Origin of the sequence: Chryseobacterium sp. MMO-72, from assembly GCF_037146035.1 — a bacterium.
GTDB lineage: Bacteria > Bacteroidota > Bacteroidia > Flavobacteriales > Weeksellaceae > Chryseobacterium > Chryseobacterium indicum.
The window spans coordinates 1-56,471 of the sequence record NZ_JBBCWG010000020.1 but is presented as its reverse complement, the minus strand read 5'-3'; the positions used below and the strand labels follow the sequence as shown (position 1 = coordinate 56,471).

The following is a 56,471-nucleotide window of genomic DNA, read 5'->3' as shown; positions in this document are numbered from 1 at the left end:
AACAATTTAAGCTTTAGATCAGAACACATTAGTTTATGAAAATCTTTGATTTTCTTCTTATGTGATCTTTAAATATTTAAAATAACAACTTATGTGACTAATGTGTTATATTTTAAAGCAGTAAAATCCCTCTGTCATTCAGAATGAAATTTTGCGAAGCATTATGCAGTGAAGAATCTTTTAATATAAGATTTTCGACTCCACTTCGTTTCGCTCAAAATGACAGTGCTGTAGATTGAATGTAAGAGTTTTTTTTAACACATAAGTCACATAAGATTTTAAAACAATTTAAGCTTTAGATCAGAACACATTAGTTTATGAAAATCTTTGATTTTCTTCTTATGTGATCTTTAAATATTTAAAATAACAACTTATGTGACTAATGTGTTATATGTTAAAGCAGTAAAACTGTCATTCAGAATGGAATTTTGCGAAGCATGATGCAATGAAGAATCTCTTAATATGAGATTTTTCGGCTCCACTTTGTTTCGCTCAAAATGACAGCAGAATAGAATAAGTGTCAACGCTTATCGCTCCCATATTTTTCTGATGAATCTAATCAGTTTTGGCGGTTCATCTGTATTTATTTCGTTCGTCGGGACTTCCTTTTCCTGCAAAGTTTCAATCGTATTTTCTTCAATTTATAAGCTTTTAATTGTTGCTCAAAACGTTCATTTTCATCGCGTAGGCTGTTGTAAGGCGGAACTTCCTTTATGGGCGTGCTGAATATAATTTTCAGGTGGTTGTGGGAGTGCATTCCGGCATTCTTCTGAGCAGAGATTCACCAGTAAAGGCATTACATCGGTTCCTACCCAAAGAGAGATCCAGAGCTGACTGGTCTTTTCATAGCTCATTGTTTTGCGGCACACGCTGCACTGTACGGTTTCGCCTGAGTAACGGACAGGGTTTTGGCTTAAATCCGGAAAGCCCATTCTGTTTCTATAATTGCCGTAGACGGCTCTCGTGCTCATTCTGCTGTCTTTTAAATTTTTGCAGTAGATGATCTCATAAGGGAACCAATGCAAATCGTAGGAAGTGTACACATCAAAATATTCCAGTGCTTCCATCTGTCCGATTTCTGGAGGAATCCGCTTGAGTTTACTTCCGTACAGCCGGACTTTTTTTACCTTTTTAAGTTTTGAAATCGTTTCCGGAAGGGTATGAATCTGGGAAAAAAGATCATAGCCAAGTTCTTCCGCCGGCGAAAATTCTTCCCTTCCGTCTTCGGCAACCCGATCGATATACTCACAAAGTTTCTTCCATGCCACAGAATTTCTATCCTGAACATTATTCTCAATTTTTTGTATTCTTTTGTTCATGAATGCTATCGTTTTTTTTAAGAATTGCATTTCAAAGATAGAAAATTTGAGCGTAGGGTATGGATATGAAAAAACCTGCGGTGAGGCAGGGTTTTTATAGTAATTTTAAAATCCAATTATAAGTTTGCTTTATTATATGATTTTTAGATTATGTAAATTAACAAGATTTTTTTTTATTTCATTTAAATCATTTTAATTACTGCTTCAGCAAGATTACCATAAACCATATCAGCTTCTTCAATATTATTTTTTATACCATATTCTTTACCGTTTTTTTTCCATTTCCATCTTGCTCCTGTCCAATTTCCATCAGACTTATTAAGTTCGAAGATAGGTTTAGCAGTTGCTTGAGATACTGGTATTAAACCACTAAAATTTTGAACACCAGAGAGATGATATGCTTCTCCATATGTTACTGACTCCTTAAAAATAGACTCATCTATAATCATGTCTTTTTTTCTTAATTCAGGCACAAGTTTATTGTTAAGAATATCATTAATTTTTTCTAACCAATCTTGATAAACTTTAGACATTCGTTTTGGAGTTAATTCATCTTCATTTGTGACTGATGTTCTACCTACAGTATAAATTCTATAATTTTGGCTTATAAAGCCTAACATCTTAGGGTTTGCATTAGGAATAGAATCTTCTCCATCTCCTTTAAATTTTTCAATATCTTCTGCCCATTTTGGAAGAACATTGCTTAAAGAGTCTATTGCTTGATAGCAGTAAAAATCAGGAGAGACAGGAATAATAAAATAATCTGAACTCATGAATATACAATGATTTGTTGAGGAAACGCTTGGGCTCATATCTACAACAACAATGTCAATATCATTTTCCTCAGCAATTTTTCTCACGAAATTATTGAAGGCACCTACAAATTTACGTAGAATAGGGATTGTGCCACTACTTGTTAAAGCTGTAGCAATCTGAATATCTAATTCAGAGAAGCGTATATTTCCAGCTAAGATAAATAAATTTGGATTTTTAGTAGCTGTAATAGCATGAGGGTTTTCTTTAGCTTCTATATTTGAAAATTCAAAAATTGGAGCTAAACTACTGAATATGTCCGTATTATTTTTATTTTCATAAAATTTTAATAAAGAATCATAATCATCTAGTCCTAAAGTTAAGCCAGTAAGATTACATTGAGGATCGGCATCAATCATTAAAACTTTTTTTCCTAGAGATGCAAGTTTCCAGCCTAAATGAAATACGGTTGTAGTCTTACTTACTCCACCTTTGTGATTAAATAATGAAATAATTTTCGCCATACATATTTAATTTAAATTTTTTGATTAATATTTTTTAAATTGAATTATTATAAACTAATTCAAACTATATAAGTTTCCAAATATAAAAAAACGATGATTATAATCCTTTCCGTATTTCTACGGAAATTTATAGTTCGTAAAATCTTATTAATCTTCTCCAACCGCAAAACCTCTCCAACAATCTGCAGGAAACTTCCGGAGTCCTCCGGAGATTAAAAACAAATTTGTTTGCGAATTCCGTACATCTCCGGAATTCTCCTGCAAGTTGCGGGAAACCTCCGGAGGACTTCTGTCGTTTAAAACAATAGTGTTTGTAAGTTTCGGAGAACTCCGGAGGTTTAAAACAGAGTTGTTTGTAATCAAAGAAGTTTTTTTATATTTGGTTTTTTAAATTATTAATCAAAAAAACGCAAACAAAATGAAAATTGCACTCACAAAACTGAGTACTAAAGATCTCGCTACTTTATCTCAACGTATTCTCTCAAATGCACAGTAAGGGAAATATACCATAGTTGATAATCATCCTCTTACTTTGGCTTTACAGAATTCGTACACAGAATACGATAAAGTCTATGCAAAGCAGAGCTACAGTGGAAAAGGGAAGGATGTGGCAACGGCAGATCATGAAAGGGATGTCGCTTACACCAATCTGAAAGCCTTTCTCAACGGATACCGTAAACTTTCTTCTGCGCCCAATTATCAGGCTGCCGAAGATTTGTACAATGTATTGAAGAAGTACGGACTGGATCTTGACCGTTTAAGCTATTCTTCGCAGACCGCACAGATGAAAAAGCTCGTCGAAGAACTGGAAACTCCTGAAAATATGCAAAAAATCGGACTGCTTTCCATCAATGCTGCATTCACAGAAATGAAAACGAAACATGAAGATTTTGAGACCTTATTTGCCGATCAGGCAGAAGCCAACGCAGACCTCCGACAAATGACGAGCGCAAGCGCCATCCGCAAAGATCTTGAGAAAAACCTGAAAGCCTACATCAGTTTATTAACCGTGATGAAGGGTGTTTCCGGCTGGGAACTTCTGTACAGCGACACCAATGAGCTGGTAAAAGCTGCCAAAAATTCTTCCCTGCAAAAGACGAACAGCGAAGGAAAAACAGGAACTTCCGGAAACCAGCCGTAAAATCAACGATTTGTTGATTGCTGCACGTACTTTTTTAACCACAAAAGCCACAAAAGATTTTGATGCTTTATTAAAGGTAACAAGCGTAAGAATAAAAGAACACAACAGTTTTTAAAAATCTCTGATTTTATACTTTTGAGGGCTTTTATTATTCTGAAACTCCGCTTTATCATTATCTTTTGTACCTTTTGCGGTGAAATTTTCCTGTCATTCTGAATGAAATTTTGCGCAGCATTATGCAATGAAGAATCTCTTAAAATGCAGTTGTTTTTAGATTTTTCGACTCCACTTCGTTGCGCTCAAAATGACAGCTTTGCAGGTTGAAGAGTTTTTAAACACTTAAGTCACAGAAGATTTTAAATAATTTAAGCTTTAGATCAGAACACATTAGTTTATGAAAATCTTTGATTTTCTTCTTATGTGATCTTCTAATTATTCATTAAACTAAACTTATGTGACTAATGTGTTATATTTTAAAACAGTAAAACTGTCATTCTGAATGGAATTTTGCGAAGCATTATGTAATGAAGAATCTATCAAGATACAGTTGTTTTTTAGATTTTTTGGCTTCACTTCGTTACACTCAAATTGACAGTTTTGCAGGTTGAAAAGTTTTCAAACGCATTAGTCACATAAGATTTTAAATAATTTAAGCTTTAGATCAGAACACATTAGTTTTTGAAAATCTTTGATTTTCTTCTTATGTGAACTTCTAATTATTCATTAAACTAAACTTATGTGACTAATGTGTTATATTTTAAAACAGTAAAACTGTCATTCTGAATGGAATTTTGCGAAGCATTATGTAATGAAGAATCTATCAAGATGCAGTTGTTTTTTAGATTTTTCGACTCCACTTAGTTGCACTCAAAATGACAGCTTTGCAGGTTGAAAAGTTTTTAAACACTTAAGTCACATAAGCTTTTAAAATAATTCTAAGTTTTATATAAGAACACATTAGTTTATGAAAATCTTTGATTTTCTTCTTATGTGATCTTCTGAATACTTCATTAAACTAACTTATGTGACTTAAGTGTTATATTTAAAAATCCTGTCCTTCAGAATGAAATTTTGCGAAGCATTATGAAATGAAGAATCTATTAATATGAGATTTTTCGGCTCCACTTCGTTGCGCTCAAAATGACAGCTTTGCAGGTTGAAGAGTTTTTAAACACTTAAGTCACATAAGATTTTAAAATAATTTTAAGCTTTATATCAGATTACATTAGTTTATGAAAATCTTTGATTTTCTTCTTATGTGATCTTCTAAATATTTCATTAAACTAACTTATGTGACTAATGTGTTATAATTTAAAAACAGTAAATCACTCTGTCATTCAGAATGAAATTTTGCGAAGCATTATGTAATGAAGAATCTATTAAAATGTTTTGATTTTAGATTTTTCGACTTCACTTTGTTGCGCTCAAAATGACAGTGTAGCAGATTAAATGACAGTGTTTTTAAACACATCAGTAACATAAGATTTTAAATAATTTAAGCTTTAGATCAGAACACATTAGTTTATGAAAATATTTGATTTTCTTCTCGTGTAATCTTTTATATTTGGTTAAAATAATGTGACTTATTTGATTATTAAAATTAATTTTATGCGGCAGGTTTTGTATCTTTTGCAGATAAAAACTTTTTTAAAACCTGTAACCATAGAAATCGGATATGAGGAAATATTTTTTTAGTGTATTGTTCGGGGTTTTATTTTCTGTTCCCGCATTCGGATGCCTGAACGGAGAAACACTGCATCTCGAAGACGGAACCATTCTCTATGAAGATTATGAAGGATATGTACCGTATGGTCATTATTTTACCAATACCGAAGAGCTTAATAAAATACTGTTATCGCTGGAAAAAGGCTATAGGGAAACAGGAAAACTGAATTACCTTTCAGATAAAGGACTGATCCTGATTATTCAGGGAAAATACAAGGAAGCCATCGAACTTTACAAAAAGATTGAAAAAGAGGAACCGAACCGATATTCTACCGCTTCTAATATCGGTACCGCTTATGAACTGATCGGGAATAATGCCGAAGCGTTGCGCTGGATTGAAAAAGCAGTAAAAATAAACCCGAATTCTCACTACGGTTCCGAATGGATTCACATCAATATTCTGAAAGCCAAAATGAAAGGCGGAAAGTTGATCAATTCCAGATTTTTAATCGGAAATGATTTTGGAAATGGAAAATTTCCTGAATCGGAAAGAGAGGACAAGGAACTTTTTGTTTTGAGAAAGCAATTGTATTATCAGCTTAATGAGAGGGTTTCTTTTGTAAAACCGAAGGATAAAATAGTAGCACAGCTTTTATTTGATCTCGGGAATATTTCTTACCTGATGCGGGAAAAAGAAGAAGCCGCAGAAACTTATAAAATGGCAAAAGAGTACGGTTTTAATAAGCCTGTTCTGGAAGAAAGACTGGCGTTGTATACACCGCCGGTAATCGATCATGTACAAAAGAAAGCAATTAAGGAAATTAAGTTTCAGACCAAGCCCATACGAAGAACCGAACTGATTAGTTTTTGTATAGCAATCACGTGTCTGCTCTTTTCGGGAGTAATCGTTTTTGTATTCAGAAAGAAGATTTTTTAAAATTTAAATACTGTTTTTGCATGAGAAAATATCTGAAAGTAACTGTATTTTTTATTGGAATTATTCTCTTACTGCTAATGATTGGTCTTTTAAGAAGTAATAAAATTCCATTGGGACTGCCTTTCGCTTTTGGTCCGGGAGTACAGGATTTTACAAAGGACTTAACAGGAAATTATACGCTTTACAGAAATTCGGCGCAAGAAATATTTATAGCTCCGGATGACGGATGGGATTCGGAAACAGCGATCATTCCTGCAAAAGTTATTAAAGTGAATGTTTATCAGGAATTCATTATTGCAGAAAGACACGGCATGAAAAGGATGAATGTACACGATAGTATGGATACTCTTGAGATTCCGGATAAAGAGAGTACAGATTACTGGATTTTAAATACTGAGGAAAATTATGTCTTAAAAAATTTAAAGAAGAATGATTTCAAAAGAAAACGGGAATCTTTAAAAATACCCGAAAACATTAGTTTAATTGATGTCTATGAATATTAATTCAACAGCATTTTTTTACTTTAATCATGAATTTGCTTAATAATTAAAGTACTCAACTCGTTTTTTATGAACCTGAGTTCGGGATAAGTCTTCTTAACCGCCATGTTAAACAAAGATATTCAATTATCAGGAATTCAGCTTTTAAGATATACAAAGGCGTAAAATTGAGCAAAGTAATATTTTCGAACAACCATGATGTGGATCTTGAAATTGAGATTCATAAAATTGCAGTGCATTTCGATTCGGTTTCTCTCTACGAATATAACGGAAGAGTAAGCATTAATAACAAAAAGCTTCGGTATACCTGCAAAGATTTATTTGTAAAGTAAAAATTGTTTTTCCTCAGGAAAATGATATTTTTGAAGGATGAGATTGTTCAAGATAAAACAAATTTTATCTTCTTGTCAGCTTTTAGATGAAGCAGGGGTGAAAATCTTTGATTTTCTTCTTATGTGAACTTCTGAATACTTCATTAAACTAAACTTATGTGACTAATGTGTTATATTTTAAAGCAGTAAAACTGTCATTCAGAATGGAATTTTGCGTAGCATTATGAAATCATGAATCTATCAAGATGCAGTTGTTTTTAGATTTTTCGACTCCACTTCGTTTCGCTCAAAATGACAGCTTTGCAGGTTGAAAAGTTTTTAAACACTTAAGTCACATAAGATTTTAAAATAATTCTAAGTTTTATATAAGAACACATTAGTTTATGAAAATCTTTGATTTTCTTCTTATATGATCTACTAAATATTTCATTAAACTAAACTTATGTGACTAATGTGTTATATTTTAAAAAAGTAAAACTGTCATTCTGAAAGGAATTTTGCGAAGCATTATGCAGTGAAGAATCTCTTAATATGAAGTAATTTAAGATTTCTCAGCTTCACTTCGTTTCGCTCAAAATGACAGACATATCAATTAAAAATTTTTGATTAGCATAGTTCTTTTTGCTATTACACTAAAAAATCATTTCGTCTTTACCAGAATAACTCCGTTTTTTCCTTTCTCACCATAAATTGCAGTTGCTGAAGCTCCCTTCAAAATATTCATTGTTTTTATGGACTTCTGGTCTAATTTCCGGAACTTCTTTTCACTGATGATCTTTCCGTCCAGAACATACAACGGTCTGTAATCATCAATTTTAACGGAATGAATGCCTCCGAGAATCAGTCTGTCCCTTTGAGTTGTATCTTTTACCTTTGCAACTGAAGCTTTTCCTATTAATTGATTATCAAGATCTTTAATCTTTGCATCTTTAGAAATATCTGTCTCACATACTTTTTTGCGTATAATTCCTGATGTTATAACAATTCCATCGGTTCTTTCCCTGTTTATAGTATCTTTCGCTGTAGTCTTCTGTGCATTCAGGGCGACAAAGCCCGCTGTTGTAAAAACAAAGCCTACTGCGAATTTGGTAAGGAGCGAATTGAGGTAAGAATAATGCAGATCTCTGTCGAGTTGAGATTCGTTGAAATTTCCGCAGATATTTTCTGATGTGTTGGAAAAAGCATTGATGATTTCTTCATCCGAAGCGTTCGTAAAATCTCTCACCGTCTTTGAACAGACTGCGCAAAATCGTCCTTTGTCTTCGGGTGTCATCATTTCCCAGTTTTCGTGACATGGTTTTGGTATCGTTATTTTCATATTGATCTTTTTTATAAAGATGCATGATTGGCTAAAAAGGTTGGAAAGTAAACTGATATTTTTTAAAACTGACCATAATTTTTATTAATTACAAACCAAAGGTTTAACGGAGTCAAAGTAATAAAAAGATGGAACTAATAATTTAAGCCTGAATGCAACGTATCAATCTACTCAAAAAAATTCACGATATTTCGGAACTTAAAAACAGGACAAGTATTTATTGATTTTTAATTACCATGAAGGAAGAAAATATAGAACGGCTTAATTCTCTGTTTTCCAATTTAAAAACGGAAGAACAGAAACTGCAGGAAAGTCTTGCCAAGAAGAAAAGCGAGGAAGATATGTTTATTGAAGGGTTCAGAACGCTGAGTAAAAACCTCATCGAACCCAAAATGCAGGAATTCAGAAGAATGCTGAGAGAAAACGGATTTGGCTGTAAGGTAACTTTTAATGAAGAAAATAAAAACGGTTTGGGCGTCAATTCACAAACCCATATGAAACTTCAGATTTCCAGAAATGTGGAATCTAATTTTTACACGAATGATAAATTTCCGCACATCATGTTCGTTGCCGATAAAAATCTGAAACGCATCGGAATTCATCAGGACACCATTTTTCAGAACGGAACAGGAACCGCTGCTTTTAAGGAGCAGAAATATACTCTGGAAACAATTACCGAAGAAAATATTGAAAAAGAAATTTTAGAATCGATTGAGAATATACTCATGAACAGATAAAAATAAATTGTCTTGTCAATTATTTTATAATAAACCTTCTACAAGCTCAGTGTTACACCGTTGAAAATAACAGTTTGCACCGGAGAAGTCACGCTGAACTTGTGGAAGGATCTTTCTACTTAAAAAATACTCTAAAATTTAAGTCAAAAACTCTAAAAATTCTTGGTATACCAGAAAACAAGTGCCGTAAACATAAAGGTGAGAATAAACCAGACAAAAGCCGTCACTACAATTCCTGCTGCACCATACAGAATAATACTGAAGGTTTTGTTCGCGGTTCCTGAGTTTTTCAACAGGGTATAATTTTCGCCTTTAAAGAAACGAACCGCTAAAAATATCAGGATACCGATACAGGCAACCGTAGAAAACAACATTCCCATTAAAGGCTCGAAAACAGATCCGCAAGCTAAAAAAATACTCAGCATATATTAATTATTTACATTCAGGTGAAAATATCTCGGATCGGGATATTGAAATTCAAAATTCAGCTCTTCCATTAATTTTGCAGGGGAAATTATTCTTCCTGCTGTTCTCCTCTCCCCTTCATAAGCCAGATCTTTCTGAACATTGATGACTTCTTCTTTGTTGGGATGAATCGGCGCAACAATATTATAAACTTTAGCCTGAGACTTCTGATCTAACATTTTTTCAACAACCGAACATATATCTGCGTAATGAATATGATTCACCAACTGATCCAGATGGGATATATTATAATTTTTCAGCAATCTTTCGCCGCCCATTAAACCGCCCAGTCTCAGAATATTGGTCTGAGGAAATTTCTCCAGAATAAAGCTTTCGCTTTCCACTTCCACTGCCGGAAGATCATCCTCCGTAAATTCTTTTTCGATATCCGGATAAACGCCTGTGGAACTTGTATAAAAAATCTGACGGTTAAAATCTCCTATAAAACGAAGCAGGTTTTCCCTTTTTCCCGTCATCGGAATTCTGGAGCCTCTGAGTCCCGAAAAAGGAACGGCAACAATAATAGCGTCCAGTTCGGAAGCTATTTTCCACGGTTTCATGTCAGCATCAGTTTCATCAGGAAATTTTACAAGATCCGCATGATATCCTTTAGCTTTCAGAACATCCAGTTTCGCTTCTGTTGTGGTGGTAGCAAAAATTTCATAGCTTTTCGACAGACGTTCCGCCAAATGGTTTCCCAACCAGCCACAACCGATGATCCCGACTTTCTTCATATTTTTTATTTGCCGAAAATTACAATTTTATTATGGTTTTTCAGCGCTGAAGATTGTAAAAAACAAGCTAAATATGATTACTTTCTTTAACCGCAAAAGTCACAAAAGATAATGATAAAGCTGATTTTTAGAATAATAAAAGCCCTCAAAAGCATAAAAATCAAAGATTTTTTAACTGTTGTGCTCTTTTATTCTTATGCTTATTAACTTTAATAAAACATCAAAATCTTTTGTGGCTTTTGTGGTTAAAAAAAACCTTCTTAAGCCTCAACACTGTCATTTTGAGCGAAACGAAGTGGAGCCGAAAAATCTCAAATCAAAACGTTTTAGTAGATTCTTCATTCCATAATGCTTCGCAAAATTTCATTCTGAATGACAGAGTGATTTTACTGTTTTTAAAATATAACACATTAGTCACATAAGTTTAGTTTAATGAAATATTTAAAAGATCACATAAGAAGAAAATCGAAGATTTTCACAAACTAATGTGCTCTGATATAAAGCGTAGAAATTATTTAAAATCTTATGTGACTAATGTGTTTAAAAACTTTTAGATTTCAATCTGCAACACTGTCATTTTGAGCGAAACGAAGTGGAGTCGAAAAATCTAAAAATAACTGCATCTTAATAGATTCTTCATTGCATATTGCTTCGCAAAATTCCATTCTGAATGACAGGGAAATTTAACCACAAAAGGTACAAAAGATAATGATAAAGCTGATTTTTAGAATAATTTAAGTTCCCAAAAGCATAAAAATCAAAGATTTTTAAAAACTGTTGTGAGCTTTTTATTTTCCGCTTGTCAGCTTTAATAAACATCAAAATCTTTTGTGGCTTTTGTGGTTAAAATTCAATCCGTAAAACCATCATTTTTAAGAGATTCTTCATTACATAATGCTTCGCAAAATTTCATTCTGAATGACAGAGTAATTTAACCACAAAAAGAACAAAAGATAATGATAAAACCAGATTTCAGAATAATTAAAGCCCTCAAAGCATAAAAATCAAAGATTTTTAAAAACTGTTGTGAGCTTTTTATTTTTCCGCTTGTCAGCTTTAATAAAACATCAAAATCTTTTGTGGCTTTTGTGGTTAATTAAAAGTCTTTCGGTCTTACTTTTTCACAGCAGCGATCGCCGCTTCATAATTCGGTTCGTGAGAAATATCTTCTACCTGTTCTTCATATACGATTTTTCCTGAAGGATCAATTACAACAACTGCTCTGCTCAATAACCCTTTCATAGCAGAATCGGTAAGTTCCATACCATATTTTTTTCCGAAATCTGAACGGAAATCTGAAAGCATCACAACATTTTTAATTCCTTCTGCACCGCAGAATCTTTTCTGTGCAAACGGAAGGTCTTTAGAAATACACAAAACCACTGTGTTCGGAAGATTTGCCGCATCTTCATTGAAATGACGCACAGAAGCTGAACAGACTCCTGTATCTACACTCGGAAAGATATTCAGGATCATGTATTTTCCTTTATAAGACTCCAGAGTCTGCTCTTTCATGGTAACGTCGGTAAGGGTGAAGTTGGGAGCCATTTTGCTGACAGGAGGCAATTTCGCGTAGGTATGAACTGGTTTTCCTCCTGCCAAAACGGTATTGCCAGACTTTGAATTTTGTGCAAAAGTAAACACCGCCCAAAGTAACAGCGCACCGGAAAATAATTTTGAATACATGAATTTCATTTTTTAGATGGTTTGAATGTCTGGCAAAATTATTCTTTTTTCAGGGGCGGAATGTTAATTTTTGTTTTAAATAGAGCAAATCTATTACACGGAGTATTTTAAAACCAATTTTTAGGTCTACCTTTAGTATAGACAAATTTTAACCTTACCATATTAAAAAATAGAAGATTTATGAGTTCAGAAAATAACCCGTCATTTCATGAAATATTCAAATCCGAAAACGAAATTCCCGAAGCATATAAAGTTCCCGAAATTCATCAGCGGGAATATCTTCTCAACGGAGAACTGGTGAAATGGAATGGCGATGTGCAGAATATTTATTCTCCGGTCTGCATTCCTACAGAAAATGGTCTGGAGAGAAAACTGCTGGGAAGCATCCCGAATATCGGTCCCGATGAAGCCATGAAAGTTTTGGATGCCTGCGTAAAAGCGTATGACAACGGACTGGGAGAGTGGCCAACAATGTCTGTGGAAGGGAGAATAAAATGTATGCAGAAATTTGTATACTTAATGATTCAGCAGAGAGATCTTGTGATCAGATTGCTGATGTGGGAGATCGGAAAAACATTGGCAGATTCTACGAAAGAATTCGACAGAACGGTGGATTATATCAACCAGACGATTGATGCACTGAAAGATCTGGACAGAGAATCTTCCCGTTTTCAGCAGGCGGAAGGAACGATTGCCCAGATCCGAAGAGCGCCGCTTGGCGTGGTATTAAGCATGGGACCTTTCAACTATCCTTTAAATGAAATCTTTACGACGCTGATTCCGGCTTTAATCATGGGAAATACCATTCTGTTTAAACTTCCAAAACATGGTGTCTTAGCGCATTATCCTTTATTAAATGCTTTTAAAGAAGCTTTCCCGAAAGGAACGGTAAATACGTTGTACGGAAAAGGCTCGGAAATCATCACACCGATCATGGAAAGCGGAAAGGTGAATGTTCTTGCGTTCATCGGATCGAGTAAAGTAGCGAACGGACTGAAAAAACTGCATCCGAAAGTTAATCGTTTAAGAGCTATTTTAAGTTTAGATGCTAAGAATGCGGCTATCGTTACAAAACATGCGAATCTGGATGTTGCCGTGAGCGAATGTATTTTAGGTTCCCTGTCTTTTAACGGACAACGATGTACCGCTTTGAAATTAATTTTCGTTCAGAAAGAGGTGGCAGAAGAGTTTACCCGCAAATTAACCGAAGCCGTTTCTGCCATGAAACCGGGACTTCCATGGGAAAAAGACGTGAAAATTACTCCGCTTCCGGAAGTCAACAAGCCTTCTTATCTGAAAGAATGTATTGAAGATGCATTATCTAAAGGTGCAAAAGTCTTAAATGATAACGGCGGTTTTACGGAAGAATCTTTCGTGTTTCCGGCAGTGGTTTATCCTGTAAATCATGAGATGAAACTGTATCATGAAGAGCAGTTCGGGCCTGTAATTCCGGTGGTTCCTTTTGATGATATTGAAGAGCCTATCGATTATCAGGTAAATGCAGATCACGGGATGCAGGTAAGTATTTTCAGTGAAGATGCGATGGAAGTTTCAAAATTAATTGATCCTTTTGTGAATCTGGTAAGCCGTGTGAATATCAATTGTCAGGCTCAGCGCGGACCGGACGTTTTCCCATTCACCGGAAGAAAAGACAGTGCAGAAGGAACGCTTTCTGTTTTTGATGCGCTTCGTTCGTTCTCAATCCGTTCTCTGGTTGCTGCAAAAGTTACGGAATCCAATAAGAATCTCCTGAACACGATTGTGAGAGATCATGATTCTAATTTCCTGAGTACGGATTATATTTTTTAATTAATGATCTTTTAACCTGATTTTGATACTTTATTAAAAGTTAACAGGCGTAAGAGTTTTTTTAACACATAAGTCACATAAGATTTTATAATAATTTTAAGCTTTATATCAGAACACATTAGTTTGTGAAAATCTTTGATTTTCTTCTTATGTGATCTTTTAAATATTTAATCAAACTAAACCTATGTGACTAATATGTTAACTTTTACAGATTAATAAGGCTTTTAATTAACCAGAAAGTCACAAAAGATTTTGATACTTTATTAAAAGTTAACAGACGTAAGAGTTTTTTTTAACACATAAGTCACATAAGTCACATAAGATTTTATAATAATTTTAAGCTTTATATTAGAACACATTAGTTTGTGAAAATCTTTGATTTTCTTCTTTTGAGGAATTTGATTATTCTTAAGCTTAGCTTTATTTTTTCGGCTTAATTTGAAGTTAGTTAAATAAAGACCATACAACAAAATCCGCAATCTGAAAGGACTGCGGATTATTTGATTAGTAAAAATCAAAAACATATATTTGGAAGAAAAGTTATTTTTCTGTTAGAAATCTGCTGATAATGCTGTTTAAATCATCTGCATGCGTTACGTTTAAACCGTGTGGTGCGCCTTCAATAATAACAAATTCGTTATTGGCAATTCCCTGTGCAGCCTGTTTTCCTGCTGTATCAATGGGAACAATATTGTCTGCATCTCCGTGAACGATGAGTGTTCTTACGTTCACGTTGGCTAACTCGGGACGGAAATCTGTATTTGCCCAGCTTTCAGCACATTTTATGGTGGCAATAGGATTGGCAAAAGAAGCAATTGCCCAGTCGAAATCCAGCTGTTTCTGGCTTACAGGCTTTGAAAGCATTCCGAAATTATAAAAGTCTTTGTGGAAAGATTCAAGAAAAGTGATTCGGTCTGTTTTCAAGGCATTCATGATCTCGTCCAATTTTTCCTGAGGAACTCCGTCCGGATTGTCGTCTTTCTGCTTAACAATCGGAATAATGGATGAAATTAAAGCAACCTTATCTACATTTTCTGAACCGTAATTCGTTAAATAACGCACAACTTCTCCACCTCCCATAGAGAATCCGAAGAGGATAACATTTTTGAGATCTAACTGTGAGATAATTTCATGAAGATCTTTTGCCAGTCCGTCATAATCGTATCCGTCATAAGAAGGTGAGGATTTTCCGAACCCTTTTCTGTCGTATGCGATCACACGATATCCTAAATTTAAAAGTACCGGAATCTGCATTTCCCACGATTTTCCGCTTAAAGGCCATCCGTGGATTAATATAATGGGTTGTCCGGATCCGAAATCTTCATAGTAAAGCTGAACGTTCTGATCGTTCTGTTTTGTAATGTAAGGCATATTTATATTTTTGGTGTTACTCATCAATTCCAAATATTAAGCCATAAATAAGGGATATTTAAAAATTTAAGATAGTTTGTGTAACAAAATACCACATTTCCTACTAACTGAAATACAGCCTAAATAATGTCTTTACTGGAAATGGAATTCTTAGAGAAGATTGAAAAGCATAAAGGTGTAATTTTCAAGATCTCGAAGATGTATATGGATAATCCCGACGATCAGAATGATCTCTACCAGGAGATCATCTATCAGGCGTGGAAATCTTACAGCGATTTTCAGAAGAAGAGTGAATTTTCGACATGGTTATACAGAACCGCGCTTAATACTGCCATTGTATTTCTCCGAAGCGAAAAAAAACGTAGTTTTATACAGAATCAGAGCATAGAAAATCTTAGTGTTCATCAGGAGTCTTATAATGATGCAGACGACAGGAATATGAAGCTGATGTATGAGGCAATCCATCAGTTGAGCGCGATTGACAAGGCATTGATTTTTTTCTATCTGGAAGATTTTTCGGGAAAGGAGATTGCAAAACAACTGGGCATAACGGAGGTAAATGCAAGAGTAAAGCTGAACCGGGCGAAAACCAAACTGAAAGAAATTATTGAAAAACAAGAGGCTCTCTAAACGTAAAGAAAAAGGTATGGAATTAGAAAATTTTAAAGAACTCTGGGACAAAGATCATCAGGAACTTCCGGAAGTTTCTTTGGAAAAACAGAATGAAATACATTCGCCGCTGGAAATGATCAGAATCAACATGAAAACTGAGTTTTGGCTGATGATTCTCACGCTTCCAATGATTTTAATCGGTTTTCCTTTTGCAACGGAAGATTTTAATGTAAAGACCATTTCGGTTTTAGTGGCATTTCTTACAGTAGCTATTATTATTTATTTTTATTCAAGATTCATAAGGCTGTATAAGATGCTCAAGAAGACGAGTATTAATACCAATTATGATCTTTTCAATATCAAAACCCAACTGCTGGTTGCCAAAGAAATTTATATTTCATACTATATCTCTTATATTCCTTTAGCGTTTGTTTCTTCTCTTGAGCGGATTGATTTTCAGTTTAATATAGATTACCATTTTGCTGTTTTTGTCGTTAGTTTTTTGATCGCCATTTTTGTTTTGTTTATTTTAATAAAGTACTGGATCTACTATATGTACGGAAAATATATTGAAGATGTCGTACGGCTTGTGGATGAACTTAATGGCGTTGAAGCAGAGATCAGACAAAGAAAAAACAGGGATAAAACATGGTTTGAACGTTCCCAGAAATATTTCATCAAAAAATTCGGAATCAAAGGAAATATCCTGAACACGGTATTTTGGTTTGTTTCCGCTTATATTTTTATTGTTATTTTTTTTACCATTGTTCTGTTTGCGGTTATTTTAATCGGTGTGAAGCTTGATTTCATAGACGTTCATATCCTTCTGAAAGCTTTAAAAAAGGGGAATTAGAAAGTAATATTCATGAATTTTTAAAAAAAATACTGTCCTTTTTGTAACAAACTTTATCTTTTTCTACTAACTGTCAGATTTAATCAAAAAAATAATATGAAAAAGACAGTTACAATCGTTAAAGCATTGATTTTTTCATTTGCTATCGGTATTGCACCGCTTTCTCTGGTGAAGGCTCAGAAGAAAGACCGCACAGAAGTTTCTGTGAAAAATTTTCCTAAGCGTATTACTACTTCATCAATGGGAAATTTCAGTGCTGATTTCAGCGGGCAGAATATTCCTTCGGATTATCTTATTAATCATTTAGGAGAGTGGCTGGGAAGCAATGGAGATCACTCTTTTTCACTGGTAAAGACTGCTACGGATGAGTTGGGAATTAAACATTCTGTATATCAGCATTATTTTAAAAATATTAAAGTAATGGATGATGTTATTTCTATTCATGAAAAAGATGGAATGGTAACTTTTGTGAATGGTGAGTTTATAAATAGTACAGATTTTAATACCGCGGCACAACTTTCTGATCAGGAAGTAAAACAGATTATTTCTAATGAAAAAAATACAGCTTCTGAAAATCTGACATTCGGAACAGCAGAAAACGTAATTGCAAAAGTGTATACCGGTAAAGATGTGAAGCTTTATAACACCACTACTGTAGCTACTTCCTCATTAAAACCTCTTTTCTCTGAGGTGATCTATATTGATAATAATACAAAAAAAATTGTAAAAACACTTTCGCAGATTTATCATGCAGATACTCCTTCTGTAAGTACAACATACTACAAAGGTAACCAGTCTATTACGGTAGATTCTTACAATGGAAGTTACAGACTGCTCGATAATGCAAGAAAAATCCATACGTATGATGCTACCGGTTTTACAGGACAGCTTGGTCTCGATGCAGGGGGAAATCTTGTATTGGCAGGTTCTACGGAATATATAAACAGTTCTGCGAATTTTACTTCAGCAGCCACAAAAGCTCCGGTAGAAGTTCACTGGGCGATAAAATCCTCTTATGATTATTATCTTAATAAATTTAACAGAAATAGTTTTGACGGAAACGGTTCTGCCATCAATAATTATTATAATATGGATTTTTCGAAGCTTAGTTCTTCGTACCCTGCAGGATATGGCTTTAATGCAACCGCTGTAAAATTGGCAAACGGCATGCAGTTTATGGCTTTTGGTAACGGAAACCTTCCTGGTTCTCCCGGAGCAACCAATACTCTGGCTTCCATTGATGTGGGCGGTCATGAATATTCTCACATGATTATCGATAGAAATGGAACGGGAGGTCTAAATTATCAGTCAGAATCAGGAGCGTTGAATGAATCTTTTGCAGATATTTTTGGAACAGCGATTGAATTTTACGGAGCTCCAGCTTCTGCTAACTGGACGGTTGGCGAAGGTGTTCTTAATGTTTCTCCGGGATATATAAGAAGCATGTCTAATCCTAATTCCGCTAATCCTGCTTTAGGTCAGCAACCCGATACCTACAACGGTACTTATTGGGTGAGTGTAGTAGGATGTACACCTTCCGGACAGACAAATGATTACTGCGGAGTACATACCAACAGCGGAGTAGGCAACTATTGGTTTTATCTTCTTTCTCAAGGCGGATCTGGAACCAATGACTTGGGAACAGCGTTTAATGTAACAGGAGTAACACTGGCAAAAGCGGAAAAAATTGCTTACAAAACTTTAACAACTTATCTCACGCCAAACAGTACTTTTCTGGATGCTTATAATGGAACAAAACAAGCGGCTGCAGACCTATTCGGAGCAAATGCACCCGAAATACAACAGGTTGAAAATGCTTGGTGTGCAGTGGGGGTAGGTAATTGTCAAACCATTCTTGCCGTGAAAGATACTTCAGAAATTTCAAATGAAATCAGAGTTTATCCAAATCCTGTTAAAAACGGAGTGTTCACTATTGAGAATAGTAAGAATGATGCGGCATTCGAAATTTATGATGTTTCAGGAAAACTGGTAAAACAAAATGAAAAATTAAATAAAGGAATCAATAAAATTAATATCTACGGATTACAAAAAGGAATTTATATCATTAAAATTAGTGTAGATGATACTGCTGTTTCTAAAAAAATAGTAGTAGAGTAGGTTTTCAGAATCAAGAAAACAAAATCAATGCCCGACGGAATATTCTGTCGGGTTTTTTATTTTAATAAAAAAAACTGTAACATTTTTATGAAGGGTAAACTAATTCTATAGAGCGTAAAACTATGACCTCATTAGAACAGGATTTTTTAAGAGAAATAGAAAAACATAAAGGAATCATTTTTAAGATTTCTAAAATGTACATGGACGAAAAAGAAGACCGCGATGATCTTTTTCAGGAGATCACCTATCAGGTCTGGAAAGCCTATGCCAAATTTAAAGGAGAAAGTGAATTTTCGACTTGGCTGTACAGAATTGCCCTGAATACGGCCATTATTTTCCTTAAAAACGAAAAAAGAAGAAGCTTTATAGGAAATGAAGATTTTTCGGAATATAAAATTATTCAGGAAGAATTTGATCATGAAAAAGAAGAAAAACTAAATGCCATGTACAAAGCCATTCATCAGTTGAATCCCATTGATAAAGCTTTTATTTTCTATTATCTCGAAGATTTTTCGGGAAAGCAGATCGCCGAACAGATGGGGATTTCCGAAGGAAATGTAAGGGTAAAAATGAGCCGCGCCAAAAATAAGCTGAAAGATATCTTAAACGCAAATAAATAATAACATTTAAATCAGACATCATGAATATAGACGACCTTAAAAATACATGGAATGAAGATCATTCTTTTGGAGAAACCCCTGAAATAAGCATCGAACAGAAAAACAGAATTCATCTTCCGCTGGAAAAGATCCGTAAAAATATGCGGATGGAATTTTGGTCTACCGTGGCAATTTTCGTTTTTGCTTTTGCCTTAATTGCAGTCTGTGCTGGATCTTTTAAGTTTAAATTTTACATCACAATTCTTATAGGATCTATGGTTTTTGTAACCTTTTTCTTTTACAGTCAGTTTTTTAAGCTGTATAAAAATATGAGCGAGACGATGATGAAGACCTATGACAGTCTGCAGGATCTTTTGCATCAGTTTAACCTGAATAAGCAGTACTATCTTTCTTTTTATCTGTCTTTTGTGCCGTTCTTGGTCTGTGAACTTATTATCGTCCTCGAATTTATTCCACGACCGGTTCCTTTAACGGATATGCAAATTGCCATCGCGCTGATTTCTACCATGATCATCACCATGCCTTTGCTGCTTTTACTGGGGAAAGTTTGGTTCAATGGTTTCTACGGAAAATATATCAAGCAGATTGAAACGCTTTTCTCTGAACTGAAAAAATAAATTTTGATTGGTTTTCGGCGGCGAAGCCGCCGAAAACCTTTACTGCGTATAATAAGCCGGAAATTCACGCAAAATCGAATACAGATCCCGCCATTCAAAATAAGCCGGACTTGCTGAACTTACATTTTCAAAACCCTGGTCTTCAAACAGTTTTTTGGTTCGGGTAACATGGAAATATTGGGAAACAACAATAATACTTTTAAAATGTAATTGAGGTTCAAGTTTAAGCGTGTTTTCAACGGTTAATCTTGTGTTATCTCCTTTATTATCAACGATAATTACAGAATCAGGAATTCCTTTACGAATTAGAAATTCTTTTATTTTATCGCCTTCATAGAAACCTTCCTTTCCCAAACCTCCGCTCACGAGAATTTTTTGAATTCTGTGTTGCTGATACAACGCGATTCCGGTTTCCAGACGTTTTTCAAGCCTTGTCGATAAGGTTCCGTCTTCATTTACTTTATTTCCCAGAATCACGGCAAGATCGGCACGTTTTCCCTGATCAGAAAGACCATCGGTAATAATATAAACAGAATGAATGATGAACCATAAAAACAGAGCCGCAATGATGATTTTTAAGATTTTAAAAATACTTTTTTGCATCAGTTATGGGTGTTTTTCTTTATCAATTTCAGTCATGATCCAATCCAGTTGCGGATCTTTTTTCTCAAGAATATCCTCCATGGTTTCAGAAACTTTTACATCCGGAACAACGCCCTTTTGAGTATCTGTAAACGTAATATTGGGCTGTACCAGAAGAACACCGATAGGCAGATCGATCTTGGAATTAGGCAGCGTTTGAAAAGAATAAAATCCCGCAACAGTACCGTCATTGGCTCCTCCTGTTTCCTCACCTACAAGAACCGCTTTCTTATCATTTTTAAGCTTTGAGGTTAAAATAGAAGATGCTGAAAAACTCGAGCCATTAATCAGCACAAAAACTTTCCCTTTAAAAACATCATTTTTGGGTTTAGATACTTTGTCGGCTTTCGTTTTGTAATAAAATTTACCGTCTTTTTCATACGTGCTGAAAGTCTGTCCGAAGAAAAATCCGGGATACATTAATGTTTTAAAAGCATACTGTAAAAAACCGGATTTTCTGAAATAATTGGTTTTCAGAGGAGCCGATTTTGAAGTTACCTGTGACGGTTTTATCAAAGTGTACGGCTCAGAACTCAGGTAAGAATACAGATTATTGATTTCTTCAAGCGAACCGCCGTAATTGTTCCGAATATCAATAATTAAATATTTTGCATCCGCTTTTTTGATCTTTCTGAACGTTTCCTTATAAAACTTCGAAGAAAAAACACCCGAAAAACTTTTCACCTGAATATAAGCAATTGTACTGTCCTGATCTAAAAATTTAAAATTACGGTTGTAAGAATTGCTCAAAGCAACGTAATCGTTTACTTTTTTCTCCTGCGTTCGCTTTTTGTTTTCCTTGTCTTTCTTAAGATCCTCTTCAGATTTTGATTCCCTTGTGAGTTCATATGTCCTCTTTTCCCTATGATAAACCGTTTCCAGAGTTGCGCGGTCTTCGTAGCCTTTTTCTGCAACATAATAATTAAAGAAAACATCCTTCAGGAAATAAGGCTGAAAAGTCGTGTTGAAACCATCGCTGCTGATCAGTTTTTTATACCGTTTAATATATTCAGAAACAGGAACCGTATCAATCGAGAGAATTTCTGTTCCCGGCTTTATATTTTGGATCGAATCTTTATTTTCGATAATGTAAAGCCTGTCGTTTTTCACATAATATTCAAAACGGCTGAACATTCCTTTTTTCCCTTCCAGCGTTTTAATTTCCTTTTTGCTGATTCTTTTAGACGGAATTCTCAGCGAAAGATGACCTTCACGGATTTCCGCAATCACAGGCTGCAATTTAAAATAAAACTGAAGCGGCGTAAGAGGTTCCTGAAGTGTTTGTTTAAGACTGTCAAACTTAAAATCCAGCGTTTCCTTGGTGATGTACCAATAAAGATTCGGATGTGTTTCTTTTAGTTTAGAATACGCAAAATCTACATCTTCTTTCAGTTTTTCGGGGGAAATACATACTTTCTGCTGCTCATTGTGCTTTTTTACAGACACGCAAGAGCATAGCGAGACAATTAATACTAATATAAAATAATTTCTGAGGCGCATTTTCAATTTTACCAATGCTAAAATAATTACTTTAACACAATGAATTGTTGATGTTTACCAAAAACAACCAAAATATTTAAAATTTTAACATATTTCTAAATAAATAACGCATTTTGGATTTCTTCACTTTGTATTACTTATATAAGTGAAACGCCTTTGTTTGACTTAATTTTCCATTATTCAAATCAATTTTGTCTTTCTTTGCGGTTTAATTATTGAAAAAGAGCTTCTTACAATAAAATCATGCATCATTTCCTTTGTGACATCGGAGATTCAAAGAAATCAACCGTAATTCCGAACTGAATATATTACAAAAATATCAATAAATCCTCTGCAAACCAGACGTTACAACAATTGCTAAAAATTATTCGGATAATAATAAAGGAATTTGAGTTTTAAATCGTCATAGCTTATAAAGTCATACATTTGACAATTATTTCAAGAAATGGTTTATACAATTATTGCAGTCGCAGTTTTAGTGGTTTTATTATATTTCGTAATTACAGGACAGGAAGTCTTTGGCGCGGAAGCAAAAGGAGAGAGGTTAAAAAGAATGCAGCATTCCGCTCATTACAGAGACGGTCAGTTTCAGAACCTCAGCGAAACCCCCTCTCTTGCAGAAGGATATTCCATGCCGAAAGTAATGTTTAATTTCTTCTTTGCCAAAAAAAATCCACTTTTAAAGCCGCTGAAGAATATTCCATCCATTCATACAGATTTAAAAAACCTTCCTAAAAATGAAGATATTTTTGTGTGGTTGGGACATTCTTCGTATTATATTCAGACTGATGGCGTTTCTTTTCTTATTGATCCGGTACTAAGTTCTTACGGTTCGCCGTTTAAGTTTTTCAATAAAGCCTTTTCCGGAGCCGATATTTTTAAGCCGGAAGATATTCCGGAGCTTGATTATCTGGTGATTACCCACGATCATTACGACCATCTGGATTATCCTACGGTAAAAGCCATTAAAAATAAAGTAAAAAAGGTCATTTTACCATTGGGAGTCGGTTCACACCTGGAAAGATGGGGTTATGAACCGGAACAGCTCATCGAAGAAGAGTGGGGAAGTGAAGTTGTTTTGAAGAATGATCTTAAAATAATTTATACTCCTGCAAGACATTTTTCAGGTAGAAAAGTCAAAAGAAATGTCACACTCTGGACTTCCTATGTTTTGGAAACCCCTACAAAAAAACTTTTTTTGGGTGGAGACAGCGGTTACGATACCCACTTCAAAATGATTGGTGAAAAATACGGTCCTTTCGATTATGCTTTTATGGAGAACGGACAGTATAATGAAGCATGGAAATACATTCATGCGTTGCCGGAAGACGTTATTCAGGCAAGTATTGATGTAAAGGCGGAAAATATCATTCCGGTACATTCGTCTAAATTTGCATTGGCGCTCCACGCCTGGAACGAACCACTGGAAAAAGTAACGAAATTCGGAAAAGATAAAAATCTTAATATTTTAACACCCATGATCGGCGAACCTGTTGATCTGAATGCTTCAGATAATAAGTTCAGAGTCTGGTGGAAAGACTAATTTACGCGTGCCAAATGTCTTTGTAACGGGCAGGATGATTTTCAAACTGCTGTCTTACAAACTCACATTCAGGATCTACCAGAAGATCTTTTTCTTCGGCGTAACGAACGAGTTCGTCCAGAAGCATTTTGGCGTAACCTTTCCCTTCATGCTCCTCTTCAAGTTTGGTGTAGTAGACAATTAAAAGTCTGCCGTCGATCTCAATGGACATATAGCCCGACTTTTTTCCGTCAATAAGTATCTGCAATTCATCCTGATACGGAGATACTTCAAATTTTATATTTTCCATACGATTGAGATTTTTCGGTGATTGAAAAAGATTGGAGAACTTTTCTCCTTTTAAAATTACAAATTAAAACTGAAATCTGCGAAAATTTTAAGAATTTTTAAAACCGTTAAGAAAAATTTATGAATAGATTATAAATTTAAGAAAATCAATGATTTATACTTGGTTTGATGATCTTTAAAAATGATTAAAAATATTTTGGCATTCAAATTGAAAATTTCTGTACAGTAGAATTTAAATTGAATGAAAGATGAAAAAGTTAATCATAACAATGATGTTGGTAGGAACTTTTGGTTTATCCTACGCACAGACAGATTATTACAACGATTACAGAAGAAGCATCTCGGATGTGAACTGGCAGAGTGTAATTTCAGATCTGGTGCTTTCAACAACACAGGCAAACCAGATTTATGCACTGAACGACCGTTACAGAGATTATGATTCCTGGAACAGCATTTATGTCAACAATCCGGACCGATGGAGAAATGACCGTTATGTAGAGTTGGAAAGGATTTTAGGAAGGGATAAATATGCTAAGTTTAAAAACAGATATTACAAAGGACAGAATCCGGTAGCGGTTTATAATAGGAATAAAAATAATGACAAACGCTATAAACACATGGATAAAAAAGCCAAAGCTTACAGGTACAAACACAGAAAAGGTCATCATTAAAACCAATTATATTTAATCTTAAATGGCTGGTCGAAAGATCAGTCGTTTTTATTTTATCTATAATGATTATTTCATGATCAGATTTATGTTTGAATTTTATAATTTTGAAGCATGGAATCTAATGAAACTATAAAAGGATTTTATCAACGCGTCGGTCTGGAGTGCATCAAAACTCCCGGAGTTGGACATTTTAATGTTTTTTCACGCGAAAACTGCTCACTCATTACGCCGTACAGCAGAAGAGATTATTATAAAATTTCACTAATTATCGGGAAAGGAAAACTGCATTATGCTGACAAATGGATCTATGTGGATCAGCCGGCTTTGCTTTTTTCGAATCCGGTAATTCCTTACTCATGGGAAGCGGAAGATAATGATCAGAAAGGTTTTTTCTGTCTTTTTACAGATCATTTTGTGCATGACGGAAACCGTCTGGGAAATCTTCAGGATTCCCAGCTCTTCAAAATTGGTGGAACTCCCGTCTTCTTTATCAATGAAGAACAGCAGAAAACCGTTGCCGATATCTTTATTAAAATGATGAACGAAATTCAGTCCGATTATCTTCACAAATATGATATGCTGCGTGCTTATCTTCATCTTCTGATCCACGAAACAATGAAAATGCATCCTGCGGAAAATTTTGAACCTTATCAGAATGCTTCGCAGAGAGTTGCTTCCTTATTCATGGAATTGCTGGAAAGACAATTTCCCATTGACAGTCCCGAGAGATTTTTAAAACTGAAAAGTCCGGTAGATTATGCCGAAAGTCTTTCCATTCATGTCAATTCATTAAACCGTTCCGTAAAGGAAATTACGGGAAAAACGACAAGTCAGCAGATTGCGGCAAGAATTATTCAGGAAGCTCATGCCTTATTAAAGCATACCGACTGGAATGTCTCTGAAATTGCCTACGGATTAGGCTTTGAAGAACCTGCCTATTTTACCAATTATTTTAAAAAACAAACCGGAATGACACCCAATGCGGTAAGAATTGCGCTTGTTTGAATTTTATAATTCTTCGTTTGAATTCTATATTGAAATCATCCGGCGGCTGTTATAATTTTGTACTGTAACTTTAAAATCACAAGCTATCATGAAATTTAGAAAATTAGGAAACACAGGTGTAGAATTATCGGCTATCGGTTTGGGATGTATGGGAATGAGCTTTGCTTACGGACCAACGGATGAACAGGAAAGCATCAAAACCCTTCATACATCTTTGGATCTTGGGATCAACTTTTGGGATACAGCCGATATGTACGCCAACGGAGAAAATGAAAAACTGATTTCAAAAGTTTTGGTTCCGAACCGTGATAAAATTTTTATCGCAACCAAATTCGGGTTCAGGTTTAAAGACGGGCAAGCCGGTCACAGTGGCGCTCCGGGAACGTATTTCGACGGTTCACCGGAATGGATCAAGAAGGCAGTGGATTTAAGCCTTCAGCGCCTTAAAATTGATGAAATTGATTTGTACTATGCGCACAGAGTAGATCCCAATATTCCTGTGGAAGAAACGGTAGGAGCAATGGCAGATCTCGTAAAGGCAGGAAAAGTGAAATATTTAGGTTTATCCGAAGCTTCTGCGGAATCAATCAGAAAAGCACATGAAATTCATCCGATTACAGCATTGCAGTCAGAATATTCCCTGCTTACGAAAGATGTGCAGCGTGAAATTCTGCCTGTAATCCGCGAACTGGGAATCACTTTAGTTCCTTATTCACCTTTAGCAAGAGGACTTTTTTCGAATATTAATGAAGCTCAGAATTTTACAGATGAAGATTTCAGAAAATCTTTACCGCGTTATCAGGAAAAATATCTTGAAAATAACAGAAATTTAGCTCAGGAAATCAATGATTTTGCGGCTTCAAAAGGCGTAAAAGGGACTCAGCTTGCTTTAGCGTGGGTTTTGAATCAGGGAGAGGATATCATTCCGATTCCGGGAACGAAACGCATCCAATACTTAGAAGAAAATATTGAAGCAACCAAAATTGAGCTTTCAGAATCCGACCTGAAAACAATAGATTCGATCTTAAAAAAATATCCCGACGTTGGTGAAAGATACAGCGAAGGATCAATGAAATTAGTCAATAATTAAAATTGCATGAATTCAGATTTTCAGGATTTTTTTCCGGAAATCTGGATTTTCAATTGATAATTTTTAACATCAGCGATGGTTACCCTTAAAGAAAAAAACAAATTTATTGCTACGGTTTTGGCATTTGCGGTTATTCCGATGTCCGGACTGGCAACGGATATTTATCTTCCTTCCATGCCGAGTATGGCAACAGAACTGCAACAAACGGAAAGCAATATACAGCTTACTTTATCCATATTTTTAATCAGTTACGGCCTTACCCAGTTTTTTGCCGGAAGTATTGTAGATTCTTTCGGAAGATATAAAGTTTCCATGATTTCTCTGGCACTTTTTGTCGCTTCTTTTTTAATTACCGCTACAACGCAGAATATTTTTGTGATCTATGCAATGCGTGTTTTGCAGGGAGTTTTATCAGGCTTTGCTGTCGTTGCCAAGAGAGCTTTTTTTGTGGATGTTTATGAAGGAGAAGAGCGGAAGCATTATCTCAGCATCATGACTATTGTATGGTCAGTTGGACCTATTGTTGCACCGTTTATCGGAGGATATCTGCAGAAAAACTTTGGATGGCAGTCAAATTTCTACGTTTTGGCAGGGTACAGTTTGTTATTGCTGATTCTTGAATTTATATTCTCTGGTGAAACATTAAAAAAGAGAAATCCTTTTCATGTGGAATTCCTGATTAAAGAATACAACTCCATGTTCAAAGCTAAAGATTTTTTCTACGGAATGATTATGTGTGGTTTGAGTTACTCGATGATTATGTTTTTTAATCTTTGTGGTTCCTTTATTATTGAGCATAAAATGGGCTATTCCGAAGTTGTGGCAGGATATGTTTCTCTTATTCTCGGTTTTGCATGGATGACGGGCGGATTTTTAGGAAAGGCATTAATTAATAAAGCTTTTTTACCTAAAATAAGAAACGCCAATTTTATTCAGTTGCTTCTGATTGCTGTTATGTTTGCCGCTTCGTATTTCTCCAATAATATTTACAGTCTGGTTGCTTTTGCTTTTTTCATTCACGTAACAGCAGGATTTATTTTCAACAATTATTTTTCCTACTGTATCGGAAGATTTCCCAATTCCGCCGGAATTGCAGGCGGTTTAACGGGTGGAGTAGCCTTCATTATTACTTCAGCATTAAGCTATGGAATTGCAGCATTCATAAAACCTCAGATTCAGCTTCAGGTTGCGGAAGGCTATTTTATTCTGGGACTTTTAGGACTGTTTATTTTAAGCATGATTAAATTCAGAAAAGCTCATGCTTAAAAGTTTATATTTATTTAAATTTTCTACGACATAGTCTTCATAATAAATCCTCTCATTTTCGGGAGGATTTGTTTTTTATCTTCCGTTTTTTAATAAGAAAGCCCCTTTATAAAAGGAGCTTCTGTTAAGTATATTGCTAATAATTTCGGTTACTATTTTGAATCCATTGAATGTAAAAGACCCGTCATTGGTATTTCTTTCCAGATTAATTATTTTTTAACCATTATTTGATGGGAAAAGTTTTCTTTTTTAGCTAAATTTGAAAAACATTAAAAAAACAAATTATGTCAAGTATTACATTAAAAGGAAATGCAGTAAATACAATAGGAACTTTACCGTCAGTAGGAAGCACAATTAAAGATTTTGCTTTGGTAGATTCTGGGCTTAATGTGAAAACTCTGGAAACTTTCGAAGGAAAGAAGAAAGTGTTCAACATTTTCCCAAGTATCGATACCCCGACTTGCGCATCATCGGCAAGAAAATTCAATGAAGAAGCTTCAGCTTTAGAAAATACAGTCGTTATTAATGTATCTAAAGATTTGCCTTTTGCTTTGGGAAGATTCTGTGCCGCGGAAGGTCTTAATAATGTAGAAACGTTATCAGATTTCAGAAGCAGTTTTGGAGATGATTACGAAGTAACCATTACAGATTCGCCAATGAAAGGACTTTTAAGCCGTGCTGTCATTGTAGCGGATGAAAACAATAAAGTGGTTTACACAGAGCAGGTATCAGAAATTGCAGATGAACCCGATTATCAGGCTGCATTAGCTGCGTTGAAATAAAAACCGATCCATAAAAAATCGGAGTCCTGCATAGTCTGCAGGACTTTTTTCTTTCCTGTTTTCCATAAAATTACTGATCACAATCATTAAAAATTAAAAACTTTCCGCTTACCTTTACACAATGAAACGTTCCGGAACCGCAGATTTACCCCTTCACTATGGCAAAGTACCGCCTTGGCTATATGAACGGATGTCAATTCTCGGGCTCTCTATTGTTGAGGTAATTCTCATGGAGTATGGAAAAGACGAAGTTCTCCGCCGACTGGCAGATCCTTTCTGGTTTCAGAGTTTTGGCGCGGTGATGGGAATGGATTGGCATTCTTCAGGAATTACAACCTCCGTAATGGGAGCTTTGAAACGTTCCATCAATCCAAATTCCCAGTCGCTGGGATTGTATATTTGTGGCGGAAAAGGGAAATTTTCCCGCGAAACTCCTTCAGAATTACTTCAGATTGCTGATAAAACAGGATTGAACGGAAATGATCTCGTAAAAGCCAGCAAACTTTCGGCAAAAGTGGATAATACGGCAATTCAGGATGGATATCAACTGTATCTGCATAATTTTATTCTGTCGGATAACGGAAACTGGAGCGTTGTTCAGCAGGGAATGCACGAATCGGACGGAACGGCAAGACGCTATCATTGGCATTCGGAAAATATAAAATCCTTTGTGGAAGAACCTCACACCGGAATCAACGGAATTTCAAGAGGAACCATTTTAAACCTTACCGATGAGGAAGCTTCTGGGAACAGAAAAGGAATTCTGGAAATTTCCCACACCGATTCCGCGGAAATCATGAGCGATTTTTCAAGATTAATTCTTCCTAATCGTCACGATGTTCAGGCTTCGGATGTAGATCTGAAACGACTTGGAGCACTTTTATATGTAACAAGAGAACAGCAGCCGCAAAATTTCGAAGATCTGCTCATGCTGGAAGGTGTCGGTCCGCGAACAATGCAGTCTCTGGCTTTGGTAAGCGAAGTCATTCATGGTGCACCGTCGAGATTTAAAGATCCAGCCCGATTTTCATTTGCCCATGGCGGAAAAGACGGTCATCCGTTTCCGGTTCCTACCAAAGTGTATGACGAAAGTTTGCAGATTTTAAAATCAGGAATCGAAAGATCCAAACTGGGAAATTCAGATAAATTAAAAACGTTAAACAAGCTTCACCAGATTATTGAATCAACTGAAAAGGATTTTACTCCCGATTTTGATATTCAGGAAGTCATTGAAGAAGAAAGACAGAATTCATGGCGGTTTGGAGGAAAAACTGTATTTGGAGATGCCCAGAAACCTTCCAGTCCAAAACCTATACAGCTTTCTCTGTTTTAAATTTTAGATTTGAAAGTTTTTCTTGATTTTGTGATTTCAAAAGAATCCACTCAAAGGATTTATAAAGATTAACACTTCTTTTGTCATTAATTGTAATCGGGACAGATCCGGAATATACTTATTGTAAAGGATTACGCAAAAATAAGCTACCACAAATCATCACTTTGTTTAAGAATTGCTTCATCAGTTCCGGGAAAAATTTTATTTTTAAAGCTTTGAAAAACATTTACTTGATGAGCAATAAAGCCTTACAAATCTGCTACGATTTCCCTTTTTTCCTTGATGATGAGCTGGATGAAATATTTCAGGCACATGAAAAAGTTTTTTTTCATAAAGGAGATTTTATACTGAAAGAAGGAAAAACCGCCAACGAATATTATATTCTGGAGAAAGGTCTTGCCCGCTCATTTGTCAACGATTTTAACGGAAATGATGTAACGATTAATTTTTTTGTTGAAAATGAAATCATTATTGAAGTTTCTTCACTGTTTCAGAGAATTCCCACTCAGGAAAATATTGTCTGCATTACAGACTGCGAATGCTGGAAGTTTGATTTTGAAACTTTTCAGGAACTGTTTCATAAAATTCCCAATCTCAGAGAATGGGGGAGAGCATGGATGTCTCAGCAGCTTTTCTTTGGTAAACAGCGTTCCGTAGAAATGTTTACCCTTTCCGCAACCAAACGTTATCTCAATCTTTTAGAGCAGAAGCCGCATGTAGTACAGTTTGCTCCCTTAAAGCAGATTGCTTCATTTCTGGGAATTACAGATACTTCTTTAAGCAGAATCCGTAAAGAGCTGGTTTCCCATCCGAAGAAAATTTAAATCTTGTCTTATGGCAAGTTGATTTTTATTTTAACTTGATAACTTTGAGTATAATTTTAACAATAAAAACATCAAAATGAAAATCAATCAGATTTATGTGAATCTTCCGGTGAAAGATGTACAGAAAACAAGAGAATTCTGGACAAAATTAGGCTTCCCAACCAATGATGAAATGTCCAATGACCAATCCGTTTGTGTTGTTATGAACGATAATACCTACGTAATGTTTTTAACGGAAGAATTTTTCCAGACTTTTTCAGAAAGACCGGTTCCGAAAGGAGATACAACGCAGGTTTTGGTCGCCATAAGTTTAGATACCCGTGAACAGGTAGATCAGATGGTAAATACCGCTGTGGCGAATGGTGCAACACAGCATGAAGAACCGCAGGATTACGGATGGATGTATCACAATTCCTTTTGGGATATCAACGGACATGGCTGGAATGTAATGTTTGCAGATCCGTCCCAAATGCCTAAAGAGTAAAATTTAAATCAATACAATTAATTCTTACATAAATTTTAGTAAAAAAAATTTGTGCGGATATTTCTTTGTCATTTTTAACGGAAATTCTCTTGAATGATCTGATATTAAAAAAATGATAAAAATAGATTCTTCCTTCGTTAGAATGACAAATTATCGATGAAAACACTAATCAAACGCACAAATCCCACAAATATTATTAGTGTTATTCGTGAAAAATATTAGAGCTATTTGTGTTTAAAATATTAATACACAAATTCCACAAATATTATTCGTGGTATTCGTGAAAAAATTAGTGCTTTCTGTGTTTAACAAAAAAAAATAAAAAAAATCATGGCTAAATTAAATCCTTACTTAAATTTTGATGGGAAAGCAGAAGAAGCTTTCAATTTTTACAAATCCGTTTTCGGCGGAGAGTTCGTTGGTGAAATTTACAGAATGGGCAATGCTCCCGGAACTGAACATTTATCGGACGAAGAGAAAAACAGGGTAATGCATATTGCACTTCCGATAGGTGGAGATTTACTGATGGCATCAGACATCGTTCCAAGTTTTGGACAAAAACTGAATGTGGGAAATAACAATTACGTTTCTGTTTTTCCGGATTCCAGAGATGAGGCCGACAGAATTTTCAAAGGGCTTTCTGAAGACGGAAATGTGGAAATGCCCATTGAAGACCAGTTCTGGGGCGATTATTTCGGAAGCTTTCAGGATAAATACGGCGTACACTGGATGATCAATTATAACGAAGAATACGTAAAATAGACTTATCTTTAAACTAATTATATTGAAAGGGCAACCGAACTTTGGTTGCCTTTTACACCTTTAAAAATAATATTATGGAACCAATTCACATCGATATTACAATTCTGGCACCTGTTCAGAAAGTCTGGGACTATTACAACGGTCCGGAACATATTACCAAATGGAATTTCGCCCACGAATCCTGGGAATGTCCGAGTTCAGAAAACGATCTCAGAGTCGGAGGACAGTTCAAAAACAGGATGGAAGCCAAAGATAAAAGCTTTGGATTCGATTTTGTGGGAACTTATGATGAAGTGATTCCGTATGAGAAAATCAGGTATCACATGGAAGACGGAAGAAAAGCAGAGATAACTTTTGATAAGATGGATGAAAATACAACCAGCGTACAGATTATTTTCGATCCGGAAACACAGAATCCTGTCGAAATGCAGAGAGAAGGATGGTATGCAATTCTGAACAATTTTCATAAGTATGTAGAAAATAATTAAGAAAGATTTTTAATTTTCAGAATCATGATCAATTTAGTGATAATGGCAAAATGTTTAAATTCCATTTGCGCGGTGAGTCATGCAGTCACTGGAACTTTTTTACAGGGAATTCTTGCCGCTCCTGCCCGAAGAGCTCTGGCAAAGGAAAAGATTGATTCTCTTGAAAAACTTTCAGAGTATTCTGAAAAGGAAATTCTGCAGCTTCACGGTTTCGGAAAAAGTACAATGCACAAACTCAAAGCCTATATGCAGGAAAATAATTTTTCCTTTAAAAATTGATATCGAACACAAACTGCACCAATATCTGCATACATTTTCATTATAAATTTTGGTTAAATGCTTTGATAAGCTCAGCATGACACGCATCAGTTATATCGCTAGATAAACTGTTGGTATCAGAGATGTCAAGCTGAACCTTTCGAATCATTTGTGATTATTCGTGAAAAACATTTGAAGCTATTGGTGTTCAAAGCAAAAAAATAAAATTTAAAAATATGAACAACACTATTTTCCCGTGTCTCTGGTATGACGGAGACGCAAAAGAATCCGCAGAATTCTACTGCAGAATATTTGACGGAAAAATTACCGCAGATACTCCGATGGTGATGAATATCGAGCTTTTCGGTCAGAAAATGATGATGCTGAATGGCGGTCCTCATTTCAAAAAAAATGCATCGGTTTCGTTTATGGTGATTTGTGAAACTGAAGATGAGGTGCAAAAGTATTGGGACGGATTATTGGAAGGCGGAACGGCTTTAATGCCTCTGGATTCTTATTCCTGGAGCAAAAAATACGGCTGGCTGAAAGATAAATATGATGTAACGTGGCAAATCTTTTTAGGTGAAAAACAAACTGAACAGAAAATAATTCCTACCTTAATGTTTATTCATGAAAATAACGGAAAAGCAATGGAAGCGATGGAATTGTACACTAAGGTTTTCCCGAATTCTAAAATCGGAAATATTTTAAGATACGGCGATGGAAGCGAAGGACATCCTGCTCCTGAACCGGCAGAAAATATTCAGCATGCCCATTTTGAAATTGATGGATACAGTTTCTTCTGTATGGATAATTCTTACGATCATCAGTTCGATTTCAATGAAGGAATTTCTATGGTCGTAATGACGGATGATCAGGAACAAACCGATCATTATTGGAATGCTTTAACGGCAGATGGAGGAAGAGAAAGTATGTGTGGCTGGCTGAAAGATAAGTTTGGCTTGAGTTGGCAGATTGTTCCCAAAAGATTGCTGGAACTCATGAACGGATCAGATCCGGTAAAAGGTCAGCAAGTATTTCAGGCGATGATGGGAATGCACAAAATTGTTATTCAGGATCTGGAAGATGCCTATAATTCTTAGTATCTGATTGAAGAAGGAAGCAGGGAGGTTGAAGCTTTTTAATCGTTACAAAACTTTCTGCTTATATTCTTCAACTTCATAATTTTTCCGTTTCGGCTTGCTGTTTGATGGATATTCATAAAAGATTTGCTTATGAAGACACAGAACAAGTCAGACTCAAAGTCAAAAGTTCCTGAAGACGGGGTATTTCCTGAAATCATCCGTGAAAATTATAAAGGAAGCGATAAACTAAAGGGTAAAAAAGCCTTAATTTCAGGTGGAGACAGCGGAATAGGACAGGCGGTTGCCGTTCATTTTGCGAGGGAAGGAGCAGATGTTGTGATTATCTACAAAGAAAGTGACGATGATGCAAAAGAAACTCAGAATCTCGTAGAAAAAGAAGGGCGGAAATGTATTCTGATGAAAGGAGACGTCTCCGAAAAGTCCTTCAGAAAAAAATGCGTGGATTCACTTAAAAAAGACTGGAAAACCTTAGATGTTCTTGTAAACAATGCGGGTATTCAGTTTCCGGAAAATGATATTAAAAATATTTCTGATGATCAGATTCTCGAAACTTTTAATGTCAATATTATTTCTATGATTGCTCTCACCAGAGATCTTTTAACCCTTATGAAAAATGGCAGCCGGATTATCTGTACCACATCAGTAACGGCGTACCGCGGAAGCGATCATCTGATTGATTATTCTGCTACGAAAGGTGCTATCGCAACATTCATCCGTTCTCTGGCAACCAATATCGCAGAGAAAGGGATTTTAGTCAACGGCGTTGCTCCCGGTCCGATCTGGACTCCTCTTGTGAAGGAAACTTTCGACGATCTCTCAAGCTTTGGAAAAGATAACCCGTTAAAACGTGCAGGGCAGCCATCGGAAGTTGCTCCGGCTTATGTTTTTCTGGCTTCGGAAGATTCCAGTTTTATAACGGGAGAAATTATTCACATTAACGGCGGAGATTTCGTAGGCGGGTAACATCGTATTTAAAATAACAGCTAGTTTATATATTTTTTATGGAAAAATTACATTTTGATATTCAGATCAATGCTGAACCGGAAAAAGTGTGGAGTGTGCTCTGGGATGATTTTTCTTTCAGACAGTGGACTTCAGCATTCAGAGAAGGTTCTTTTTATCAGGGAAATTTAAAAGAAAATGAAATTATTAAATTTTTGGATCCTCAGAATAACGGGATGTTCAGCAAAATTGTGAAGCTTGTTCCCAATGAAGAAATTACCTTTCAACATCTTGGTGAAATTTATAATGGCGTTGAAACACCGCAGAACTTTGAAAGTGGGACAGAAAATTATATTTTAACAGAAAACGAAAATACAACGCATCTTACCGTTGAAATTCAGACTTCCGAAGAGTTTAAAAGCTTTTTCGAAGAAAATTTCCCCAATGCACTTTCCAATGTGAAGCATTTGTCTGAAAATCAGTTTTAAAATTGAATAAAAACATTATGGAAACTTTATCGTATGAAATTATCATTAACGCTCCGAAAGAAAAAATCTGGGACGTTTTGTGGAATGAACACACCTACAGTGAGTGGACGAAATTTTTTAATCCGAATTCGGCTTCTTTTATGAAATCCGACTGGAAAGTAGGCGGAAAAACCTATTTTGTAAATGCAGCCGGAGCAGGAATGGTTTCAACAATAGACAGTCTGGAAAAACCAGATCAGATTGTTTTTAAACATTTGGGAATGCGAGATGAAGCAGGTAACGAAGATACAGAAAGCATGGAGGTGAAACAGTGGAGCGGCTGCTTTGAAAAATATTTTTTAATTGATTTTGATGGCAAAACAAAACTTCATGCCGAAGTTCAGACTGAAAAAGACTGGGAAGATCATATGAATACAGGTTTTACCAAAGGGCTGCAAATTGTAAAAGAGCTTGCCGAAAAATAATTATTTTCTACGATTTTGCACTTATTTTAAACTATATTTATAGTTGATAAAAGTATCTGCGGGAAACAAAAAGGAAATCTTATGAAATTACTTACCATTCTTTTTACCACATTCATTTTAGCTTTATTGGCAACCAGAATTTTTCAGGGCGACTGGAATTTTCTGTTTTCCGGAAATCTGGGAATGGCTGTTTTCATCATATTTACAGGATTGTCTCATTTTAAATTTCAAAAGGGAATGGCAATGATGATTCCGGATTTTATCCATGCAAAACTATTTTGGGTATATGTAACAGGAATTATTGAAGTTGCAGCCGGAATCGGATTGATGATTCCTTCCCTTCGTGAGCTGACTGCCATTTTATTGATAGTTTTTTACGTTTTGGTATTCATTGCCAATATCAATTCATCCCGAAAAAAGATCAATATTTTTAAAGCGGATTTCACAGGTCCCGGAATGACTTATCTGTATAAAGAAAGAATTCCGATGCAGATTATTTTAATTCTCTGGACTTGGTACTTTGGAATTTATCTGAATTAAAAACATACCATTTAAAATAGAAACGGAAGGTTTAGCTTTCCGTTTTTTTGTTTAAATATAAATGGGATATAGATCTTTCAAAAATTTCATCATTAAAAATTAAACATAATAAAAGGATTTGTGTTATAAACGAAAAAAATATTGGTGTTATTCGTGTTTTAAAATTCTGATGAATAAAAGAAAATCTTAATTTCTTAAAAATTATTTTAAATTTATTAAAGTAAAACAAAATTTTCAATCGTCATAGCAATATGGAGATTGTCGAAAAAATAACAATGCCACAGAAGGAGAAGGAAAATATCATCTCACAGACCGTTTCAAAGTACGGAGGAAAGCTGATGTCGTACATTCGTCCGAAAGTGAAAAATACGGAGGATGCGGAGGATATTCTGCAGGAAGTGTGGTATCAGTTCAGTAGTCTTACTAATCTTTCCGAGATTGTGAATGTTGGCGGTTGGCTGTACAGAGTAACGGCAAATAAAATCACGGACAAATACCGCAAGAAGAAAACCGAGAATCTTGAAGATTTCGTTTACGAAGATGAAGACGGAGATTTTTCCATCAAAGATATTCTGCTCATGGATGAAAGCGCAGGTCCCGAAATTAAAATGTTTCAGGATGAGATCTGGAAAAAACTTTTCGAAGCTCTGGATGAACTGCCAGAAAAGCAAAGACTGGTCTATGTGGAAAATGAACTCAATGACAAAACCCTTCAGGAAATTGCGGATGAGCATGGCGAAAACATTAAAACGATTATCAGCCGTAAAAATTACGCCGTAAAACATTTAAGAAACCGATTGAAAAAATTATACGAAGATTTAAACAGTTAGTAAATAAAAAGATATGAATCATAAACATAAAAAAGGCTGGATTTTTCTGATTCTTTGTCCGCCATTGATTTTTTTAGGCGTTACATGGATCGTGATGGCGCTCTGGAATTGCCTTCTCCCTGAAATTTTGGGTGTAAAATCCATTACTTTCTGGCAGGCAATGGGAATTCTGATTTTAAGTAAAATTCTTTTCGGAGGATTTCATTTCGGAAAAGGGATGAGAGATTTTAAAGAAAAGAAAATGAGAGAAAAAATGATGCATCTTACACCCGAAGAAAGGGAAAAATTCAAAGAAGTTTGGAGAGACCGTTGTTCAACAGGGTTTTTCAACAGGCACAACAGAACAAACGAATAAATAAAAATTTAGAAGTAGTAAAGTAAATTCAGCATTTATTCGTCTATATAAAAAACAAGAAGTAGTAAAATTTAAAATTTTGAAAAAATGAAAAATTCAGTATTAAAAGGCGCTTTAGCTGCTTTAGCCATAGTAGGAGTTGCAGCAGTTGTTAAAAAAGCAGCGCAGAGAAAAAGATTTGTAAAGGGTATTTTTGAGGAATACGGAATCAAAGAAAAATCTCCTTTCGGATTGGCGGATAAAATCAGAGAAATGAATGATGAGCAATATCAGGAGCTGAAAGGAAAGTTTAAAAAAGAATTCGCTTCAAGATGCCGCCACAGAGGTTTTGAAAGAAAAGAAAACGCTGCGGAAGCATAATAAAACGTAACTCAATTGAAATTGTTTAATTCCGGCTCGGGAAGCGAAGCTTCCCGAGCCGGAATTTTTTACAGTCATTGCGATGAGCAAAGCAAAGAAGCAATCTCAGAAAATAGGGTTTCGGTTCAGGCGGCGAAGCCGCCTGAACCGAAACATCAAAAATATTTAAACAAACAAGCTTGAGATATTTTGATAAATGTTCTAAAGATAGCGTTCCTACGGAACGCCGAACGTCCTCTTAATATGATTTCTACACAGATAAAACACCAAAGAGTTTTTAGGAATTTTACTTTATGCGACTTTTTGTTTTAAAGAAAAAAATTAGAAGTATAGCACAACATTATTCGAGCTATTTGTGAAATTATTCGTGCCATTTGCGTTTAAAAAAGAAAATAAAATCCTTATTTTTGCATAGTTTAATGAAAGATTACTACTATTTTCTCGGGATTTCTCACGATGCTTCGGAAGAAGACATCAAAAAAGCGTATAGAAAATTATCCTTAAAATATCACCCTGATAAAAACGATAACGATGATTTTTTCGCAGACCGGTTCCGTGAAATTCAGGAAGCTTACGAAACATTGAGCGACAAAAGCAGAAGACATTCTTACGATCAGAATTTAGAAAGCCATCAGAAAAGCTTCAGGTACAATATTCCGCCTTCTATTAAAACTTTTACGGCAAACAAAATTCATGCGAAAAAAGGAGAGGAGATCATCATTAATTGGCAGACTCAAAATGCCGATGTGGTGAAAGTTTTACCTTTCGGACTGGAAAAATCTTATGGAGAAAGAGTTTTTAAAATAACAGAATTTAAAGACGGTAAATTCCAGATTTTGCTTCACGCTACGAATTCTTTATTGCACAAAACAGCCGTTCAGGGCATTACGATTACCGAAGTTTTCGAAAACAATTCGGAAAAATTTAAAGATAAGGCAGAGGAATTATTTAAGTCACAGCCAAGAACTGTTGCAAATCCTCATGGACAGCCAAAAATCGCGAGAATTATTATCGGGATTGTCTTATTAATTCTGGCGGTCTATTTCCTGTTAAAAAGCTTTAATTAAGCCATTTTCTTTCTTCCCGGACACTTTTTACATCTTTTTCCCTTTTTAAATTTTTTGCAGCATGATTTCTTATCGCCGCAATACATTTCTTCGGTATTCATTGAAAAAGCAGGAGCTAATGGAGCTACTTTGAAAGGAACGATCATATTCATGATGCAAATATATTAATTTAGAATAAATCCAGATAATAAATTTTTAAAAAAATTAATGATATATATCAAAGTGATTTAAATGATTGGCAATGATAATCAATAAAAAAGGACAAACATCAAATGTCTGTCCTTAAAAGTGACCGCAGAAGGATTCGAACCCTCACTGTCGGAGCCGAAATCCGAAGTTCTATCCATTAAACTATGCAGCCGTATTTGAGTTGTAGGGTTTGAGACTAAGAGAGTTTTAAATCTGAATAAATAAAAACTCAAACACAAAAACTCTCCCACCCTAAGACTCTAGAACGTAATCTTCACGCCTCCCAAAATCTGTGCACCCAGAACTTTATATCCTTTGTACGTCTGATATTTTGAGCTCAGAAGATTATTTCCAAGCGCGAAAATACTGAAATTTTTGTGAATTTTATACTCTGCAGACAAATTTAAATCTGCATAACCTCCCACCTTATCGTTGGTATTCTCTGTTGACTGATAGAATAGAGGACTTCCAACTCCCTGAATCATAAATGAATTCGTTGTTCTGTCGCTGGCAAAAATCCCTTTAAAATCTAACAATAATTTTTGATCCAACATCGTATATTTTGCTCCGATTGTGGCAGTAACCAAGGGAACATTATAGATGTTTTCGTAGTTTTTAAGATCAAACTTGGTAAATTTTACTTCTCCGTCCAACACTAAATTTGCCAGAGGAAAATACTGTAAACTACCTTTGATATCTCCTACATTTCCGTCATCATACACCGCAGAAAAAGTATTTGCGAAGTTATAGGCAGAACGGTTCAGGGTGAAATTCGTGTCAAAAAGATCATTGGCCTTAAAGAACATAATATCTCTCATTTTTCCATATCCTGCGGAAACATCATATTTAAAAGTTTCATCAATATCTCCTCTTAAACCTACATAAAAATGATATTTTGTTTCAGTTGGTCTTAAATACTGGTCAGAAACGATGAAAGGATTCTGCTGTAATAAATCCGAATAGGTATTCAGCTTTAAACCTCCGTCAACTCCTCCGTAAAATTTAAACTCCTGTGCGGCAGCAACCTGAAATTCCGCTTCCGGAAACCAATAGGTTTTATTGTTTTTCATTTGCTCTGCCATCAGATTATTCTGGTTTTTACCATTCAGAAACGCGAACTGAGATCCTAATTTCAGGTAAGAATCCCCTTTTCTGAAAGTAACTTTCGGGCTCAGACTTGTATTGAAAAAGTTGGACGAATTTTTATCTCTGATCGAAAATTCAGTTTTTACCGTTTCCAAACCAACGCCTAAATCTGCATTCAGACTGATACCTGATTTGCCGATTTCAACCCCATGTTTCGAAAAGTTAGCCAAAACGGAAGCCTGATTTTCCTGAGCATCAAAATGATCTTTTAAAAATGAAGATTTCACCCTCACATCATTCAGAATTTCGTTCGAATAAAAGTCATAATAACCATTTACTTTAAACTGATTGACTCTTTGATCCAGATCAACATCATTGCTCGGAGTCAGTGCATAAATTCCGTAATAATTATAGCTGTTTAAACCATATTCAGCATTCAGATTGAATTTTCCTTTATCTCCGTAAGAATTCAGAAAAGCTCCTAAAGTGGTCGAACTTTGCTTAGAATCCCAGTCGTATTCCTTTTTTAAACCCTGTGTTGAGAGAAAGTGAGCATCCACTCCAACCTCAATTTTATTTTCCAGCGTTTTCGAAATATTTGCATCGCCCAGAATTTTACCGAAATTTCCCATTCCGAACTGGATGTAGTTGTTTTGCGCTGAACCTTCGAATTTCGGAGTAACATCTGCTCCCTGAATGGTTGATGTTTTAAAATCCGAAACCGCAGGAACATCCGTAATTTTGTATTGTACAGGATTCTGAGATTTTTCTTCCGGCGGATAATTTTTAATGGTCTCTACCGAAGTTTTCTTTTTTTCGATCTTCTTTACTTCCGGTTCCCTTTTTTTATTGAGAATCAGTTTTTCTTCTTTGATCTGGGAAAACGCTACCGACGAAACCCCTAAAAATATGATGGATAATAATTGAATTCTTTTATTCATTACTTTTTGTATTAATAATGTACCAATTTATCAATGCAGCAATCCGGCAATGTAAAGTTTGATTGGTAAACTGTTACATTGATAAATTGATACATTAAATATATTTTTACTTTTTAATCTGCTTTTTAACTTCCTTCGCTTCTGCAACAATCTCAGGGAAATCCTTGTAGTTCTCAATGATCTGATCACAGGTATAACTTGCCTGATAATTGTCTTTCAGACCAACGTAGTTTTTCGCCATCAGAACAAGCGCTTTTGCTCCCCAATATTCTTCGGAAGCATAATTATTGGCTAATTTAAAGATCGTTTCATTAGAGGATTTAAACGCTTTTCCTTTGTTTTGATAATAAGCTTTCGCGTACAGAGATTCTGCGGCAACTGAGGTATTGGATGATTTTTCAAGAGAAGTATAAGCCGACTGTGCATCTTTATCTTTTCCTGAATTCATCAGACTTCTTGCCTTAATTACTTTTGCCGTCTCAATAACCGCTGCGGAGTTTTTATTGTTGGCAATCACCGCATCGGCTAATTTTTCAGCCTGAGAGAAATTCTTTTCATCGGCATAAACTTTCATCAGCTCAACATTGGCGTAATTTTTAATGTTGACGTCTGATGAGTTTTTAATATTTTCAAGATATTTTTTAGCTTCAGCCGTATTCCCTTGATTGACATAGATTTGCGCTAAACGGGTTTGTGCATCATCCTGATAATCATTCTGAACATTGGCAACTTCCTGTAAAACCAACAGAGCTTTTGTAGTATCTTTGGTCTGATAATAACTTTCACCAAGCTCATATTTTGCCTGATAAAGCCCTTCTCCGGTCGGATTCTGCGTTAAATATTTTTCGTAGTAAGAAATCGCATTTTTGTAATCTTTCTTCGTGAAATACTGTTTTGCTGTCGATAAGTTAATTTCATCAATTTCTGATGCATCAATATTAACCCCTAGATTTCTTGCGAAAGTTTCGTAGCCGGAAACATCTCCGTTCTTTGTAAAGATCGGTTTTGCAGCCTGAACGATTTTTTCAGCATACGCTGTATTTTTATATTGTTCTCCAAGCGATCTCAGTTCAGACAAAGCTTTATCGCTTTGGTTTTGGTCAATATAATTTTGGGCTCTGTAAATTGATGCATTGGCAACCAAATCTTTATCAGACGAAGTTTTAATAACTTTATTAAAGTAATCATTCGAGTTACTGAAATCGTCCTGCGCTGCGTAAGCTGTCCCGATTTCGTATTGTGCATCATCATAATAATCAGAATCCGGATATTTGGATAAAAGATTTTTCAGGTTGGTAATTTTCGCCTGAGTATCACCTTTAAATCCTAAAGCCATTGCTTTCTGGTACAGTGTATAATCTGTTGCGTCTTCGTTTTTATCATAAATGGCAATCGCTTCGTTCAGGTTATTGTTTGCGTAATTAATATCTGCCAAACGAAGTTCTGCGTCATTTTTAAATTCAGGTTTCGGATTTGCTAAATATTGCTTAAAATACGTTTCTGCCTGATCAAATTTTTTAGATTTGAAATAAGCATAGCCTAAATCATAAGGAAGCTGCTGCTTTTCAGGGAAATTTTCACCCAATAATTTTTCATAGCGGGCAATTGCGGAAGGGTAGTTTCCTTTCTGATAATACACCTGTCCTAACCAGTATAATGCTCTGTTGTTGAATTCTTTATTGATGTTGAATCCTAAACTTCTTAAGAAATAATTTTCCGCTTCATCATAATTTCCTTTGTTGAATTCTTCTGTTCCCAAAAGATAAGAAACTTCCTGATCGATTTTATTGATTTCCGGTGTTGAGCTCTGTAAACGGTCAATCGCATTCAGTGTTTCTTTATAATTTCCGGAATATAAATAGGATTTTACCAAAAGCGATCTCATTTCCGAAGCATTCGCGCCGTTTTGGTTTTCATTAATATAATTCTGAATTACCGTAGAAGCACTTTCAAACGGATTTCCAATGTCGTAGCTTAATTTGGCGTACTGTTCATGCGCAAGCTTCTTTACATTCTTATCATAATTCATCTGATAGGCAGAACGGAAAGCAGAAAGTGCTTCCTGTTTTTTACCAACCGCCAGATAAGCATTTCCAAGCTGATAATAAGCATTCTGAGCCAAAGCCGAATTGCTGTTCAGTAATTGATTGTAATAAGAAACTGCTTCGTCATATTTTTTAAGCTGAGCCGCTACAAATCCCATCTCGTAAAGATCGTTTTCAGACGGATTTTGCTGAACGCTTAGATAATCTTTTAAATGCGGATAAGCCGAAGTGTAATCATCTTTCATGAAATAACTTTCGCCAATGATCTTGTGAACTTCAGCTTTGTAAGATTCCGAGATATCTTCATTCAGTAAAGCAGTTCCTTCGGAAATCGCCTTATCGTAATCCTTATCATTATAGTACATCTGAACATAATAAGGACGCACCAGCTTAGAATATTTTGGCTCTTCTTTAATGGAATCAAAATAACGGAACGCTTTATCATTCTGCCTGTTAGAATAATATAAATGTCCCAACATATAAGCAATATCGCCTCTTTGAGACTGGTCTGCCGTTTTATAAGCTTCTTCCAGTGCATCTGTTGCGCCTTTGGAATCGCCCATCATGAATTTAGCATATCCTAATTTCAGAATGTATTGTGTATTTTCTTCTTTGGAAAGCTGATACTGGTTTACTTTTTTCAGAGTTTCCAGAGCTTTGGCGAAATCTTTTTTAGCCAAATAATAATCAGCCAACGGTAAATTTGCCTGTGCAAAATACGCAGAGTTCGGATATTCTTTCATAAAAGCGGTTAATCCTTCTTCCGCATGATTTTTCTGAAGAATGACGCCGATCACGTTATCAAAAAACTGCGCAGCCTCTTTTCTTGAACGCGACAAATGCTGATTGTAGAAGTATTGTCTGGCGTATTCGTATTGTGAAGCGTTGTATATTTTGGTCTGATAAAGATTTTCAGCGAGATTGAATCTGTAGTTTTCTTTTTGAGTAAAGTACTGAGACTGTTGCGCATCGGAGATCCCGAAATACATTACAGCAGCCGCTAAAAGTATTTTTTTCGATTTCATTAATTTTAAATTTTAACATGAAGAAGCCTGAAAATCAGGTTCAGATATTTAAAATTACGGGAATTTTTATCCACAATTTATCAACGAAAATATTGAAAAGATATTGTATAAGCAAGCGTTTTAACACATTGTTAGTAACCAATTTTTTTTTTAAGACTTCTTAACTTTCTGATAAGAAACATTAAGAAAATAAAAATTATTTCGGAGAAATAATTACATTTGCTTTTTTCGAATCAAATATAGAATTGAATGAATCAACTTTTTAGAAGAAAAATCTATTCAGATACAGACACATCTACAAGTTTATTGAGGGTTTTGGGTGTTTGGGACATCGTATTTTTTGGTATTGCCGCCATCATCGGAGCCGGAAGTTTCAGCAGTTTGGGAGAAGCCGTCTTCAGAGGAGGTCCCGGTGTGATCTTATTATATTTGATTTGTGGTTTTGCGTGCGGTTTTACTGCACTTTGCTATGCAGAATTTGCCAGCAGAATCCCGACTGCGGGTTCCGCGTATACTTATGCGTATGCAAGTTTCGGGGAATTAATAGCATGGATCATCGGCTGGGCACTGATTATGGAATATTCTTTCGGGAATATTTACGTCGCCTTTTCGTGGTCGGATTATTTTACAAGTTTTCTGCACCGTTTAGGAATGCATATTCCTGATTATCTTACGTGCAGTTATACGGAAGCTAAGAAAGCTTTTATGAGCGGTTCCGAGAATAAGGAACTTATTAATGCATGGACGAACGCTCCGTTAATCGGAAGTTTAAAATTCATCGTTGATATTCCGGCTTTGGTCATCAACGGATTGATTACATGGCTTTGTTATGTAGGAGTTAAGGAAAGTAAAAACTTTAATAACGCTTTGGTAATCCTGAAATTAGCGGTGATTGTTTTGGTGATTTTAGTAGGATTTGCTTACATTAATACAGATAACTGGACGCCTTTAAATCCGGAAACTCAGGTTACTTCTTTCATGCCGAATGGTTTTGCGGGGGTAATGAGTGCGGTTTCGGGGGTTTTCTTCGCTTATATCGGGTTTGATGCCTTAAGTGTGCTTTCGGAAGAAACAAAAGATCCCCAGAAAACACTTCCGAAGGGAATGATCATTTCTTTGGTATTGTGTACATTTATTTATATTGCTTTAACGTTGGTTCTTACCGGAATGGTAGATTACAGAAAATTTGACGGTGTTGGAGATCCGCTTTCCTTTATTTTTGAAAAAGGAAACGCCAATATTGCATGGATGGAACTTGTTGTGTCGTTTGTAGCGATTGTAGCCATTACAACCGTTCTTTTGGTGTTCCAGATGGGACAGCCGAGAATCTGGTACGCAATGAGCCGTGACGGACTGATGCCTCAAAAATTTCAGACGGTACATCCGAAATATAAAACCCCTTCGTTTGCAACCTTGGTTACAGGAATTGTTGTCGGAATTCCGATTTTATTTACCGATAAATCTTTCATCCTCGATTTCACAAGTATCGGAACTATTTTCGCGTTTGTTTTGGTTTGTGCAGGAGTTTTAATGCTTCCGGCAAAGGAAAAGATCAAAGGAAGATTTCACTTGCCTTACGTGAACGGGAAGCTTATTTTTCCTCTTATTTTCATTGGAGGATTAGTGGTTTTCTATTTCTGGCAGCCTGATTTTTTCCATAATTTAATGGACTGGAAAGATCCTAAAGAAGGAGAATTCAGAGCTTCTATTTTCTTTTTTATTCTGGTCAACTTACTGCTTTGTGTATTGGCATTTGTTAAAAATCTTTCACTGATTCCGTTAATCGGTTTAAGCTCATGTTTATATCTTCTTACAGGAATGAGCCATGACAACTGGTTCTGGTTTGGACTGTGGTTTGCTATAGGTTTGGTAATTTATTTCTGCTACGGATACCGAAACAGCAAATTGGGTAAAGCTTAATTGTATGATGAAATATCTGCTTGTTTTTTCGCTTCTGATATTGGGAGGCTGTAAAAAGACATCTGATCATGAAGGCAATTCTCAAAGAAACCGTACAGAAGTAAAACGGAGTTATAAGGAATGTTTAACAGCAATTCATAAAAAAACAGAAGCAGAGAAAAAGCAATATTTTTTTAAATTTATCAATAATGATGTTCCTCAATACTGGGCAAAAACGCCATGGTCATTTGCAGGAACTTCCAGAGAGCCGAAGAAGGGAAGTATTGCCTGCGGATATTTTGTAACGAATACTTTATCGGATTACGGTTTTGATATTAACAGAACGTATCTCGCGCAGCAGGCTTCATCTGTAATGATTAAAAAACTTTGTACAGAGATAAAATATTTCAGCAAAAGGCAGGATCTGGAGCATTATATTTTAGGTAAAAATAAAAATCAGGTATATATTGTAGGACTGGATTTTCATACAGGTTACATTACCCGCGAAAACAGAGACACTTATTTTATTCATTCCAATTATATTAAGAATGAAGGGGTGATAAAGGAACTGACTAAAAATTCACGTGCATTGAATGCTTCTGAAACTTTTATGATTGGAACTTTAAAGTACAAATAATCATGTCAGAAAGAATTAAAACCTTCAAAGAGTTCTACGAGTTTTATCTTACGGAACACAGTAAAACAGGAACCAGAATCTTTCATTTTCTGGGTACATTGCTTGTTTTTTTCGTCATAGGATATGTTATCAGCTCCGGAAAAGAACGCTTTCTCTGGTATGTCCCGATTTTCGGGTACGGATTCGCGTGGTTCAGTCATGCAGTGATTGAAAAAAACAGACCTGCAACCTTCAAATATCCGCTTTGGTCGCTGATTTCAGACTTCAGGCTGTTTTTTGAACTGCTGATCGGGAAACAGAAATTTTGGGGAGTTTCAGATAAAAAACCTGTGGAAAAGTAGAATTTAAGATCATTTCACGGCACAGTAATTGCAACCCAGTCCTAAAATTTTATTTATGAAAAATTTCACAACATTTTTAAAAGTAACGTTTTCGGCAATTTTTGTTATGATTCTTACACAATGTACAACTTCTTCCAACGTTTCTTCTGCGAACGAAAAAACATTTATTGTAGGTCCTGAAACCGCAGACTGCACCGGAGTTGCCCCCATGAAATGTCTTCAGGTAAAAGAAAACGCTTCAGATTCATGGACGAATTTTTATACCAATATCGAAGGTTTTACTTATGAACCGGGTTATGAATATGTTTTAAAAGTAAAAACAGAAAAAATAGAAAATCCTCCCGCAGACGGATCTTCCATAAAATACACTCTGGTAAAGCAAATATCTAAAACTAAAAAATAAACAATAAAACCTCCGGAATTTCCGGAGGTTTTGCTTTATCTGCTGTTGTTTGTATTGTGATCGTGATCATTCGGCGGTTTGGGATAATTTCCTTTGGTTGCTTCTCCTACAGTATTGGCGGTAGTCATGGCAACAACCAGATCGTTCAGCATTCCGCTTGCTGCGGTAGGAGAATTGGGCAGTAAAACAAGATTGCTTCTGTTGCTTGCTCCCACAGAATGAAGCGTGTCATAATGCTGTGTAACAACAATAAGCGCAGATGCTTCGTGAGAGTTGATATCAACGTTGTTCAGCATTCTTATAGATTCTTCCAGACCTTTTGCAATTTCTCTTCTCTGGTCTGCAATACCTTGTCCCTGCAGTTTTTTGGATTCTGCTTCGGCTTTTGCAACGGCTACAATTCTTATTCTCTGGGCTTCCGATTCGTATTCTGCGGCTGTTTTTTCTCTTTCCGCAGCGTTGATTCTGTTCATGGCGTGTTTCACCTGCTCATCCGGATCAATATCTGTAACCAGAGCTTTGATGATATCATATCCGTAACTCTGCATCGCTTCCTGAAGTTCCGCTTTTACTGCAATGGCAATATCGTCTTTTTTTAAGAATACATCATCCAGTTTTAATTTCGGAACTTCGGCTCTTACGACATCGAAAACATATGATGTAATCTGATCGTGCGGACTTTCCAACCTGTAAAAAGCATCCGCAACCTGTGTTCTGATCACCTGAAACTGAACGGAAATCTTCATTTTCACAAAAACATTATCCAGAGTCTTCGTATCAATCATTACATCCAGTTGCTGGATTCTGAGGTTCATCCTTTTTGCGATCCTGTCCAGATAAGGAATTTTAAGCTGTAAACCTGCATGACGGACGGAGTGAAATTTTCCGAGTCGCTCCACAATGGCTGCAGTTTCCTGTTTCACTGTGAAAAAAGAAGCAAATAAGGTTACTAATCCTATAAAAACAATAATTCCGAAATAGGTCATAATCTGATTTTTTATGGTTTATACATTTTAATGAGTTGAAACACACTTACCTGTGTTTGTTTAAATATATAAAAAATAATTGAATGGCACAGCTATAACAATCAGCAGTTGTTATCAACAGAGAAAGAGAATTTACGTTCAGTTTAAGACGTAAAAAAGCTTCAACAATGATGAATTGAAGAAGTTTTAATTGTAGTAAGTATTTTATTTGACTAAACCGCAATTACACCGTCATTCCGATGTCGATTCCTTTAATTTTACGGTAAAGATCGGTTGCATAATTGTCGGTCATTCCGGAGACAAAATCGATCACACCCAGAACTTTTTGGTAATCGGTTCCATCGTCGTATACAAATTGTTTGGGTAAAAGTTTTAAGGCTTTTTTGTCGTAAGATTTCCTTTCATCATGTGATTTTAGAATGGAGGGAATAAAATGATCCAGCAATTCGTACATTACATTATAACCTGCATTTTCAATTTCCACCACCGCTTTATGGTTGTAGATTTTTTCAATGGAAAATGATTCAATATCCTGTAAAGCATTATTTTCAGACTTATAAATATCCAGAAGACCTTTTTCTAAATTTCCTTCCAGAATGGTATTAAAGTTATTTTTATAAAGCTCAATCGATTTGTTGATTAATGCATTGATTACTTTGGCTCTTAAATAAGAAATCTGTTCGTTTTCGTTTCCTATGGAATCCAGCTTGTCTTTTACTCTGTTTATATCGTCGGTTTCAGATTTTACCAATTCAAAGAACAGGTTTTTGCAGTCCGCGGTAGAAACGATTCCCAATCGGTGTGCATCTTCCATATCAATAATATTGTAACAGATATCATCCGCAGCTTCAACCAGCCAGACAAAAGGATGTCGCTTAAAAATATAAGGTTCTTCGCTTTCTGAAATTAAATTCGTGCCTTTTGCAATTTCAAGGAAAATATCTTTTTCGTTCTGAAAAAATCCAAATTTTTTACGATGGATGATTCCTTTCTTTTTAGCAATGGCTTCACAAGGATATTTGGCGATACTTGCCAACGTAGAAAAGGTAAGCTGAATTCCTCCTGCATCTTTTCCCTGCTGTTGCTGCGCCAGAACCCTTATTGCATTGGCGTTTCCTTCGAAATTCACCAGATCTGCCCATTCTTTTTCGTTGAATTTCGGTTTTAAATCAGATACATTTCTTTCAAAATAACTCGCAATTGCATCTTCTCCGGAGTGTCCGAAAGCGGGATTTCCGACATCGTGACAGAGACAAGCCGCCGCAATAACGTTGCCTAAATTGTGAAGGTAAAAGTTTTTGGAATCTTCAGTAAGATCATTTTTAAATTCGTCATGAATAAACTCACCCATTACACTTCCCAGACTTCTTCCGACAGAAGAAACTTCCAGTGAATGCGTTAAACGGTTGTGTACAAAAACACTTCCCGGAAGCGGAAAAACCTGCGTTTTATTCTGCAGTCTCCGGAAAGCCGAAGAGAAAATAATTCTGTCAAAATCCCTCTGAAAATCCGTTCTTGAAGCCTTTGTCTGTGGATTGTTTCCGGTACGCTGATTCGTGAAAATCTGGTTTAAGTTCATCATTTTTCAAAATTACTTCAAATTTTATTTTTTACGAACTAATCGGAAGAATTTTTCTGAAAAATATCGTGTTTCCCGCTTTTGTTTTTCCGTAAAATACCTGTGACATTTTGCAGATTTTCATCGTAATTTTAGGATTATTAACTCCAAAAAACTGAAATCATGTCCGAATTTTTTAAACAAATCCTTGGAAGCACGATTGTTACAGGATTTTTAACCGCAATAATCGCATATTTCTTTCACAAAAGAACAGAAAAATACAATTCCGTTTTGAAAAGGGAATTTGAAGCACTATCTAAAAAAGATACGGCTTATTTTGAATGGCGAAAAAATACCGTAGAATTGTTAGGACAGGTTTACATTCATATGAACCGTTTAAAGCTTGCTTTTCAGAACAAATATTCTAAAATAAAGGAATATGACAAATTTTATGAAGATGAAATTATTTTAAAATCCAATCAGCACATCAGAGATCTGCTCATCAATAACGGTCATGCTTTACCTCCTGAATTATTGGACGAAGCCACAAAACTGATCGAACATTTCGATGTTTGGTTAACGAAATACAATCAAACAAGAATTTTGGATAAAGATTTTAATTCAAAACAAATTTACGTAGGATCGGATGGTTTCCGCTTTCCTGAAAATGCCGAAAGACTGTTCAAAGAAAAATATGTTGAAATGTTTAATGAATTGCATAAATAAAAAATTTATCAATATTATTGTTCTAAATTTTAATTGATGAAGAAAATCTTTTTGCTGTTATTTCCAGTTTGTTTGTTTTCTCAGGAAAACTGTTTTGATGACGGGCAAAAACATTACCGATCAGGAATGGGTTTATTAAATAGTACAGATACACTGGAATCTATTCTGTTTAATAATCCTGCACATGTAAAGCTTCAGGAAAACAGAAATAATACGAGTTATGAAAATGATGAAATGTATGGTTTGGGTGACTCACTTTCGCAGGAACTATCTATTAAAAAGCAGGCAGAAAATAAGGAAGGAAAGGAAAAATTTAGTTCTTTTTTTAATAACCAATTCAGCTACATTCAGTTTCAGAAAGATAAAAATTCTTTGTATGCTTTTGCACAAAATTCTTTTGGCTATTGGCTTCTGGAAATAAAAAAGAAAAAATCGAAAGCTTATTATATCGGATTCAGCAAGAACACTCACATCAATCGAAATCAAAAAGAAAAATTCATAAAGGATAATAAACTTTATCTGGATGGAAGTTTCCTTACTGTGAAATCAAAAATTCGGTTTGTAGAAATGGAAGCCGTAAAAGATTATCTAACTTTTGAAGTTAATCTTGATGATATAAAAAAAGATTCTGATAACGACGGATACAATGATTTTTTTGAAAAATTAATTTATTTGAATCCACAATCTAAAGATACTGATAGTGATGGAATTTCTGATTTTGACGATTTGAATCCTCTGCATAAATCTGAAAAAGGTAAATTTATAAGTCTTTACGAAGAAATTATTGATCTGGATGCAAGCATTTATTGCAATTCGGAAAATCATTATTCGTTTGAATTATACGATTCGGATTGCGAATATTTTCAAAAAGTAAATCCTCAGAAAAGAAGAGTTTTGATTCTCTCAGAAACTCAAGCATATCAACTTAACGATGATTACAGAAGCTTATTGGGCACTTTTTATGGCAGAATAAAAAAAGGATCCGATGAAAAAACATTTTATATTCCTTATTCTAAAAAATCAAGCGGTGGCAGAATAATTGCAGAATTTAAAAATGAAAAATGGTCTATTTTTGAAGACCTGCAATATAAAATTTAAAATATGCCCGAAGGTCCACCGATTGTTCTGATGAAAGAAGATCTGCAGAAATTTGCAGGCGAAAAAGTAATGGAGGTAAAAGGAAATTCGATTACTGAAACTACAGAAATTAAAGATCATGTTTTACGCGAAATAAAGATCTTCGGAAAGCAGACGTTTTTAATTTTTGATAAAGCCAATATCCGGATTCATTTGCTGATGTTTGGTTCTTACAGCTTATTTGAAAGAAAAGATCAGGAGCAGAATCTTCGTCTGGGCTTAACTTTTAAGAACGGCGGAATGTATTTTTATACCTGCAATGTAAAAACGGTAAAAGATAAATTCTTAAAAGATATCGATTGGGAAGCTGATGTAATGAGTGATATGTGGAATCCCGAAAAAGCAGAGGAAAGGATGAAAGCAAATCCTGAAATGATGGTTTGTGATGCTTTGATGGATCAGGATATTTTTGCGGGAGTAGGAAATATCATTAAAAATGAGGCTTTATTCAGAATTGGAGTTCATCCTGAAACTTTTATTAAAAATTTACCTTCAAAAAAATTAAAGGAACTGATTGCAGAAGCCAGAAATTACAGTTTCGATTTTAAGAAATGGAAAAAAGCGAATGTCCTGAGAAAACATTTTGAAGTGTATCATCAGGAAAAATGCCCGAAATGCGGTCTGGAAATTGTGAAAAAAGAAACCGGAAAAGGGAAAAGGACGAGTTTTTTCTGTGAAAAAGATCAGAAATTGTATTAGATAACTGAAAAATTCCGGTACAGAATTCTTTATAGAAACAGTACCGGAAAAGGGTTTATTTTCTATTAATCGTAACAAACGACAATCTGCCCGGATTTAAAGCAGCAATTGGGGAATGAACAATAGATATAGCCTGAAGGGCAGCCTCCATTACTGGGTGGAATTGCGTAAGGATATTGTCCGGTACACTGGTCTACAGGAGGTAAAACTTTATCTCCTCCCAAGATTTCATTTAGTTCGCTTCTTTTTAATTTTTTCAAATTTTTCATACTAATAATGGATTTGGTTTGAATTTTCGACTGTAAGTTTCTCTTAGCAGCATTTAATTAAAACCTAAAATTAAAAAAATAATTCTTAATAATATGAATTATTTCAAATCATATACTTGTAAAATCTAATTGTTGTCGATGTACTTAAATTTTTCCAGTTAAAAATCTGAATTTCTTATTATACTCCATGAATTTCTAAACAATATATATTTTCTCTTGAAAAATGACAATGAATTCTTACTAAATTGTTAAAAAACAGCATTGATTTTTCATTCCAAAAAACATCTTTTTGTTCTGCTCTAAAAATTTTTATTCAAAAAAAATACTCGAAAATGTGCCTTTTAGAGTTTCTATGCTAACATTTCTTAATATTGCGGAGGTTAAATGTCAAAAATAAGTGAGATATTATTGTCCCCGAAAATGTTATTATGTATTGCATTTTTTCTTTTTTGGATTATCAACTTTTAAATACAAGCTGTGAAATAATTAACAGATCAATAATTTTTTACACATAAATCAAAAAAAGCCGTATTATTTTTTCATTTTTATATTAATTATTTGTAAACTATTTTTATCTAAATCTTAAACAAAAACCACTTAAAACACTGATATACATCATGATTATTTATTTTGGAACCTTGTTTGAAAGTCGTAATATTGCAAATGTAAAATTGATAATAAATAGTCAAATAATTAAAAATTAAACAAAATGATCACTTACATCGGAATTGCAACATGTTTAGTAGTATTCGCCTCTTATTTTGCAGCAGCAAGAAGAGAAAGAAACTAATTTAGAAAGTTCTGATCTGGAGAAATTCAGTTCCTGAACAAAAAGACGAAATTATATTGTTATATGTTTTCAATCTGCAAAGATTGACTGCTCTTTTACTCAGCGCGAGTAAAAGGGCACAAAAAACATAAAGCAAGATTTTACACTAAGGAAGATAATTTTAATTTTTATAATAGCCGATAGAAAGTCGAACATTCATTTGTTCGGCTTTTTTGTTGGATAACCTTTATCTTTGTATATAATTTTCGCAAAATGAATCTGTACAATCTTATTATTCAAGACAAAGAAGAGGTTACCCTTAATGATGTTTTCCTTGATCCCCACAATAAAGAACAGCTTGTACAGCTCATAAAAGAAAATACATTTTCCAAAGAACTTCTGGAATTTGGGCTTCCGGTAAACAACAAAATTCTTCTTCAGGGAAGTTCAGGCTGCGGAAAAACAATGACGGCAAAAGCCATTGCCAATGCTTTGAGAAAAAGCATCATCATCCTCAATTTAAGCAATATCGTTTCTTCAAGAATCGGGGAAACTTCCCAGAACATCAAAATGATCTTTGATAAAGCGGCAAGAGAAAGATCCGTTCTGTTCCTTGATGAACTCGACCAGATCGGGAAAGCAAGAGGAAGCGACGATAAAGATGTGGGCGAAATGAGACGTCTCGTAAATACTCTCATTCAGTTGATTGATTACTTTCCGGAAAATGCGCTTCTTTTATGTGCGACCAATCATCCTGAAATCATTGATACGGCTTTATTAAGACGTTTTCAGCTTAAAATAGATTATGTACTGCCTTCAAAACAATTTTTAGATGATTTTTACGACGACTTGCTTGCGAAATTTCCTGAAGATTTGAGATATATTGAAAGAAAATATGATATTTCTTTTGCGGAAGCGAAAGATCATGCTTTTACGGTGGTGAAAGGGAATTTGATTAGGAAACTGGAATCTAATGCAGAGAAAATATAAGCTGCCTCTGTTACAGCCGGATTTTCTGTAATTGTAACGGCAACTTTATTGTTATAAAATATTCTTTTAATGTCGCTTACCGAAATATTTTTAATACTTTAGGGCTCTAAATTTAAAACTAATACACTATGGCAATCAATTTTGCATCAGAGGAAGAGAAAAACGGTTTCTGGGAACTTTCTAATACCATTCAGGCAGGAAACTACGAAGAAGCTTTAAATCTTTCTAAAAATTTACTCGAAAGATTTCCTGACAATAAAGCGGTCTACCATAATCAGATCGGCGCAATGATTTATCTTTCCAAGAATGATTACTGGGGCGCAACATCGCACTACACCAAAGCTTTAGAGTATGGCTTCGACGCGGAAACCTGTGAAGAAAACATCTGGGAATCGGCGGTAGATTCTTACAAATTTCTTATTGACAGTGAAGAAGCTTTCTGTTCACTGATGATTAAAGATACACACGAATTTATTGCCGCCAATGATTTGGTTCAAAAATACGAAAATCTCTTCCCGAATGGAAAATATGCAGATGAAGCTAAAGAACTCAATTATATTTTCAGCTTATCAGAAGAACTGCTGGAAAGTAATAACTACAATTCTTCGGCATTACAGAAAAACTATTCGGAAAAATACCCGAATGGAAAACAACGCGAAGTGGTGACGGCTTTGTGTGAAATAATTGATAACAATACATAATAAATTTTATGATAAAATGATTAGTATTAACAATTCAGAGATATCTTCAATATGAATACTTTATTACCTAAAGATTATTTTTCATTTGACTTAGGAAATGATGAAAATTGGATAGGAAAGTCGTCTCAATTACCGGAGGATATAGACAAATATATAAATATTACCTGTTTTGAAATTGGTTACAATAAATTTGAGACTTTACCGGATAGTATTTTTAGAAGTTTATTGAAACTTGAGGAGATTTATATTAATAACAATAGAATTAAAGAAATCCCAAGATCTATAGGTTTATTAAAAAAACTTGAAATTTTAACGATAAATGATAACCCCGTCAAATCAATACCAATTGAGCTTACAGAGTGTGTTAATTTAGAAAGTTTTGCAGCAATTAATTGTGAATTGGAATCACTTCCTGAAGAGTTTGGAAACCTTAGTAATTTGCGGTCTTTATTACTAAGTGAAAATAATATTAGATGGTTACCAAAATCAATTTGTAATTTGAAAAAATTACATCGTCTAGAATTGAGAGATAATGAACTAACACATTTGCCGGATAATTTTTTTAATCTATTAAATTTAAGGCAATTAGACTTGAAAGGGAATAATATAGAAAAAAATGAATTGGATAAATTGCAAAAAGCGCTTCCAAATTGTCAGATAAAAATATAAATTACTTATCTGGTTTCCAGTCTTAATAAATTATAACGAGATTGCTTCGTTGCTTCGCTCCTCGCAATGACATAAAAAATCCCTCTCATCACTGGACTGCCCCCAAAAAGTTAGACACTTTTTAGGGGCATTTTTATTTATGGGATTATCAAAGTATAGTTTAGAATTTAAGTTAGATTGCATTGAAAAAATTTCGAGTAAT

59 protein-coding genes and 1 tRNA gene are annotated in these 56,471 nt (G+C 35.0%); 42 read left to right on the top strand and 18 right to left on the bottom strand.

The window, feature by feature from the left end; all coding sequences use genetic code 11:
• Positions 1–677 precede the first annotated feature (677 nt).
• The 3 genes from WFH39_RS19965 to WFH39_RS19955 form a co-directional block, all read right to left on the bottom strand.
• Complete coding sequence (locus WFH39_RS19965; RefSeq protein WP_336691190.1) at positions 678–1,319, bottom strand: hypothetical protein; 642 nt, start codon at positions 1,317–1,319, stop codon at positions 678–680.
• Positions 1,320–1,501: 182 nt separating this feature from the next.
• Positions 1,502–2,596 carry a ParA family protein gene (locus WFH39_RS19960; RefSeq protein WP_336691189.1) on the bottom strand — a complete coding sequence of 365 codons (1,095 nt, stop codon included), beginning with the start codon at positions 2,594–2,596 and terminating at the stop codon, positions 1,502–1,504.
• Positions 2,597–2,743: 147 nt separating this feature from the next.
• On the bottom strand, positions 2,744–2,959 hold the full coding sequence (locus WFH39_RS19955; RefSeq protein ID WP_336691188.1) for a hypothetical protein: 216 nt from the start codon (positions 2,957–2,959) through the stop codon (positions 2,744–2,746).
• Between the two features lie 169 nt (positions 2,960–3,128).
• Between WFH39_RS19955 and WFH39_RS19950 the strand changes: the two genes are divergently transcribed.
• The 4 genes from WFH39_RS19950 to WFH39_RS19935 all read left to right on the top strand — a co-directional run bounded on the left by WFH39_RS19950 (position 3,129) and on the right by WFH39_RS19935 (position 7,171).
• A complete protein-coding gene (locus tag WFH39_RS19950; protein WP_336691187.1) occupies positions 3,129–3,737 on the top strand; it encodes a DUF6261 family protein in 609 nt (202 codons plus the stop codon).
• Between the two features lie 1,675 nt (positions 3,738–5,412).
• Positions 5,413–6,339 (top strand): tetratricopeptide repeat protein, encoded by a 927-nt coding sequence (locus WFH39_RS19945; RefSeq protein WP_336691186.1) that lies wholly within the window; start codon positions 5,413–5,415, stop codon positions 6,337–6,339.
• A gap of 20 nt (positions 6,340–6,359) precedes the next feature.
• On the top strand, positions 6,360–6,842 hold the full coding sequence (locus tag WFH39_RS19940; protein WP_336691185.1) for a DUF3997 domain-containing protein: 483 nt from the start codon (positions 6,360–6,362) through the stop codon (positions 6,840–6,842).
• A gap of 164 nt (positions 6,843–7,006) precedes the next feature.
• Positions 7,007–7,171 (top strand): hypothetical protein, encoded by a 165-nt coding sequence (locus WFH39_RS19935; RefSeq protein WP_336691184.1) that lies wholly within the window; start codon positions 7,007–7,009, stop codon positions 7,169–7,171.
• A 640-nt stretch (positions 7,172–7,811) separates the two neighbouring features.
• Here WFH39_RS19935 and WFH39_RS19930 read toward each other — a convergent pair.
• The gene (locus WFH39_RS19930) at positions 7,812–8,489 is read right to left on the bottom strand and encodes a hypothetical protein (protein ID WP_336691183.1); all 678 of its coding nucleotides are present in this window, start codon (positions 8,487–8,489) and stop codon (positions 7,812–7,814) included.
• 236 nt (positions 8,490–8,725) lie between these two features.
• On the opposite strand from WFH39_RS19930, the gene WFH39_RS19925 reads away from it, so the two are divergent.
• On the top strand, positions 8,726–9,226 hold the full coding sequence (locus tag WFH39_RS19925; protein ID WP_336691182.1) for a hypothetical protein: 501 nt from the start codon (positions 8,726–8,728) through the stop codon (positions 9,224–9,226).
• A 152-nt stretch (positions 9,227–9,378) separates the two neighbouring features.
• On the opposite strand, the gene WFH39_RS19920 is transcribed toward WFH39_RS19925, so the two are convergent.
• The 3 genes from WFH39_RS19920 to tpx (WFH39_RS19910) all read right to left on the bottom strand — a co-directional run bounded on the left by WFH39_RS19920 (position 9,379) and on the right by tpx (WFH39_RS19910) (position 12,111).
• Entirely contained in the window at positions 9,379–9,651 is a 273-nt protein-coding gene (locus tag WFH39_RS19920; protein ID WP_336691181.1) for a hypothetical protein, read from the bottom strand.
• A 3-nt stretch (positions 9,652–9,654) separates the two neighbouring features.
• Positions 9,655–10,425 (bottom strand): hypothetical protein, encoded by a 771-nt coding sequence (locus WFH39_RS19915; RefSeq protein WP_336691180.1) that lies wholly within the window; start codon positions 10,423–10,425, stop codon positions 9,655–9,657.
• Positions 10,426–11,538: 1,113 nt separating this feature from the next.
• Complete coding sequence (gene tpx / locus WFH39_RS19910; RefSeq protein WP_336691179.1) at positions 11,539–12,111, bottom strand: thiol peroxidase; 573 nt, start codon at positions 12,109–12,111, stop codon at positions 11,539–11,541.
• Between the two features lie 180 nt (positions 12,112–12,291).
• Between tpx (WFH39_RS19910) and WFH39_RS19905 the strand changes: the two genes are divergently transcribed.
• Complete coding sequence (locus WFH39_RS19905; protein WP_336691178.1) at positions 12,292–13,920, top strand: NADP-dependent glyceraldehyde-3-phosphate dehydrogenase; 1,629 nt, start codon at positions 12,292–12,294, stop codon at positions 13,918–13,920.
• A 540-nt stretch (positions 13,921–14,460) separates the two neighbouring features.
• On the opposite strand, the gene WFH39_RS19900 is transcribed toward WFH39_RS19905, so the two are convergent.
• On the bottom strand, positions 14,461–15,315 hold the full coding sequence (locus tag WFH39_RS19900) for an alpha/beta fold hydrolase (protein WP_336691177.1): 855 nt from the start codon (positions 15,313–15,315) through the stop codon (positions 14,461–14,463).
• 102 nt (positions 15,316–15,417) lie between these two features.
• On the opposite strand from WFH39_RS19900, the gene WFH39_RS19895 reads away from it, so the two are divergent.
• The 5 genes from WFH39_RS19895 to WFH39_RS19875 all read left to right on the top strand — a co-directional run bounded on the left by WFH39_RS19895 (position 15,418) and on the right by WFH39_RS19875 (position 20,111).
• Positions 15,418–15,921 carry an RNA polymerase sigma factor gene (locus WFH39_RS19895; RefSeq protein WP_235130308.1) on the top strand — a complete coding sequence of 168 codons (504 nt, stop codon included), beginning with the start codon at positions 15,418–15,420 and terminating at the stop codon, positions 15,919–15,921.
• A gap of 16 nt (positions 15,922–15,937) precedes the next feature.
• Positions 15,938–16,756 carry a hypothetical protein gene (locus tag WFH39_RS19890; protein WP_336691176.1) on the top strand — a complete coding sequence of 273 codons (819 nt, stop codon included), beginning with the start codon at positions 15,938–15,940 and terminating at the stop codon, positions 16,754–16,756.
• A gap of 96 nt (positions 16,757–16,852) precedes the next feature.
• Positions 16,853–18,874 carry a M4 family metallopeptidase gene (locus WFH39_RS19885; RefSeq protein ID WP_336691175.1) on the top strand — a complete coding sequence of 674 codons (2,022 nt, stop codon included), beginning with the start codon at positions 16,853–16,855 and terminating at the stop codon, positions 18,872–18,874.
• Between the two features lie 122 nt (positions 18,875–18,996).
• Positions 18,997–19,494 carry an RNA polymerase sigma factor gene (locus WFH39_RS19880; protein WP_336691174.1) on the top strand — a complete coding sequence of 166 codons (498 nt, stop codon included), beginning with the start codon at positions 18,997–18,999 and terminating at the stop codon, positions 19,492–19,494.
• A gap of 20 nt (positions 19,495–19,514) precedes the next feature.
• Complete coding sequence (locus WFH39_RS19875; protein WP_336691173.1) at positions 19,515–20,111, top strand: hypothetical protein; 597 nt, start codon at positions 19,515–19,517, stop codon at positions 20,109–20,111.
• 39 nt (positions 20,112–20,150) lie between these two features.
• On the opposite strand, the gene WFH39_RS19870 is transcribed toward WFH39_RS19875, so the two are convergent.
• Together WFH39_RS19870 and WFH39_RS19865 are read right to left on the bottom strand one after the other, a co-directional pair.
• Positions 20,151–20,714, bottom strand: a complete 564-nt coding sequence (locus WFH39_RS19870) for a YdcF family protein (RefSeq protein WP_336691172.1) — start codon at positions 20,712–20,714, stop codon at positions 20,151–20,153.
• Between the two features lie 3 nt (positions 20,715–20,717).
• A complete protein-coding gene (locus WFH39_RS19865; protein WP_336691171.1) occupies positions 20,718–22,199 on the bottom strand; it encodes a S41 family peptidase in 1,482 nt (493 codons plus the stop codon).
• A gap of 499 nt (positions 22,200–22,698) precedes the next feature.
• On the opposite strand from WFH39_RS19865, the gene WFH39_RS19860 reads away from it, so the two are divergent.
• Positions 22,699–23,796, top strand: a complete 1,098-nt coding sequence (locus WFH39_RS19860; protein ID WP_336691170.1) for an MBL fold metallo-hydrolase — start codon at positions 22,699–22,701, stop codon at positions 23,794–23,796.
• Between the two features lies 1 nt (position 23,797).
• Here the strand turns inward: WFH39_RS19860 and WFH39_RS19855 are convergent, their stop codons facing one another.
• Positions 23,798–24,085, bottom strand: coding sequence for a GNAT family N-acetyltransferase (locus WFH39_RS19855; protein WP_336691169.1), 288 nt, complete (start codon positions 24,083–24,085; stop codon positions 23,798–23,800).
• A gap of 247 nt (positions 24,086–24,332) precedes the next feature.
• Here WFH39_RS19855 and WFH39_RS19850 point away from each other — a divergent pair, with 247 nt between their 5' ends.
• The 20 genes from WFH39_RS19850 (at position 24,333) to WFH39_RS19755 (ending at position 39,199) form a co-directional block, all read left to right on the top strand.
• Positions 24,333–24,755, top strand: coding sequence for a hypothetical protein (locus WFH39_RS19850; RefSeq protein ID WP_336691168.1), 423 nt, complete (start codon positions 24,333–24,335; stop codon positions 24,753–24,755).
• A 111-nt stretch (positions 24,756–24,866) separates the two neighbouring features.
• Positions 24,867–25,760, top strand: coding sequence for a helix-turn-helix domain-containing protein (locus WFH39_RS19845; protein WP_336691167.1), 894 nt, complete (start codon positions 24,867–24,869; stop codon positions 25,758–25,760).
• Positions 25,761–25,848: 88 nt separating this feature from the next.
• Entirely contained in the window at positions 25,849–26,850 is a 1,002-nt protein-coding gene (locus WFH39_RS19840; RefSeq protein WP_336691166.1) for an aldo/keto reductase, read from the top strand.
• 75 nt (positions 26,851–26,925) lie between these two features.
• A complete protein-coding gene (locus WFH39_RS19835; protein ID WP_336691165.1) occupies positions 26,926–28,116 on the top strand; it encodes an MFS transporter in 1,191 nt (396 codons plus the stop codon).
• 284 nt (positions 28,117–28,400) lie between these two features.
• The gene (gene tpx, locus WFH39_RS19830) at positions 28,401–28,898 is read left to right on the top strand and encodes a thiol peroxidase (RefSeq protein WP_214590134.1); all 498 of its coding nucleotides are present in this window, start codon (positions 28,401–28,403) and stop codon (positions 28,896–28,898) included.
• Positions 28,899–29,019: 121 nt separating this feature from the next.
• On the top strand, positions 29,020–30,231 hold the full coding sequence (locus tag WFH39_RS19825; protein WP_336691164.1) for a DUF763 domain-containing protein: 1,212 nt from the start codon (positions 29,020–29,022) through the stop codon (positions 30,229–30,231).
• A gap of 233 nt (positions 30,232–30,464) precedes the next feature.
• Entirely contained in the window at positions 30,465–31,055 is a 591-nt protein-coding gene (locus WFH39_RS19820; protein ID WP_336691163.1) for a Crp/Fnr family transcriptional regulator, read from the top strand.
• 76 nt (positions 31,056–31,131) lie between these two features.
• The gene (locus WFH39_RS19815; protein WP_235130327.1) at positions 31,132–31,539 is read left to right on the top strand and encodes a VOC family protein; all 408 of its coding nucleotides are present in this window, start codon (positions 31,132–31,134) and stop codon (positions 31,537–31,539) included.
• A 330-nt stretch (positions 31,540–31,869) separates the two neighbouring features.
• On the top strand, positions 31,870–32,301 hold the full coding sequence (locus WFH39_RS19810) for a VOC family protein (RefSeq protein WP_214590130.1): 432 nt from the start codon (positions 31,870–31,872) through the stop codon (positions 32,299–32,301).
• Positions 32,302–32,375: 74 nt separating this feature from the next.
• Positions 32,376–32,789, top strand: coding sequence for an SRPBCC family protein (locus WFH39_RS19805; RefSeq protein WP_185204943.1), 414 nt, complete (start codon positions 32,376–32,378; stop codon positions 32,787–32,789).
• 42 nt (positions 32,790–32,831) lie between these two features.
• Entirely contained in the window at positions 32,832–33,068 is a 237-nt protein-coding gene (locus WFH39_RS19800) for a hypothetical protein (RefSeq protein ID WP_336691162.1), read from the top strand.
• A 215-nt stretch (positions 33,069–33,283) separates the two neighbouring features.
• A complete protein-coding gene (locus tag WFH39_RS19795; protein WP_336691161.1) occupies positions 33,284–34,150 on the top strand; it encodes a VOC family protein in 867 nt (288 codons plus the stop codon).
• 132 nt (positions 34,151–34,282) lie between these two features.
• Positions 34,283–35,116 carry an SDR family oxidoreductase gene (locus WFH39_RS19790; RefSeq protein ID WP_336691160.1) on the top strand — a complete coding sequence of 278 codons (834 nt, stop codon included), beginning with the start codon at positions 34,283–34,285 and terminating at the stop codon, positions 35,114–35,116.
• A 38-nt stretch (positions 35,117–35,154) separates the two neighbouring features.
• The gene (locus tag WFH39_RS19785; RefSeq protein ID WP_235130332.1) at positions 35,155–35,583 is read left to right on the top strand and encodes an SRPBCC domain-containing protein; all 429 of its coding nucleotides are present in this window, start codon (positions 35,155–35,157) and stop codon (positions 35,581–35,583) included.
• Between the two features lie 17 nt (positions 35,584–35,600).
• Positions 35,601–36,047: an SRPBCC family protein gene (locus WFH39_RS19780; RefSeq protein ID WP_336691159.1), complete on the top strand. Its 447-nt coding sequence runs from the start codon at positions 35,601–35,603 to the stop codon at positions 36,045–36,047.
• An 81-nt stretch (positions 36,048–36,128) separates the two neighbouring features.
• Positions 36,129–36,587: a DoxX family protein gene (locus tag WFH39_RS19775; protein WP_336691158.1), complete on the top strand. Its 459-nt coding sequence runs from the start codon at positions 36,129–36,131 to the stop codon at positions 36,585–36,587.
• Positions 36,588–36,862: 275 nt separating this feature from the next.
• Positions 36,863–37,417, top strand: coding sequence for an RNA polymerase sigma factor (locus WFH39_RS19770; RefSeq protein WP_228408211.1), 555 nt, complete (start codon positions 36,863–36,865; stop codon positions 37,415–37,417).
• 13 nt (positions 37,418–37,430) lie between these two features.
• A complete protein-coding gene (locus WFH39_RS19765) occupies positions 37,431–37,772 on the top strand; it encodes a hypothetical protein (RefSeq protein ID WP_076394606.1) in 342 nt (113 codons plus the stop codon).
• A gap of 87 nt (positions 37,773–37,859) precedes the next feature.
• The gene (locus WFH39_RS19760) at positions 37,860–38,132 is read left to right on the top strand and encodes a hypothetical protein (RefSeq protein WP_336691157.1); all 273 of its coding nucleotides are present in this window, start codon (positions 37,860–37,862) and stop codon (positions 38,130–38,132) included.
• 419 nt (positions 38,133–38,551) lie between these two features.
• Positions 38,552–39,199 (top strand): J domain-containing protein, encoded by a 648-nt coding sequence (locus WFH39_RS19755; RefSeq protein ID WP_271161537.1) that lies wholly within the window; start codon positions 38,552–38,554, stop codon positions 39,197–39,199.
• Here WFH39_RS19755 and WFH39_RS19750 read toward each other — a convergent pair.
• The 4 genes from WFH39_RS19750 to WFH39_RS19735 all read right to left on the bottom strand — a co-directional run bounded on the left by WFH39_RS19750 (position 39,196) and on the right by WFH39_RS19735 (position 44,485).
• Entirely contained in the window at positions 39,196–39,351 is a 156-nt protein-coding gene (locus tag WFH39_RS19750; RefSeq protein WP_165796735.1) for a hypothetical protein, read from the bottom strand. The two genes, WFH39_RS19755 and WFH39_RS19750, sit on opposite strands and share 4 nt — an antisense overlap.
• A 137-nt stretch (positions 39,352–39,488) precedes the next feature.
• Positions 39,489–39,560 (bottom strand) — tRNA-Arg (locus WFH39_RS19745).
• An 88-nt stretch (positions 39,561–39,648) separates the two neighbouring features.
• Positions 39,649–41,415: a TonB-dependent receptor gene (locus tag WFH39_RS19740; RefSeq protein WP_336691156.1), complete on the bottom strand. Its 1,767-nt coding sequence runs from the start codon at positions 41,413–41,415 to the stop codon at positions 39,649–39,651.
• Between the two features lie 106 nt (positions 41,416–41,521).
• Positions 41,522–44,485 (bottom strand): tetratricopeptide repeat protein, encoded by a 2,964-nt coding sequence (locus tag WFH39_RS19735; RefSeq protein WP_336691155.1) that lies wholly within the window; start codon positions 44,483–44,485, stop codon positions 41,522–41,524.
• Positions 44,486–44,734: 249 nt separating this feature from the next.
• Between WFH39_RS19735 and WFH39_RS19730 the strand changes: the two genes are divergently transcribed.
• Genes WFH39_RS19730 through WFH39_RS19715 form a run of 4 tightly spaced genes read left to right on the top strand, consistent with a single transcriptional unit; the run spans position 44,735 to position 47,765 of the window.
• Positions 44,735–46,405, top strand: a complete 1,671-nt coding sequence (locus WFH39_RS19730) for an APC family permease (protein ID WP_336691154.1) — start codon at positions 44,735–44,737, stop codon at positions 46,403–46,405.
• 4 nt (positions 46,406–46,409) lie between these two features.
• Positions 46,410–47,021, top strand: coding sequence for a hypothetical protein (locus WFH39_RS19725; RefSeq protein ID WP_336691153.1), 612 nt, complete (start codon positions 46,410–46,412; stop codon positions 47,019–47,021).
• Between the two features lie 2 nt (positions 47,022–47,023).
• Positions 47,024–47,362, top strand: a complete 339-nt coding sequence (locus tag WFH39_RS19720; RefSeq protein ID WP_336691152.1) for a DUF962 domain-containing protein — start codon at positions 47,024–47,026, stop codon at positions 47,360–47,362.
• A 55-nt stretch (positions 47,363–47,417) separates the two neighbouring features.
• Complete coding sequence (locus WFH39_RS19715; protein ID WP_336691151.1) at positions 47,418–47,765, top strand: DUF4377 domain-containing protein; 348 nt, start codon at positions 47,418–47,420, stop codon at positions 47,763–47,765.
• Positions 47,766–47,800: 35 nt separating this feature from the next.
• Here WFH39_RS19715 and WFH39_RS19710 read toward each other — a convergent pair whose 3' ends face one another.
• Positions 47,801–48,751 (bottom strand): SPFH domain-containing protein, encoded by a 951-nt coding sequence (locus WFH39_RS19710; RefSeq protein WP_336691150.1) that lies wholly within the window; start codon positions 48,749–48,751, stop codon positions 47,801–47,803.
• Between the two features lie 223 nt (positions 48,752–48,974).
• Positions 48,975–50,330, bottom strand: a complete 1,356-nt coding sequence (locus WFH39_RS19705; RefSeq protein WP_336691191.1) for a deoxyguanosinetriphosphate triphosphohydrolase — start codon at positions 50,328–50,330, stop codon at positions 48,975–48,977.
• Positions 50,331–50,492: 162 nt separating this feature from the next.
• Here WFH39_RS19705 and WFH39_RS19700 point away from each other — a divergent pair, with 162 nt between their 5' ends.
• The 3 genes from WFH39_RS19700 to WFH39_RS19690 are packed head-to-tail and all read left to right on the top strand — an operon-like array spanning position 50,493 to position 52,871.
• Positions 50,493–51,035 (top strand): hypothetical protein, encoded by a 543-nt coding sequence (locus WFH39_RS19700; protein ID WP_336691149.1) that lies wholly within the window; start codon positions 50,493–50,495, stop codon positions 51,033–51,035.
• Between the two features lie 36 nt (positions 51,036–51,071).
• Entirely contained in the window at positions 51,072–52,133 is a 1,062-nt protein-coding gene (locus WFH39_RS19695; protein ID WP_336691148.1) for a hypothetical protein, read from the top strand.
• A 3-nt stretch (positions 52,134–52,136) separates the two neighbouring features.
• Positions 52,137–52,871 (top strand): endonuclease, encoded by a 735-nt coding sequence (locus WFH39_RS19690; RefSeq protein WP_336691147.1) that lies wholly within the window; start codon positions 52,137–52,139, stop codon positions 52,869–52,871.
• Between the two features lie 65 nt (positions 52,872–52,936).
• Here the strand turns inward: WFH39_RS19690 and WFH39_RS19685 are convergent, their stop codons facing one another.
• Positions 52,937–53,140 carry a hypothetical protein gene (locus WFH39_RS19685; protein ID WP_336691146.1) on the bottom strand — a complete coding sequence of 68 codons (204 nt, stop codon included), beginning with the start codon at positions 53,138–53,140 and terminating at the stop codon, positions 52,937–52,939.
• 1,042 nt (positions 53,141–54,182) lie between these two features.
• On the opposite strand from WFH39_RS19685, the gene WFH39_RS19680 reads away from it, so the two are divergent.
• From WFH39_RS19680 to WFH39_RS19670, 3 genes are all read left to right on the top strand, one after another.
• Entirely contained in the window at positions 54,183–54,899 is a 717-nt protein-coding gene (locus WFH39_RS19680) for an AAA family ATPase (protein WP_336691145.1), read from the top strand.
• A gap of 128 nt (positions 54,900–55,027) precedes the next feature.
• Positions 55,028–55,600, top strand: coding sequence for a hypothetical protein (locus WFH39_RS19675; RefSeq protein WP_336691144.1), 573 nt, complete (start codon positions 55,028–55,030; stop codon positions 55,598–55,600).
• 51 nt (positions 55,601–55,651) lie between these two features.
• A complete protein-coding gene (locus WFH39_RS19670; protein WP_336691143.1) occupies positions 55,652–56,269 on the top strand; it encodes a leucine-rich repeat domain-containing protein in 618 nt (205 codons plus the stop codon).
• Positions 56,270–56,471 lie beyond the last annotated feature (202 nt).

Bases quoted from the DNA above. Each gene is read 5' to 3' on its own strand.
- WFH39_RS19870 (WP_336691172.1), bottom strand. From the start codon at position 20,714: ATGCAAAAAAGTATTTTTAAAATCTTAAAAATCATCATTGCGGCTCTG.
- WFH39_RS19810 (WP_214590130.1), top strand. From the start codon at position 31,870: ATGGCTAAATTAAATCCTTACTTAAATTTTGATGGGAAAGCAGAAGAA.
- WFH39_RS19875 (WP_336691173.1), top strand. From the start codon at position 19,515: ATGAATATAGACGACCTTAAAAATACATGGAATGAAGATCATTCTTTT.
- WFH39_RS19905 (WP_336691178.1), top strand. From the start codon at position 12,292: ATGAGTTCAGAAAATAACCCGTCATTTCATGAAATATTCAAATCCGAA.
- WFH39_RS19820 (WP_336691163.1), top strand. From the start codon at position 30,465: ATGAGCAATAAAGCCTTACAAATCTGCTACGATTTCCCTTTTTTCCTT.
- WFH39_RS19815 (WP_235130327.1), top strand. From the start codon at position 31,132: ATGAAAATCAATCAGATTTATGTGAATCTTCCGGTGAAAGATGTACAG.
- WFH39_RS19700 (WP_336691149.1), top strand. From the start codon at position 50,493: ATGTCCGAATTTTTTAAACAAATCCTTGGAAGCACGATTGTTACAGGA.
- WFH39_RS19740 (WP_336691156.1), bottom strand. From the start codon at position 41,415: ATGAATAAAAGAATTCAATTATTATCCATCATATTTTTAGGGGTTTCG.
- WFH39_RS19780 (WP_336691159.1), top strand. From the start codon at position 35,601: ATGGAAACTTTATCGTATGAAATTATCATTAACGCTCCGAAAGAAAAA.
- WFH39_RS19750 (WP_165796735.1), bottom strand. From the start codon at position 39,351: ATGAATATGATCGTTCCTTTCAAAGTAGCTCCATTAGCTCCTGCTTTT.
- WFH39_RS19855 (WP_336691169.1), bottom strand. From the start codon at position 24,085: ATGGAAAATATAAAATTTGAAGTATCTCCGTATCAGGATGAATTGCAG.
- WFH39_RS19720 (WP_336691152.1), top strand. From the start codon at position 47,024: ATGTCAGAAAGAATTAAAACCTTCAAAGAGTTCTACGAGTTTTATCTT.
- WFH39_RS19785 (WP_235130332.1), top strand. From the start codon at position 35,155: ATGGAAAAATTACATTTTGATATTCAGATCAATGCTGAACCGGAAAAA.
- WFH39_RS19670 (WP_336691143.1), top strand. From the start codon at position 55,652: ATGAATACTTTATTACCTAAAGATTATTTTTCATTTGACTTAGGAAAT.
- WFH39_RS19845 (WP_336691167.1), top strand. From the start codon at position 24,867: ATGGAATCTAATGAAACTATAAAAGGATTTTATCAACGCGTCGGTCTG.
- WFH39_RS19805 (WP_185204943.1), top strand. From the start codon at position 32,376: ATGGAACCAATTCACATCGATATTACAATTCTGGCACCTGTTCAGAAA.
- WFH39_RS19860 (WP_336691170.1), top strand. From the start codon at position 22,699: ATGGTTTATACAATTATTGCAGTCGCAGTTTTAGTGGTTTTATTATAT.
- WFH39_RS19715 (WP_336691151.1), top strand. From the start codon at position 47,418: ATGAAAAATTTCACAACATTTTTAAAAGTAACGTTTTCGGCAATTTTT.
- WFH39_RS19705 (WP_336691191.1), bottom strand. From the start codon at position 50,330: ATGAACTTAAACCAGATTTTCACGAATCAGCGTACCGGAAACAATCCA.
- WFH39_RS19775 (WP_336691158.1), top strand. From the start codon at position 36,129: ATGAAATTACTTACCATTCTTTTTACCACATTCATTTTAGCTTTATTG.
- WFH39_RS19790 (WP_336691160.1), top strand. From the start codon at position 34,283: ATGAAGACACAGAACAAGTCAGACTCAAAGTCAAAAGTTCCTGAAGAC.
- WFH39_RS19895 (WP_235130308.1), top strand. From the start codon at position 15,418: ATGTCTTTACTGGAAATGGAATTCTTAGAGAAGATTGAAAAGCATAAA.
- tpx (WP_336691179.1), bottom strand. From the start codon at position 12,111: ATGTATTCAAAATTATTTTCCGGTGCGCTGTTACTTTGGGCGGTGTTT.
- WFH39_RS19760 (WP_336691157.1), top strand. From the start codon at position 37,860: ATGAAAAATTCAGTATTAAAAGGCGCTTTAGCTGCTTTAGCCATAGTA.
- WFH39_RS19890 (WP_336691176.1), top strand. From the start codon at position 15,938: ATGGAATTAGAAAATTTTAAAGAACTCTGGGACAAAGATCATCAGGAA.
- WFH39_RS19825 (WP_336691164.1), top strand. From the start codon at position 29,020: ATGAAACGTTCCGGAACCGCAGATTTACCCCTTCACTATGGCAAAGTA.
- WFH39_RS19710 (WP_336691150.1), bottom strand. From the start codon at position 48,751: ATGACCTATTTCGGAATTATTGTTTTTATAGGATTAGTAACCTTATTT.
- WFH39_RS19770 (WP_228408211.1), top strand. From the start codon at position 36,863: ATGCCACAGAAGGAGAAGGAAAATATCATCTCACAGACCGTTTCAAAG.
- WFH39_RS19800 (WP_336691162.1), top strand. From the start codon at position 32,832: ATGGCAAAATGTTTAAATTCCATTTGCGCGGTGAGTCATGCAGTCACT.
- WFH39_RS19915 (WP_336691180.1), bottom strand. From the start codon at position 10,425: ATGAAGAAAGTCGGGATCATCGGTTGTGGCTGGTTGGGAAACCATTTG.
- WFH39_RS19680 (WP_336691145.1), top strand. From the start codon at position 54,183: ATGAATCTGTACAATCTTATTATTCAAGACAAAGAAGAGGTTACCCTT.
- WFH39_RS19725 (WP_336691153.1), top strand. From the start codon at position 46,410: ATGATGAAATATCTGCTTGTTTTTTCGCTTCTGATATTGGGAGGCTGT.
- WFH39_RS19835 (WP_336691165.1), top strand. From the start codon at position 26,926: ATGGTTACCCTTAAAGAAAAAAACAAATTTATTGCTACGGTTTTGGCA.
- WFH39_RS19920 (WP_336691181.1), bottom strand. From the start codon at position 9,651: ATGCTGAGTATTTTTTTAGCTTGCGGATCTGTTTTCGAGCCTTTAATG.
- WFH39_RS19940 (WP_336691185.1), top strand. From the start codon at position 6,360: ATGAGAAAATATCTGAAAGTAACTGTATTTTTTATTGGAATTATTCTC.
- WFH39_RS19960 (WP_336691189.1), bottom strand. From the start codon at position 2,596: ATGGCGAAAATTATTTCATTATTTAATCACAAAGGTGGAGTAAGTAAG.
- WFH39_RS19765 (WP_076394606.1), top strand. From the start codon at position 37,431: ATGAATCATAAACATAAAAAAGGCTGGATTTTTCTGATTCTTTGTCCG.
- WFH39_RS19885 (WP_336691175.1), top strand. From the start codon at position 16,853: ATGAAAAAGACAGTTACAATCGTTAAAGCATTGATTTTTTCATTTGCT.
- WFH39_RS19695 (WP_336691148.1), top strand. From the start codon at position 51,072: ATGAAGAAAATCTTTTTGCTGTTATTTCCAGTTTGTTTGTTTTCTCAG.
- WFH39_RS19850 (WP_336691168.1), top strand. From the start codon at position 24,333: ATGAAAAAGTTAATCATAACAATGATGTTGGTAGGAACTTTTGGTTTA.
- WFH39_RS19900 (WP_336691177.1), bottom strand. From the start codon at position 15,315: ATGAGTAACACCAAAAATATAAATATGCCTTACATTACAAAACAGAAC.
- tpx (WP_214590134.1), top strand. From the start codon at position 28,401: ATGTCAAGTATTACATTAAAAGGAAATGCAGTAAATACAATAGGAACT.
- WFH39_RS19840 (WP_336691166.1), top strand. From the start codon at position 25,849: ATGAAATTTAGAAAATTAGGAAACACAGGTGTAGAATTATCGGCTATC.
- WFH39_RS19685 (WP_336691146.1), bottom strand. From the start codon at position 53,140: ATGAAAAATTTGAAAAAATTAAAAAGAAGCGAACTAAATGAAATCTTG.
- WFH39_RS19880 (WP_336691174.1), top strand. From the start codon at position 18,997: ATGACCTCATTAGAACAGGATTTTTTAAGAGAAATAGAAAAACATAAA.
- WFH39_RS19795 (WP_336691161.1), top strand. From the start codon at position 33,284: ATGAACAACACTATTTTCCCGTGTCTCTGGTATGACGGAGACGCAAAA.
- WFH39_RS19690 (WP_336691147.1), top strand. From the start codon at position 52,137: ATGCCCGAAGGTCCACCGATTGTTCTGATGAAAGAAGATCTGCAGAAA.
- WFH39_RS19930 (WP_336691183.1), bottom strand. From the start codon at position 8,489: ATGAAAATAACGATACCAAAACCATGTCACGAAAACTGGGAAATGATG.
- WFH39_RS19925 (WP_336691182.1), top strand. From the start codon at position 8,726: ATGAAGGAAGAAAATATAGAACGGCTTAATTCTCTGTTTTCCAATTTA.
- WFH39_RS19675 (WP_336691144.1), top strand. From the start codon at position 55,028: ATGGCAATCAATTTTGCATCAGAGGAAGAGAAAAACGGTTTCTGGGAA.
- WFH39_RS19965 (WP_336691190.1), bottom strand. From the start codon at position 1,319: ATGAACAAAAGAATACAAAAAATTGAGAATAATGTTCAGGATAGAAAT.
- WFH39_RS19945 (WP_336691186.1), top strand. From the start codon at position 5,413: ATGAGGAAATATTTTTTTAGTGTATTGTTCGGGGTTTTATTTTCTGTT.
- WFH39_RS19730 (WP_336691154.1), top strand. From the start codon at position 44,735: ATGAATCAACTTTTTAGAAGAAAAATCTATTCAGATACAGACACATCT.
- WFH39_RS19755 (WP_271161537.1), top strand. From the start codon at position 38,552: ATGAAAGATTACTACTATTTTCTCGGGATTTCTCACGATGCTTCGGAA.
- WFH39_RS19735 (WP_336691155.1), bottom strand. From the start codon at position 44,485: ATGAAATCGAAAAAAATACTTTTAGCGGCTGCTGTAATGTATTTCGGG.